Raw genomic sequence first — 57671 nt, forward strand, 5'->3', positions numbered from 1 at the left:
CCGGTGGTAGCAGACCGGCCAGTGTCAGCAGCAGCGTGGTCTTACCGGAACCGCTGGCTCCGGTGACCGCGAGCCGGCCACCCGGCGCCAGGTCGAGCACGGTGCGGTACGACTGCGTGGCATCGTGACCGCAGCTCACGTCGGCCGACAACCCACCCGACGGATGCGGCAGCGCCGCCGTGGCGTCCACTGCGGCCTCGGCAGGTGCCAGATCCAGCAGGCGACGCGCCGCGATCCGCGACCGGGTCAACTGGACCGCGGCGGCGGGAAGCGCGGTGGTGGCTTCGAACGCCGACAGCGGCAACAACATCAGGACGGCCAGGGTGGTCGGCGCGACCGCGGGGGCCATGCTGATCCCGGCCACGGCGGCGCCGAGCACGCTGAACCCGACGGCTGCGGTCGGCAGCGCCTCGGCGACAGCGGCGGGTCGCGCCGCCGCATCCAACGCATCCCCCCAGGCCCGTTGCCGCCGTTGGGCTTCGGAGATGAATCGCGGCAGTACGCCCGCGACCCGAAGTTCGGCAGCGTGTTCGAGGGCGAGCATGGCCGCGGTGTCGCGTTCCGAGTGATGGTGCCGGGCAACGGCTTCCTGGCCGGCGGCGGCCCGTCCCGCCAACCAGGGCGCGATCACCCCGGCGACGACGAGGCAGGCGGCCAGCACCGCTGCTGCCGCGATCGAGATGACCGCGACGACGGCGACGGCGGCCACCGACAGCACCGCCGCCACCCCGGCCGGCACCACGGCACGGACCAAGACCTCGGCCAAGGTGTCGACGTCGGCGCCGACCCGGGCCACCAGTTCCCCGCTGTGCAGCCGAACCGCTTGCTCCGCCGGCCCGCTGGCCAGCCGTCGGTAGATCCGGGCGCGCGCCGTGGTCGCGGCGCGTAGCGCGGCGTCGTGGGTGACCAGACGCTCGCAGTAACGCAGCACGCCCCGCGAGATCGCGAACGTCCGCACCGCCACCACCGCGACGGACAGATCCAGCACCGGCGGCATCTGCGAGGCACGGGTGATCAGCCACGCCGACACCCCAGCCAGGGCCAGCGCACTGCCCAGGGACAGCACCCCGAACGTGATGGCCGCCAGGATGCGGGACACCCGCGGCCGCAACAGGTCTGACGCGGCGGCCAGGGGATCAGACCGGCGCATAGCGTGCCTCATTCCCGGCACTGACTTCGACGACGCGGTCACCGGCGGCGACGACTCGCTCGCGATGCCCGACCAGCACCACGGTCGCACCCGCGCGGGCACGTGCGACGATCGCCCGCAGCACCCGGTCCTCGGTGGCTTCGTCCAGATGCGCGGTGGGTTCGTCGAGCAACAGCACTGGGGCCCCCGATCCCAGCGCCCGGGCCAAGCCCAGCCGTTGCCGCTGCCCGAGCGACAGCCCAACCCCGCCGCGTCCCAGCACGGTGTCCCAGCCGTCGGGCAACCCTTCCAGCACGGTGTCGAATCCCGATGCGGTACAGGCGCTTTGCGGGTCATCCACTTCCCCGAGCAACATCAGGTTGTCCCGCACCGTCCCGGGCACCAGCACCGGACGCTGCGGCAGCCAGGACAACTGAGTCCACCACTGCTGGGGTGCCAGTTCGGTGACGTCGATCCCGGCCACGGTGACACGACCGGACGACGGCGCGACCAGCCCGGCGATGACCTGCAGCGTGGTGCTCTTTCCGGCGCCGTTGGGACCGGTCAGCACCGTCACCGTGCCCGGCTCGATGACGGCGGTGAGGCGCTGCGGTGCGTGACCGTGCCGGGACACGACACTGAGGTCTTCCAGCTGGATCCTTGCGCCGCGGGCGCTGACGGTCTGCCGGTCGCTGAGCGACGGCACCGGTTCACCGATGAGCGCGAACGCGCGGTCGGCGGCGGCCCTACCGTCTTGCGCGGCGTGAAACTCCACTCCGATACGCCGCAGCGGCCAGTACACGTCGGGTGCGAGCAGCAACACGGTCAGACCGACCGTCAAGCTCATCCCACCGAACACCAGTCGGAGTCCGATGCCGACGGCGATGAGCGCGACGCCCAGCGTGGCCAGCAGCTCGAGGACCAGAGCCGACAGAAAGGCGATGCGTAACGTGGCCATCGTCGAACGTCGATGGGCCGCACCGAGTTCGGTGATGCGCCGCTCGGGTCCCGCGGCCCGGCCCAACGCCCGCAGGGTGGGGATGCCGGCGATCAGATCCAGCAGCTGCGCCTGCAGCGTGGTCATGGCTGCGAGCGCGGCGGCCGATCGTTCGGCCGTGGCCAATCCGATCAACACCATGAAGACCGGTATCAGCGGCAGCGTGATCAGCACGACAACCGTGGATTTGAGGTCGTATGACGCGATCACCGCAACGGTCGCCGGGGTCAGGATGGCGGCCAGAATCAGGGTCGGCAAGTAGCCGGTGAAGTAGGGCCGCAGACCGTCCAGTCCGCGGGTCACCACCACGGCGGCCGAATCGCGTTGTGCTGACACGATATTGGGTTGCCGTGCCGTCACCGCGGTCAGCACCTGCTCGCTGAGGTCGGCGATCACCGCGCTGGCCCCGCGTTGACCCAGCCGAGCCTGCAGCCAGTGTGCGACCGTGCGGACAGTCCAGAGCGCCAGCAGGATCGCCAGGGGCGCCAGCCAGTGCCGAAGGTGGCGCGCCGAGGGATCGGTAGCCACTCGCGCGACGATGCCGGCCAGCACGACGGCCGAGCCGATGGCGCAGCCCGAGATCACCACGCCGCAGGTCACGCTGGCGGCCAGGTAGCGGCGCAACGCGGTCGACGCCCGCCACAATCGCGGGTCGAGCGGGCCTCGCGAGCTCCGTGTGCTCAGGACGGGCGCCTCGTCAGACCGATCGACGGCGGTATCCGGTCGACCGAAATACGTTGCCGGAAAACCCAATACGTCCAAGCCTGATAGACGATCGTCAACGGTGTCATCAGCGCGGTGACCCACGTCATGATCTTGAGTGTGTAATCCGTCGACGAAGCGTTGTAGATGGTGACGTTCCACTGGCTGTTCAGCGTCGACGGCACCAGGTTCGGGTAGAGCGAACCGAACAGCAACACCACGACGCCCACGACCACCAGCAGAGTGCTGACGAACGCCCAGCCATCGGACGCGCGCGACCACACCAGCAGCACCGCCGCCAGCTGAGCCACCACCGCCACCCCCAACGCCGCCCACGTCCAGTCCTTGCCATGCGCCAGCTGAGTCCAGACACCGAACGTCGCAACCACGATCGTCACCGGCAGGGCCAACCACCGGCCGAACCGGAGGGCGTCGTCGCGGATGTCGCCGGCGGTCTTCAGCGAGACGAACACCGACCCGTAGAACATGAACAATCCGGCGGTGGCCAGGCCGCCGAGCAGTGTGTACGGGTTCAGCACGTCACCGACCGACAAGTCGATGCGGCCGTCGGCGTCCACCGGAAGTCCGCGCACCAGGATCGCAAAGGCCGTGCCCCACAGGACCGCGGGAAGCCAGGAACCGGCGGCGATGGCGAAGTCGGCCCAGCCCCGCCACCTCGGGTCGTCGACCTTGCCGCGCCACTCGATGGCCACGACCCGCACGATCATGCCGAACAGGATGGCCAGCAGCGGCAGATACAGCGTGGAGAACACGGTGGCGTACCAGCCCGGGAAGGCGGCGAACATGGCCGCGCCGGCAGTGATCAGCCATACCTCGTTGGCGTCCCAAACCGGCCCGATGGTGTTCAGCGCGGCGCGTCGGTGCGCCTCGCGGTCGCCCTTGCCCACCCGGGCGAACGGCGCCATCAGCATGCCGACACCGAAGTCGAAACCCTCGAGCACGAAGAAGCCGAGGAACAGCGTCGCGATCAGGCCGAACCACAACTCTTGGAGATTCATCGTCAGCTCCTAGTAGGCGAACGACAGCGGCTTGACGTCGTCTTCCTCGGCAGCGTCCGGGGCGGCCGGTTCGGCGTCGTGCTCCTGGGGTCCCTCGGTGATGTAGCGCCTGAGCAGCCAGAACCAGACGACCGCCAGGACGGCGTAGGTCAGCGTGAAGGTCGTCAGGGAGGTGACGACCATGCCCGGAGCATGGTCGGAGACACCGGCGGCGACGGTGAGATGGACGTCCTGGTCGCCGGTCGGGTTCGGCGCGACGAGCCAGGGTTGGCGGCCCATCTCGGTGAACACCCAGCCGGCGCTGTTGGCCAGAAACGGCGTCGGAATGGTGAGTAACGCGAACCAGGCGAACCAGCATCGGTTCGGGATCCGGCCGCCGCGGGTCAGCCAGAGCGCCGCCAACGCGAACAGCACCGGGACCGCCAGCAAGCCGATCATCATGCGGAACGACCAGTAGGTGACGAACAGGTTCGGGCGGTAGTCGTTGGGGCCGAACCGCTGCTGGTAGTTCTGCTGGATGTCGCGCACGCCCTGCAGCTTGACGCCCTCGATCTTGCCCACAGCCAGGAACGGCAGCACGTAGGGCACCTCGATGACCCGGGTCAGCGCGTCGCAGTTGTTCTGCCGGCCGACGGTCAGGATGGAGAAGTCCGGGTCAGTCTGGGTGTCGCACAACGATTCCGCTGACGCCATCTTCATCGGCTGCTGCTGGAACATCAGCTTGCCCTGGAAGTCGCCGCTGAAGAACAGGCCCACGGTGGCGAGCAGCACGACCCAGCAACCCAGCACCGTCGCCGGGCGATACATCTCCCGGACACCCGGGTCGACCGGGCGGGTCTGCGACCGGACCAGCCACCACGCGCTCACGGCCGCCACGAAGGTTCCCGCCGTCAGAAACGCACCGGCCACCGTGTGGCCGAACGCGGTCAGCCCGGTGTTGTTGGTGAGCAGCGCGCCGATGTCGGTCAGCTCGGCGCGGTGGGTGCGCGGGTTGTAGTGCACACCCACCGGATGCTGCATGAAGGAGTTGGCCGTGATGATGAAGAACGCGGACACGTTGACCCCGATGGCCACGATCCAGATGCAGGCCAGGTGCACCAGCTTCGGCAACCGTTTCCAGCCGAAGATCCACAGTCCGATGAAGGTGGATTCGAAGAAGAAGGCGAACAGGCCCTCCATGGCCAGCGGCGCGCCGAATACGTCGCCGACGAAGCGCGAGTACTCGCTCCAGTTCATGCCGAACTGGAATTCCTGCACGATTCCGGTGGCCACCCCGATCGCGAAGTTGATCAGGAACAGCTTGCCGAAGAACTTGGTGAGCCGGTACCAGGCGACATTGTCGGTGACTACCCATGCCGTCTGCATGACGGCGAGCAACGGCGCCAGCCCGATCGTGAGTGGCACGAATATGAAGTGGTAGACGGTGGTGATACCGAACTGCCACCGCGATATGTCGACGACATTCATCTGCGATCTCCCGAGGGCTGCGGGGACAATCGAATAGCTACGACAGAGTGTAGTAGTCGGAGTGGGGTGGAGCTATTGTGCGAATGGTCACCTCGTGAGGGACTTCGAGGCCTTGCGGATGCCGAACGACGAGATGATCTCGAAGACGCCCAACACGATCAGCCAGATGCCGACCACGTAGGCCAGCGTGACGATCGAGGCGAACGGCGACGCCATCACCACGATCCCGGCCAGCAGGCTGATGATGCCGATGAAGATCGACCAGCCACGACCGGGCAAGTGGGGATCGCTGATCGCCGACACGGTGGTGGCGACACCGCGGAAGATGAACCCGACGCCCACCCAGATGGCCAGTAGCAGCACCGCGTCGCCGAAGTGCCGGAACGCCAGCACCGCCAGGATCAGCGCGGCGGCGCCGCTGATGAACAGCAGGATCCGGCTGCCGGCCGAGACATGCAGGCTGAACGCGAAAATCACCTGGGCCACACCGGTGACCAGCAAATAAGCACCGAAGAAGACGGCGGCCACGAGGACGGTTTGGCGGGGCCAGGCGCTCACGGCGACGCCGAGTGCGAGCGACAGAATGCCCGAGATCAGCGTGGACTTCCACAGATGCGGCAACAAACTCGGGGGAGACAGGGGTGCAGGGCTTGTTGCGGGACTTGTTTCCATAGGCACCAGTGTGGCGCATGTGGCGGTTCGGGTACAGAGGGGTCGAGGCCGTCAGACGTGCGCGGCGCGCGGGTCTTCGGCGTGCACATCCACCTGCTCATCGACCGTCTTGCGCGCGACCAGGTACCAGGTGCGCATCACACCTTTGCCTTTGACGTCGATGTAGCCGCGTTCACGCAGCACGAAATCGTCCTTCAGGCGTTCGTAGACGGCCTCGGGGACTTGGATCTGGCCGACCGAGTCGGTGGATTCCATCCGTGACGCGACGTTGACGGCGTCGCCCCACACGTCGTAGAAGAACCGGCGGGAACCGACGACCCCGGCGACGACCGGGCCGGTGGCCAGCCCGATCCGCAGCGGGACTGCGCGCCCGTGCGGATCCTTCAGCGCGGCCGCAACGTCGGCCATGTCCAGGGCGAAGTCGGCCAGCGCGTGGACATGATCGGGTCGGGGCCGAGGAACGCCGCTGACCACCATGTAGGAATCGCCGCTGACCTTGATCTTCTCCAGCTCGTACTTGTCCACCAAGGCGTCGAACGCGCTGTAGAGGCGGTCCAGGAATCGCACGAGATCGGCCGGCGCGGTGCTGCTCGCCCGCTCGGTGAAGCCGACGATGTCGGCGAAGAGGACCGAGGCCTCGTCGTACTTGTCGGCGATGACGCGGCGCTCGGGTTCCTTGAGCCGTTCGGCGATGCTGGCCGGCAACATGTTGGCCAGCAGTGCCTCGGATCGCTCGTACTGCTCCTCCATGGCGGATTCGGCGCGCACGGTGTCGCGCAAGGCGAACCACACCGTGACGACCACCATGACGCAGGCGGAGACGGTGGTGATCACGAAGCCCGTCGCCTGTGCCCATGGGGGTTGCAACCCGGTGTCACGCGGGATCGCGAACTCGGACAGGATCACCAATCCCGCGGCGATTGCGGCCAGGAAGCTGGCCAGCACGATGTGTTCGGAGCCGAGCAGCAGCACCACCAGGCAGGCACCGACGATGAAGAAGAGCTGCGCACCCGAGTCGGTGCCGACTTCCCAGCAGCTGGCAAGGACCGTCACGTAGGCCGCTCCGATGAACGCCAGCGGTGCCACCAGTTCGCCGAAGCGATGCAGCATCGGGATGAATCCGAAGACCATCGCCGCCGCGATGTTGACCCACATGACCTGCCACAGCCAGGAGCCGACAAATAGTTGGACCGCCACGAAGCTCGCGCTGACCACCACGGAGAGATAAGAAGCAATGTTCAGGATCCGAGCGCGGCGCGCGGCCTGGTCCGCATAGTGCTGCCGAATGTCGCGTGTCTGTGTGCGGACGGCGGCGACGCAGTCCGGTCGGCGTGCCGAACCGGTCTTGCCTGCTTTCCGGGCACCGCATTTCTTAGCGGTCACGGGTTAGAGCCTAACTGTTGACCTCGGTGAATGAGCGATCTTGGCGCGTGGGCATACCTGAGGTGTGCAACGTCGGCGTCGTGGTGCGTATTCCGCGGATGGTGCCCTCGGTGAGATTCGAACTCACACTGTACGGGTTTTGAAATGGTTCTCGCCGCAAACCCGCACGTCGTGGCTATTGGTGCCGATTGGTGAGCAATCGCAGGTAGGGGGGTGTTGTACCAGCTCAAGCAGTAATTTAAGGCTCTGCGATTCGTGGTGAATGGTGGGCGGTGGTTGGTGACGTGCGGACTGTCTGCGGACTGGGGTGGACCCGCTGCGAACCAGCCTGCCGCCAAATGTCGGAGTTTCATGCGAACATATTTGCGAATGCTTACCACGCCCTAGCCGCAAACCAGACCTGGTGCCAGATGACCGAGAACCGATTAACGCTAGCCCGCCTCGCGGGGGAGTACGGGCTGAAAACGCTCGACGCCGACATAGCGGCAAAGAAACTTGGCCTAGGGCTGAGACGCGGAGCCGCGTTGGTCCAGCCGTGGCAAGAGCGGAAGCTACGGCCCGAGCTCGAGCGGATCAAAGCGGACCGAGATTACCGAAAGTGGCGTCTGGCTCAAGCCGCTGAGCCGGAGCCGGAGGATTACGAAGTCAACGACACTGCACGTTTCGGGTTCTCGAACACGGAGATGGCGCGACAACTCAAGCCGCTACTCGACAAGTTGGAAGGCGGCGAGGCCGAACGGTCCGCTTGAAGACCGTACACGCCGTGTACCACTTTGGCTGAACTGCAACAACTTTCGCAGATTATGGCAGTATCCTTCCCCTAGCAGTCGAGCTGCTAGGAGGCGATTTGTTCACGACACGAGTTTCTGCCGACCCAAGTTCATGGGCTGAGGACATGTCCGTAAGCGCATACGAGGACGGCCTAATCACGGTGGGGCCGGTCCACCCTGATATGCCGCTAAGCATCCATGAAGCTCGGAGGCTGCGCGATGCCCTTACCGCTGCGATAGACGTAGCTACGGCAGCGTCCAACTGAAACGAGAACGGCCCCCGGTGTGTTCCTTGCACACCGAGGGCCGACCTCTAGAAAGGAGTGATCGAGAAGGGTTGAGCCTCAGCACGCGGGTAACTACTCCGCACTCAACCCGCCTCGTCTTGACACAGGTGTGTCAATTGCAAACGCAGCGTCGATAGTCGAAGGCGACAAGTGACGATTTGTTTACGACCGCCGAGACGGGTTGCCCCGGCGGGTGGCGATAACATCGCCCAGCCACGCAGTTCCTAAGCTGCGCAACAAAACTAGATATCCCGCAACAGCGGCTACAGAGCGCGCACGCGGTACCTGTTGAGGACCGCCAGCTCCGCCACTGACCAGCCATCAAAACCGGCCCTATACGTAACACTGAACGGCCCCATTGCGTTCTCAGAAACGATCTGAGACGTGTCAGCGATTAGCCGCGCCGACGCCGACAGGATCACCGCGCAAACGTCAGAGTTAGGTTCACCGTTGGTGAATCCCATGCCGCGCGTATACGCAGACGCTAGCGCCGTCACCACAGAGACGACGGCGCTAGCCTGGTCCGGGTCAAGCGTCTGCCCGGTGAATGCCGACAACTCGGTTGCTGTCGGTGCCGCCATGATTAAGGCGCGTCGTACAGACGGACCACACCGGCCGGGTTTGCGAACCCGAATCCGACTCGAGCCGTCGCCCGAACCTGCACCGCGTCATAGTCAAACGCCGCGTCCGTCGAGCTGGTCACGGTGGTGCCGGTGCGCTGAACGATTAGCACCTGCGAACCGTCCACGCCCCAGGCGTTGCCCGCCGCGACATCCGTGCTCACCAGGACCGGCACCCCGGCCAGGGTTATCCCGTCGCCAACGTTGTCCAGCAGTCCCATATTTGAGCCGCTGGCCTGCTTGGCCTTCGCCAGTGCCAACGCCACATCGGGAGCCAGAATGAACACCGACAGCGTTGCGCCGTCCGCCAGGGCGTCCGCCTTGGCCTGATGAAAGGGGTCAAGAGAAGTCAGCGTAAGCGTGCCGGTGTCGACCACGTTGACCCCGGACAGCGACAGTAAGCCGCTTGGGCCGTTGGTCACGGTGTTGCCGAAAAACGCCGCGTCGATCTTCTTGGCGACTGAGCGCCCTAGACTTTGGCCGACCTGCTCGGCAACGGCTGGATTCGAGTCGGCAGCCGCCTCGTTGCTGATCTGGGTAAGACCAGCCACTTTCTTTGGAGTCACGACAAGCTCGTTGGTCGTTGGGTCCGTCAGGCTGATTTGAGTGTTCTCGGCATACCAGCCCACGGCGGGATCGGCCGTCAGCATCGGGAATCGGATTGACTCATTGCCGGTCGCGATGACGGTTCCGGCGAGAAACGCAATGGACTTGGCGGCAATCACTAGGTCAATTGCCTTGCCGTAATCTTCCGGCGTCCACGCCGCCGCGAGATTTGAATTTAGTACTGCCATTATTCAGTTGTCTTTCTGTATTAAGTTGTGTTGATTAGTTGTGCCCTAATCTGCGGGGCGTAGTAGGTTCGCGAAGTCCGTCGGAGCTGCGTTGCGGTCGCCTCGCGGCCCCTGGCCGGCGTCCCCACTAACCTTGCGCTTAGCGAAATAAGGTCGCTCAGTGAGCAGGCTGTCGATAGCGGCGCTCAACTTGTCCGCGTCTTCGAGATGCTCAGCGTCGTAAGGTAAATCGTCGGGATTTTCTAAACGATCCGCAGCTCTGACCAGCTCGCGATGCAGTCGCTTAGCCAGCGTGTTACCTCTCTCGCGGTACGCGGCTGACTCCTTCCGCAGTTCCTCGACGTAGTGACGCGGAAAGAGGTCGGTGTCGGCGTTCGTTTGCGATTGTTCACCGCGTTCCGTTTCATCGGACCGCGCGTTTTCTGTTGTGTTCATGGCGGCATCGGGCCGCGTAACGTCACTCATTTGATTTTCCCTTTATCTTTGTCGTCGTTCAGCAACAATTGGGCGTACCTGCGATAAGCAACCGAGACCTCCGGATTAGCGCCAGCCTGCGCATCAAGTTCGGTGTCCTCGCGTTCCCGCTCAATTTGGTCGTCGCTGTATCCGAGTTTTCGTAGCGCTCCTGACTTCGACAAAATGCCAGCCTGCACCAGCTTCGTCACCGCGTCGGCGTCGGCCGCTGTCGAGCGCGACGCCGGGTCGCACCACTCAACATTTACCGTCACCGAATCAACCGGCACCCGATCACGGATCGCCACCATGAGCCGCGCCACCCGCTCCCAAGAGCGACCGAATACGGATTGCCGCGCTTCGGCGCGCGCTGTCAGTGACGACTCGCTAGCCCGTAGCGCCTCCGCGCTTGACGGATTCTCGGTTGTGATGCCAACGAAGTGAGCCGGTAGCGCGGATACGGCCATGATCTGGCCGAGCCAGATGTTCACGGCATTCTCGTAACCCTGCAAGTTGGCCCCGTCGAGCTGGCCGAATTTCGCTTGGTCGTTCTCAGCCAGCATCGCCCGGTTTCCCTCGGGAATCGGATTGACCGTCTCCAGGACCGGCTCGTCATTGTCGCCCAGCACCGGCTCGCCGTTCGCGTCGAGCTTCTGCCGTTCGACTAGCTCAATGCCGGTAGCCCAGCGGCGCGGCCGAGCCGTGTATTCCTGCGCGACCGCGAGACCAGCCAGCGTGGCGTTCAAACCGTCCACGAGCGGGATAAGGTCGTCAATCTCCGAATGCCCGCACCCCAAGATGCTTTGCTGATTGCAGAAATTGACCACCGGAACCACGCCCAGCGGGTTGTCCAGTGTGTCGACCAGTTTGAGCGCAGTCATTGCGGCTGCGGTGGTGTCTGCCCGCCAATGCTCAACGCGGTCAGGTAGGTAAACCATCGCCTCGGTCGTGGTGTTCGTCGTCCAGCGCTTCACCGCGCTCGTAATCTCGCGGGTGGCAGGGTCTTTGACCACCGCGACCTGACGCGCACTCTCCACCGTCACAAGCGGCGAGCCGTCAGGGCGTGCCCAACAGATCGCGAACGAATCGCCAAGGGTCAACGCCTCGCGGTGCAGCATCACGCTTGTTTGGTCAAGATCATTGCTGAGCCAATCAGCCCAAACGTCAGCGCCACGAAAGCCTGTGACGCGCAAGCGCTCTGCAAGTGATGTGACGGCGAGGCCGGGAATGTTGCTAACGATGCGGTTCAGGGCGGGCAGTGCGATGCGCGCCGCTGGACTCAAGTAGGAGAGCTTCTGACGCCCTGATGCGTACCTGTCGAGTTCGCCGTAGCGGTTCTGCGGTTCGTTGAGCGCCGTCAACAGCTCAACGAGTAGTTCGGAACTCATTATATTCAGTTGTCTTCCATATGATTTTAGGCGAACGACACGGTTCGCTTACGTGGTTTAACCTGTGCCGCAAGCCATGTCGCGCGGCTGTGCGCCATCATCAGCGCAGTACATAGGTCAATCTTTGGGGCGTGTTTACTTCGGCCGGCCTTCGCAATCCTGATGCCCTTATCGGTCTCTAGCACGGTGGCCGCGAGCACATGGCGACGCAAATCTTTGTCGCCTGAATGCGTCAGTTGCTCGTTGACCAAAGCATTACGCAGGTCGTTAGTCGCCGCCGTCTGTCGCACCGGGGACTGGCGAAACTCCACCATCGGTAGACCCTCGGCCGCGAGTATCTGAGCCGATCTTGTGAACAAGTAAGGGTCGTAGGCAATCTCGCGGACCTTCCAGCGCTTACACGCCTGCCGAATCGCATCCTCGACAGCAAGCACGTCGACCCGCCACGAATCGTCCCCCGGATTGCTCCAAACGGCGGCCTTGTCGAAATGCGGCATCTTCGCAACCGTTCCGACCGCGATAGCCGTGGTGTCGTCCCGCAGGCTCGCGTCAACCGCAAGTACAACGTCCGCACCGTCTGGTATAGCCGTGCCTGTGCTGAGGTTGTCCCACGCGCCAGCAGTGATGAGCGCGTTTTCCATCGGCCCGACGAACTGGCACAACCGCGCCCTCCGAAAGTGCGCCTCCGTCGACTTCGGTGGCAACAACGCCCGCAGCGCGTCCCGGTGCAGATAGTCACCCAAAGCCGGATTCGCCAGCTCCCAACAGTGTTCACAATCGGCCGGGTGGTCCTCGAATCCGGCCGCACTGTGCTCCTGGTAAACCTGCGAAACATCCTCAGGATGCTCAAGCGAGTAAGCCCTAAGCCGCGCTAAAACGTTGTCCTCGGACGGCCCCGGCGTGCCGATTCCAATGAGCGTCGAGCGTTCCCGCTTGCCCTGCGCGAGCGCAATTACCTCCCACGTTTCGAGCAATACGCGGCCGATTTCGTCAACGATTGCCAGCGTGTAGTCCAGACCTTCGAGCGCGGCCGGTGACGCCGGTAAGCAGATGAAAGACGCGCCTCGCGAGGGCACCACTAGCCGGTCCTTGAAGACCTGCACGCGGCTTGCCACCTCGTCGTTTAGCTCGACCATCCGTGCCGCGACACCGAACACGATGCCCGCCTGGCGCTCGTCAACCGCCGCGACAATGACCGTCGCGCCTTCGCCGCCCGTCATCAGCTCGTATAGGCCCAGCGCAGCGACCAGAGTCGATTTGCCCTGGCCGCGCGGTAGACACCAGCCCGCCACGCGCGGTTGAACCTCCGCGTCAAGCACTGAGCCAACTAGCTCACGTTGCCAGGTACGCAATTTCAGCGGACCACGGGCACCCGTGCCCTTTGGCACTCGGATGAACTTTTCGCAGAACGCGGCGAACCGCGCCGAGCCGCTTGACCGTGGCCGGAACGGCAACACACTGTCATCGACGGCCCTTTTCGGGCCAGCACGCAAGTTAGACTCCTAGTCAATATGTCATTAGGTTGGATTATCGGAGCAATACCGCCCGCAATAACGCTTACCGCGTTAGGTGTCGCGGTTCATCGCCTGCGAGATCCTGTACGCGCTGAACAACGCGACTTGCGCGTTCAGTTACGCGATAGGCTGCTGACCGTAAAATTAGACACGGACAATATGATCGCGGAAATAGATAAATACAGCATTGAACCCCCACCCCCTGAACCGGCATCAATTAAGCTGGCTCAGGAAAAGATCACTGAGCTCAAGCACAAGCTCGAATATCCCTCGTCGGCAACTCTTAGCGAGATAGATCTTGCGCTTACATTCTTGAACGGTGCGTGGTACCTGATGCGGAGCAAGATTTCAGATATTGAACGGAAAGACGATGATCCGACCGGCAGGAAGCGAGCCAATGCCGAGCAAGAGTTCAAGTCTTTAGCAGTTGCGACGTTGCCGTTGATTAATCATTTGATTACGGACATCCAGCAGCGCAACAACAGCAGGTGGCGGTGAGTAACCGTCCCTGCGCTGGCTGTCCGAGAGGAGCGCGTACCCGCCCGGGGTCCCGCCCCCGCCCGTTTCTTTGCAGGGTTGCCGTAAATCGGTGGCAACGCGGCGTCGTGGTCACGTAGCGTCGCGCCTATGGCTCTTGAAGGTGAACACTGGGGGACGTTGAGCGGGATTAACGTCACCTATGCGCAACGGTGGTGCTCGGCATGGGCGGACCTGCTCTTGACTGACATGGCTCTTTTGGAGCGCCACGGACTTGAACCGAACGCCGCGAACGTGTTCCACCGCCGAGTCCTGTGGGAGTCGGCAGTCATAAGTTACGGACGCCTTATCGTTAGTGACAAGAGGCGCAAGATTCCGTTTAGGGAATTTGTCGAAGATGTCACCGGGAACGATGGACTTGCCTTGCATGAGCGGATTATGGACTGGCGACAAGGCCATGCCGCGCATAGAACGCTTGCCGAGTTTGAGTCCGTCGAAACTGTACTGGCGTTTGAGGATGGATCGCACACGCCCGCGGGCCTCGACATAGTTGTAAGTGTCGCCTCCGGCCCGCTAGATGATAGCGATTTCGTTGACTCATTTCGAGAACACGTGAAGACCCTAAGAGACGCAATGTACGACAGCAAAATCAAGCCGCTGGGTATCGCTATCATCGACGACTTCAATACGGGCCGCATTCCGAATCGCTTAGTGCTTCGTGCCGCAGAGGATCAATCGAGCTGGGAGCGCTATGTCATCAAGCTCCGCGTACTTGAGCTAGGTCTTCCCGCTTCCGCTCCGGCTGACGCCTGAGCGGTTCGTCGTTCGTCGCGCGCTGATATCGCGGATAAGACGTGTTCCCGTTCGGCATCAGTGCAGCGGCTACCGCGCTCAGCGTTGTGCATCCTGCACAGCACGCGGAGGTTCAGCTCCTCATAAACCAGCTCGCCGCCTAATGGGTCGCTTAATGGGATCACGTGGTCAACCGTTAGGTCGCTCGTGGCGCCGCATTTTTCGCAGAAGCCGCTCCGACGCCGTAGCCGTTGGCGCAACTTGCGCCAGCGCCAGTCGGTCGCCGTGCGTCCCTTGCGTCCTGGCGTCGGCCGGCGTCTTGGTCGGCAGTCGTTGCAGCGCGAGCCACTGGCGATTAGGCATCCGCAGCCAGTACAGGGCCGCTGCATCAGCCTTCGTGCGCGTCGACCTGCTCGACGTACGCGTTAAGCGCCTGCGCGAGCTGGGCGCTCATCGCCCTGTTGAGCGGCAGCACGACGGTCCCGTGGTTAGGGTCGTGAAGCTCGACTTCGAGGATGTGGGCATCCCGGATTAGTACCGGGTTAAAGGTCACCGCTTCCGGGGTGAGCACCGTGTCGGTGCCGGTGTTGGTCATCATATTCATTGTTCCTGTCTTGTTGTTCAGCTAAATCAATAAGAGCGTTGACAACGCGGTATAGGTCGTCGCCCGCGTTGAAGGCGATGCCGTTGTAGCGGCCCGTTCGCTTGCTGTTGCGGCTAAGGATCACTTGCGCCTCGTTGCGCATGATCACGTAGTCGGGTCCGCCGTCACCGGCTGGAATACGGATCGGCACTAGGCCATGCGGTACCGGCGGATACGTGCCTTCGCAGGTGTCGCCGCGCCGCTTGGCTCGTAGTAGCTCAAGATGTCCGCCGCTGCGGCCTTCATCTGGTGCCATTCGTCCTCGGTGAGCAGTATGTGGCTGCTGCCTTGCTCGATGGATATCCCGCCGTTTGAGCGGGGGTTGACGCTGATAGTTGCGCCATTAGACTTGATCTTCACCTTTGGTGTTCCTTTCCTCTGTCCAGTCACGGAATCTGTGACTCACGGTCGAGGGCAAAAGCCCTGACCGGCGGTAATGCGTTCGGCCGGTCACAATTTTTGTGTCGCCAGTCATAAGATCTGTGACCGCGCAACGCTCTGAACTGCGGTTATCCGCGCGCCTCTAGATTCTTGTCAAAGAGGGGTACGCACTACATGCCACCTTGAACGGCTTGAGCAGGGACAACTAAGCAAAGCGAGTTTGACTCCTTCTCTACCCATCCCTCCGCCTTGGCCCTCTTGATCGCATTCGAGAGCTGTCTGACGTTGTTGACCCCCAACAGGTCGGCCATTTCACCCGGCTCGAATTGCGCGCGTCCGTTGGCCCGGTGCGCCCCTAACGCCAGCATCCCTACCCGCTGCCAGAGCGGATACGAGCTATTGAATGCGCGTTCTCGCCATGTCGCTTGCCGGTGCTTGGCCCACGGGTTTTTAAGCCACGGACTTTTCGAGAATCTGTCCCTCATTTAGTTGTTCCCCATCCGCCCGCGCAACGCGCGAACCATCCCTTTCGCCTGCGCATGTCAGGCAAATCCGATTCCCGTAGTTCCATATGCGCGTGTTCTCATCCGGCTCGCCCGTCGATGCTCAGTGGATGCCCTTTACGGCATTCCCTAGACGTTTTTAGCCGGCCCATGCGTGGTGCTGGGTTATCGAAGTAAAGGTTCGATATTGCCGTATTAGACACGTTGCCATCGACAAACCTAATCCGCCAGCCGGCCGGTGGAAGTCCGTAATGCGCCCATGCCTGCATTTGGTGCAGATACGCCGTTCTACCTTCCCCCTTCAACGCTGATCCGAACGAACTTATACCCGTGCTTATCGGTGTGCGTCTTTAGCTTTTTGCGCGGCCCGTAAACCTCGCTAGTCACGCCGTCGATCCTGTATCCCGGAATCGGCGGTATATCCCGCAGCTCTCCCATTCCTCGAAGCCCCTAGTTTCAGTTTAGCGGGGGCTACAAACAAAACTTGGACTCGAAGAATGCTTCGATATCCACTCGTTTCCACACGCGCCGCCGCCCGATCTTTGCGGATACGGGCAACTCGCCCATCTTCTCCCAATATCGCCAGGTGTCTTGACTGATGCCATACGTTTTCGCCACGCCTGCTGTGTCGATGAATGGACTGCCCTCGAACATCGTATGTGCTTTCTACATTTCGGCAGCGCAAAATAAACCCCTGCCGTTTGGGTTGTCGCGCGGTTCGCGCACTGGACGCGCTACTGGTAGCTACTGCTTGCTGATCGCGTCCACTAATCACACCCTATATGGACAGGGGTGACAAACCCGAAACATTTCCAGAGACAGTCACAGATCTAGTCTCCGCTCCACAACACTCGAATGCACCTAAAGAGCCGACTGCTTTACTTCGTTGCCTTATCCATTGCCGCCGCGAGCCGGTCCCAGTCGCCTTCAAGCATGTGGCTGTACACATTCGCCGTCGTAGTCACGTTCCGGTGCCCGAGCAGCTTCGAAGCGGCCAGGACGCCGGTATCCGTAGGCGACTCACTGATCGCCAACGACCCCGCTGTATGCCGCAGCGTGTGCGGCGTGACGCCCTCTAGGCCGAGGTTGGCAACCGCTTTATCGAATCGGACACGAAACCAGCCGAGGGATAACGGACCGCAGTCCGATTTTGAGAACAGGAACTCCGAATCGTCGCGCCCCTTCGTCAGGCGCTTCAGCTCAGCGGCCAAAGTTGATGTCAGGATCGGCACCGAGCGTCGCTGGTGCGTCTTTGTGCCGCCTTCTAGGCGACCCTTGCCCCTGACGCTCGTGATGGACTTGTCGACCAAAACGCGCCGCTTCTCGTGGTCAACGTCGCCCACTCGCAGTGCTGCGCACTCGCCGAACCGCAACCCGGTGTAGGCCAGGAATTTGACGAGTGTCGATAGTTCCCCCGGAGATAAGTGGGCGGGGGCTGTGTCGCTGCGGTGCCGCACAGCGGCCTCCGCTTTAGCGGTCTCTTCGGCGAGCTGGCGGACCTGCTCGTGACTAAGCGCAAGTTCCTTGCTACGCGGTCTACTCGGCAACACAATCGCGTCGGCCGGGTTAATCGCCGCGTACTTCGACCGGATGGCATAGGTGAACACCTGGTGCATCACCTGGTGAATCTGGATCACTCGCGCGGGGGATAAGCCGGTATCCGCCTCTCGGGTCGACTTGCGCTGCCGCGCGCCCGCGTCGGTCGACAGCCACCTAATCCACTCCTGTAGCCGCTCGTGGTCGATGTCCTTAATCGGTTCGTCTCTCCACTTAGGCAAGATCACTACGTCAAGCAAGCCCCGGTAGCCCGCAATCGTCTTGGGCGCCCGTTTAGCGGACTCCTTAGTCTTTAGCCACGCCTCGGCCAGCACGCCGAATGGCACCGCCGAGCGGTTTGGATCGGTGTAAGTACCGGCCTCAAGCTCAGCCCTTTTCGTGTCGGCTTGCCTCTGTGCTTTGGCCTTGTTGTCGAAGGCTTCGGATGTTTCCTTGCCGTCTTGGTCGACCCACCGCGCGAGCCACCGCCGACCCGTCCCATGCCGCACCGTGCAGACCATCGTCCCCGGCACCTTGAAGTGCGTCCGATCAACGCACCACGTCGGCCCTGCGGACTGGTCCGCAGGCCAATAGACCTGCTCACCGCGCTTGGCCGGTCGGTGCCAGCGATCCTCAACGCGTGCGCCCGTGCTGCGCTTTTTCGTGGTCATGGTCCGCATTCTAATAGCTCTGCGGACTGTATGCGGACTGACGCGCTAGTCGGACTGTGACCTAGCTGTCAATACTGCGCCTGAGCTGGCGTTTCTGGTGCCCTCGGTGAGATTCGAACTCACACTGTACGGGTTTTGAATCCGTTTCCTCTGCCAGTTGGGATACGAGGGCTGGGCTCTGCTGCGATCCGGCTACCTACCTTAGAGGAACCCCCCGGATGAAGGATCACAGCCGTCACGACACAATATCCGTCATGACCGGCCCCACCACCGATGCCGCCGCCGCTTCCACGCGCCGGGTCCTGATCGCAGAAGACGAAGCCCTGATCCGCATGGACCTGGCAGAGATGCTGCGAGAGGAGGGGTACGACATCGTCGGGGAGGCCGGCGACGGTCAGGAGGCCGTCGAGTTGGCCGAAGAGCACAAACCCGACCTGGTGATCATGGATGTGAAGATGCCGCGTCGCGACGGGATCGACGCGGCTTCTGAGATCGCCAGTAAACGCATCGCGCCGATCGTGATACTGACCGCTTTCAGTCAGCGCGACCTGGTCGAACGCGCCCGCGATGCCGGCGCGATGGCGTACCTGGTGAAGCCGTTCACCGCCAGCGACCTGATCCCGGCGATCGAATTGGCGATGAGCCGGTTCAGCGAACTCACCGCGCTGGAACGAGAAGTGGCCACACTGTCGGACCGGTTGGAGACCCGCAAGCTGATCGAACGTGCCAAAGGGTTGCTGCAGGTCAAGCAGGGTATGACCGAGCCGGAAGCGTTCAAGTGGATTCAGCGTGCCGCGATGGACCGGCGGACATCGATGAAACGTGTCGCCGAAGTGGTGCTGGAAACCCTCGATACGCCCAAGGACGCCTGACCTGCTCCCGCGAGCGCGCTCAAGAGTACGCCGAAAGGCCGAAAAACTGGCATTTTGAGGCCGCTCGCGCCCAAAAGCCGACACAAGAGATCAGCGCGCGACGATCACCGACGACCCGTGCCCGAACAGCCCCTGGTTGGCAGTGACGCCGACCCGCGCACCTTCCACCTGCCGGCCGGTCGCCTGACCACGCAGCTGCCAGGTCAGCTCGCAGACCTGCGCGATCGCCTGCGCCGGAATCGCCTCACCGAAGCACGCCAGCCCGCCCGACGGATTGACCGGCACGCGACCACCCAAAGCGGTTGCGCCGGAACGCAACAGCCCCTCGGCCTCGCCCTTCGGGCACAACCCCAGGTGCTCGTACCAGTCGAGTTCGAGCGCAGTGGACAGGTCGTAGACCTCGGCCATGCTCACGTCTTCGGGTCCGATGCCGGCCTCGGCGTAGGCCGCGTCGAGGATCTGGTCCTTGAACACCCGCTCGGGTGCGGCCACCACCGCGGTGGAATCCGTTGCGATATCGGGAAGTTCGGGTAGATGCTGCGGGTACTGCGGCGTCACCGTGCTCACCGCACGCACCGACGGCACACCGTCCAACGAGCCGAGATGCTTGCGGGTGAACTCCGCGCTCGCCACGATCAGCGCGGCCGCGCCGTCGGAGGTGGCGCAGATGTCGAGTTGCCGCAGCGGGTCGCTGACCACCGGGCTGGCCAGCACGTCCTCCACCGAGGACTCCTTGCGGTAACGGGCATTCGGGTTCTGCAGACCGTGCTGAGAGTTCTTCACCTTGACCTGGGCGAAGTCCTCCGATGTCGCGCCGTAGAGGTCCATCCGGCGGCGCGCCAGCAGCGCGAAATACACCGGGTTCATCGCGCCGATCAGGTGGAAGCGCTGCCAGTCGGGATCGTTCTTGCGTTCCCCGCCGACCGGCGCGAAGGCTCCCTTCGGGGTGGTGTCGGCACCGATGACCAGCGCGACATCGCAGAACCCTGCCAGAATGTGGGCGCGGGCGCTCTGCAGCGCCTGCGAGCCACTGGCGCACGCGGCGTAGCTCGAGCTCACCGGCACGCCGTTCCAACCCAGTTTCTGCGCGAACGTCGACCCGGCAATGAAGCCCGGATAGCCGTTCCGGATCGTGTCGGCCCCGGCCACCAGCTGAATCTGTCGCCAGTCCAGTCCCGCTTCGGCCAGTGCCGCACGGGCGGCGACGACGCCGTATTCGGTGAAGTCGCGCCCCCACTTGCCCCACGGGTGCATGCCGGCGCCCAGGATGTAGAGCGGTTCCGGAGTCATGACCTTCGTCATTTGCGCCGCTCCTCGCCGCTGTCTCCGATCGCACTGCCCTGTCTATCGTCGCCGGCGCGCTTCCACGCGTGCACGGTCCGCTCGACGCCGTCGGCGTCGGTGAACAGCGTCATGACGGCCAGTTCCATCTCCATGCCGACCCTCAAGTCGGCGGCCAGGGTGCCTTCCACGACCTTGCCCAGCACGATCAGCCCCTCGTCGACCAGCTCGACCGCGGCGATCGCGAACGGCTCGAACGGTTCGGCGGCCGGGTAGGGCTTGGGCGGCGGGTACCGATTCTCCGTGTAGCTCCACAACTTCCCGCGCCGCGACAACGCGACGGACTCCAAGGTGTCGCTGTCGCAGGCCGGGTTCGGGCAGTTGTTCTCCCGCGGCGGGAAGACGTAAGTGCCGCACGCGGGGCACTTACTGCCGGTCAGATGCGGGGCGTCGGCATCGTCGGTGGCGAACCATCCGTCGATCGCCGGTTCTTGGCTAGTGACCTCGGGCACCCGGCAAGACTACCAAGCGCTTGTTTGGGAGCGCCAGGCGCGTCGGACCCGATGAATAGAGTGAAACCCGTGCCTGCGACCGAGGAACAACCCAAGCCCACCTTGATGCTGTTGGACGGCAACTCGTTGGCGTTCCGGGCCTTCTACGCGCTGCCGGCGGAGAACTTCAAGACCCGCGGCGGACTGACCACCAACGCCGTCTACGGCTTCACCGCCATGCTGATCAACCTGCTGCGCGACGAAGCGCCCACCCATATTGCGGCGGCGTTCGACGTGTCCCGGCAGACCTTCCGCTCGGAGCGCTACCCCGAATACAAGGCCAACCGGTCCTCGACGCCCGACGAGTTCCACGGTCAGATCGACATCACCAAGGAAGTGCTTGGCGCCCTTGGTATCACCGTGCTCGCCGAGGCCGGGTTCGAGGCCGACGACATCATCGCCACGCTGGCCATCCAAGCCGAACACGAGGGCTACCGGGTGCTGGTGGTCACCGGGGACCGGGACTCGTTGCAGCTGGTCAGCGACGACGTCACGGTCCTTTACCCGCGCAAAGGCGTCAGCGAACTGACCCGGTTCACCCCCGATGCCGTCGTCGAGAAATACGGCCTGACGCCCAAGCAATACCCGGACTTCGCCGCACTGCGGGGCGACCCCAGCGACAACCTGCCCGGCATCCCCGGCGTGGGGGAGAAGACCGCGTCGAAGTGGATCATCGAATACGGCTCGCTGCAGTCGCTGGTCGACAACGTCGAATCGGTGCGCGGCAAGGTCGGCGACGCACTGCGCGCGCACGTGGCCAACGTCGTGCTCAATCGGGACCTGACCGAACTGGTCAGGGACGTGCCGCTGGCGCAGACCCCGGATACGCTGCGGCTACAGCCCTGGGATCGCGACCAGATCCACCGGCTTTTCGACGACCTCGAGTTCCGCGTGCTGCGCGACCGGTTGTTCGACACGCTGGCCGCCGTCGAACCCGAGGTCGACGAGGGTTTCGACGTGCGCGGCGGAGCTTTGCAGCCGGGCACGGTCGCGCAGTGGCTGGCCGAGCACGCCAACGACGGCCGCCGGTCCGGCCTGGCGGTGGTGGGCACCCACCTGCCGCATGGCGGTGACGCGACCGCCCTGGCCGTCGCGGCCGCCGACGGGGACGGCGCCTACGTCGACACCGCCACCCTGACCGCCGAGGACGACGCCGCGCTGGCGACCTGGTTGGCCGATGCCGACCAGCCCAAGGCGCTGCACGAGGCGAAGCTCGCCATTCACGACTTGGTAGGTCGCGGCTGGACGCTGAACGGCGTCACTTCCGATACCGCGCTGGCCGCCTATCTGGTGCGGCCCGGGCAGCGCAGCTTCACCCTCGATGACCTCTCGCTGCGCTACCTGCGGCGTGAACTCCGTGCGGAAACCGCTGAGCAGCAACAGCTTTCGCTGCTGGATGACGACGACGGCGCGGACGGACAGGCCGCGCAGACGGCGATCCTGCGGGCCCGCGCCGTCGTCGACCTGGCCGACGCCCTGGACGCCGAGCTGGCCCGCATCGACTCCACCGCGCTGCTCGGTGAGATGGAGTTGCCGGTGCAGCAGGTGCTGGCCGGAATGGAGAACGTCGGCATCGCCGTCGACCTGGGCATGCTGACCGAACTGCAGAGCCAGTTCGGCGACCAGATCCGCGACGCCGCCGAACTCGCCTACGCCGTGATCGGCAAGCAGATCAACCTGGGCTCGCCCAAGCAGCTGCAGGTGGTGTTGTTCGACGAACTGGGCATGCCCAAGACCAAACGGACCAAGACCGGCTACACCACCGACGCGGACGCCCTGCAGTCCCTGTTCGACAAGACCGGGCACCCGTTCCTGCAGCATCTGCTGACCCATCGCGACGTCACCCGGCTCAAGGTCACCGTCGACGGGCTACTCAACTCGGTGGCCGGCGACGGCCGGATTCACACCACGTTCAATCAGACGATCGCCGCGACCGGACGGCTCTCGTCCACCGAACCGAACCTGCAGAACATCCCGATCCGCACCGACGCCGGCCGCCAGATCCGCGACGCCTTCATCGTCGGGTCGGGCTATGCCGAGCTGATGACCGCGGACTACAGCCAGATCGAGATGCGGATCATGGCGCATCTGTCGCGGGACGACGAGTTGATCGAAGCGTTCAACACCGGCGAAGACCTGCACTCGTTCGTCGCCTCCCGCGCGTTCGGCGTGCCCATCGACGAGGTGACTGGCGAGCTGCGGCGACGGGTCAAGGCGATGTCGTACGGGCTGGCCTACGGGTTGAGTGCCTACGGGTTGTCCACCCAACTCAAGATCTCCACCGAAGAGGCCAAAGAGCAGATGGACCAGTACTTCGCCCGGTTCGGCGGGGTGCGCGATTACCTGCTGGCCGTCGTCGACCAGGCCCGCAAGGACGGCTATACCTCCACTGTGCTGGGCCGCCGGCGGTATCTGCCCGAGCTGGACAGCAGTAACCGCCAGGTCCGCGAAGCCGCCGAACGTGCCGCGCTCAACGCGCCGATCCAGGGCAGCGCCGCCGACATCATCAAGGTGGCGATGATCGAGGTGGACAAGGCGATCAGGGAAGCCGGGCTGGCGTCACGGATGCTGCTGCAGGTGCACGACGAGTTGTTGCTCGAGATCGCGCCGGGGGAACGGGACCAGTTGGAGACGCTGGTGCGGGACAAGATGGGCGGGGCTTACCCGCTGGACGTGCCGCTCGAGGTGTCGGTCGGCTACGGCCGCAGCTGGGACGCGGCGGCGCACTAGGTTCGGCGCAGGTCGGACCCGGCCTCGCAAGTGCCGGCGACGTCATGCTGCTTCGCGATCAGACCCCGTTTGTCCAGGATGCACGCCGTCGAGTAGCCTCGACGGGTATCCGTTGTGCTCGATCGCGGGTCACACAAATAACTCAAGTCCCACGTCCCTACGATGAACCCTGTCCGGAGCAACCCAACAATATGCCGAGTCCCACCGTCACCTCGCCGCAAGTAGCCGTCAACGACATTGGCACCAGCGAGGATTTTCTTGCCGCAATAGACAAAACGATCAAGTACTTCAACGACGGCGACATCGTCGAAGGCACGATCGTCAAAGTGGACCGGGACGAGGTGCTCCTCGACATCGGCTACAAGACCGAAGGGGTCATCCCCGCCCGCGAACTCTCCATCAAGCACGACGTCGACCCCAACGAGGTCGTTTCCGTCGGCGATGAGGTCGAGGCCCTGGTTCTCACGAAAGAGGACAAAGAAGGCCGGCTCATCCTGTCCAAGAAGCGCGCCCAGTACGAGCGCGCCTGGGGCACCATCGAAGAGCTCAAGGAGAAGGACGAGGCCGTCAAGGGCACCGTCATCGAGGTGGTCAAGGGTGGCCTGATCCTCGACATCGGACTGCGTGGTTTCCTGCCCGCGTCCCTGGTCGAGATGCGCCGCGTCCGGGACCTGCAGCCCTACATCGGCAAAGAGATCGAAGCCAAGATCATCGAGCTGGACAAGAACCGCAACAACGTGGTGTTGTCCCGCCGCGCCTGGCTGGAGCAGACCCAGTCCGAGGTGCGCAGCGAATTCCTCAACCAGCTGCAGAAGGGCACCATCCGCAAGGGTGTGGTCTCCTCCATCGTCAACTTCGGCGCGTTCGTCGACCTCGGCGGTGTGGACGGTCTGGTGCACGTCTCCGAGCTGTCCTGGAAGCACATCGACCACCCGTCCGAGGTGGTCACGGTGGGCGACGAGGTCACCGTCGAGGTGCTCGACGTCGACATGGACCGCGAGCGGGTTTCGTTGTCGCTGAAGGCAACTCAGGAAGACCCGTGGCGCCACTTCGCCCGCACCCACGCCATCGGCCAGATCGTGCCCGGCAAGGTCACCAAGCTGGTGCCGTTCGGTGCGTTCGTGCGGGTCGAGGAGGGCATCGAGGGCCTGGTGCACATCTCCGAGCTGGCCGAGCGCCACGTGGAGGTGCCCGACCAGGTGGTCGCGGTCGGCGACGACGCGATGGTCAAGGTCATCGACATCGACCTGGAGCGTCGTCGAATCTCGTTGTCGCTCAAGCAGGCCAACGAGGACTACACCGAAGAGTTCGACCCCGCCAAGTACGGCATGGCCGACAGCTACGACGAGCAGGGCAACTACATCTTCCCCGAGGGCTTCGACTCCGAAACCAACGAATGGATCGAAGGTTTCGACGCCCAGCGCAACGAGTGGGAAGCGCGCTACGCCGAGGCCGAGCGCCGGCACAAGATGCACACCACCCAGATGGAGAAGTTCGCCGCTGCCGAAGCGGCCGACCACGGTGGCGGCGGTCAGTCGTCGTCCAGCAGCAGCTCCTCGGAGAAGTCCGCGGGCGGGTCGCTGGCCAGCGACGCGCAGTTGGCTGCGCTGCGCGAAAAGCTCGCCGGCAGCGCTTAACTCGCCGCCGGATGTTGCGCATCGGTCTGACCGGAGGGATCGGTGCCGGCAAGTCGGCGCTGTCCAAGACGTTCTCGGAGTGCGGTGGCATCATCGTCGACGGTGATGTCATCGCCCGGGAGGTAGTCGAGCCGGGCACCGAGGGATTGGCGTCACTGGTCGAAGCGTTCGGCGAGGACATCCTGCTTCCCGACGGTGCTCTGGATCGGCCGGCGTTGGCGGCCAAGGCTTTTGCCAACGAGGAGCAGCGTCAGAAGCTCAACGGCATCGTGCATCCGCTGGTGGGCAAGCGTCGTGCCGAGATCATCGCCGCGGTATCGCAGGACGCCGTTGTGGTGGAGGACATCCCACTGCTGGTGGAATCCGGGATGGCGCCGTTGTTTCCGCTGGTGATCATCGTGCATGCCGACGAAGAGGTGCGGATGCGTCGGTTGGTCGAGCTACGCGGCATGAGCGAGGACGACGCACGCGCACGGATCGCCGCCCAAGCCGACGACGCGCAGCGCCGTGAGGTCGCCGACATCTGGCTGGACAACTCGGGCAGTCCGGATGAGCTGGTCGAGCGGGCGCGGGATGTGTGGCACAACCGGATAGTCCCGTTCGCGCACAATCTGACTCGCCGTGAGCACGCCCGCGCGCAGGCGCGACTGGCACCGGCCGACCCGTCCTGGCCGGACCAGGCCCGGCGCGTCGTCAACCGGTTGCAGACCACCTGCGGGCACCGGGCTCTGCGAGTCGACCACATCGGCTCTACTGCGGTGCCCGGCCTGGATGCCAAGGACGTCATCGACATTCAGATCACCGTCGAATCGTTCGACGTGGCAGACGAACTCGTCGAACCGCTGCTGGCGGCGGGCTATCCGCGTCTTGAGCACATCACCCAGGACACCACCAGGTCCGACGCGCGCAGCACCGTGCCGGGCTTCGACCATTCCGATGATCCAGCGTTGTGGCACAAGCGGATTCACGCCTCAGCCGACCCCGGCCGGCCGACCAACGTGCACATCCGGGTCAACGGGCGGCCCAACCAGCAGTTCGCGCTGCTGTTCGTCGACTGGCTGAAAGCCAATGACGATGTGCGCGAAGAGTATTCAGCGGCCAAGCGCGCAGCCGAGGACGAGGGCGGCGGCGACATCGTCCGGTATACGACCGTCAAGGAACCGTGGTTCCGCGACGCCTACCGGCGGGCCTGGCAGTGGGCCGACAGCACCGGCTGGAAGCCCTAGTTCCATGCCATTCGTCACGGACATCCTCGGGCCGCGGCGGCCGGTTGGTGAGCGGGCGGCACCCTTGGTGGCCGGTCGGCGCCGGCGTACCAGCACCATCGACACCCATCCGGACGAGACGCGAGGATCGTTGGTCGACCTGCGGGCTCGCGATGCGGGCGGCGACAAGGTGCTGGGTGAGATCCGGATAGCGGCGCGCCTGATCGACCAGGTGATCGACGAGATCTCGTCGACGCCGGGAGATGGTCGCCTCGAAGCGCTGCGGGGACGTCGGGTAGGGCGCGGCTTCCGTTCGGTGGTCACCGAACTGTTCCCCGAGGACGTGCACGAGGCCAGCCTGCTTCATCTGCTGCTCGACGACTGGGTCGGTGCTGCCCTGGTGTCGGGATACGCCATCCAACACGCGGCGATCGTCTTGGGCATCGAGCAGAAGATGCCGCCTGGTGTCGCCGACCGGATGGCCGGGATCTGCGCGGGATTCGCGCCGAAGGCATCGTTGATCGGCTACGCCCGGCAACACGATGTCATCCCGACCGGACAGGGACCGGTGGCGCCGGTGCTGGACGGGCTGCACGATGTCGAACCGCTGCGAGCGCGGGGGATGCGCCGATTCCGTCGCCTCGACACCTGGCCGCTGGACGGCGGCCACGCCGGATTCGACGCCCACTTCCGGGACTCGCACATGGACGACGACCTCGTCGAGACGATCGTGCACGAGTACACCGTCGCCGGCACCGTCGACACCACAACGCGGACCATCGCGTCGGTGCGTGCCGAGGTGCGGGTTTTGCCCTGGCAGGAGTGCCCCGGCGCCATCGGCAGCGCGGCGCGCATCCAGGGCATGGCGCTAAAGGAGTTACGTGACCGCGTCCGTGTGGAATTCGTCGGCACCAGCACCTGCACACATCTGAACGACACTTTGCGGGCGATCGCGGACCTGGACGCCTTGTTGCCGGTTACGGGCCGCCGCGCCAGTGCTCGATCCGGTGATGATCCGGAGTGAAGCCGTGGTCCACGCCCCATAGCACCGCCTGGGTACGGCTGCCGACGCCGATCTTGCGATAGATCGTCCGGATGTAGGACTTGACCGTGTTGGGACTCAGATAGGTCAGCCGGGCGACGTCGGCGTTGCTCTTGCCCTGCGTGATCAGGGCCAGGATCTCAGCCTCGCGGTCGCTGAGTCCCTCGCCGCGCCCCGGCCAGTCGAGCCCGGGTGCGCTGCGCGCTCGGGCCGGGACATCGCTGACGACCACTTCGCCGGAGTGGACGGCCTCCAACGCGGCGACCAGCTCCCGGGCGGGCAGCGTCTTGGACAAGTAGCCGTGGGCGCCCTTGTGTCGGGCGCTCTCGACGAGGTCGGGGTGAAAGTTCCACGTGTACACCACAACTCGGCTTGCCCGCTTGTTGGCGACCAACACCTCGATCTCGTCGTGGTCGGATTCGGGCTGGGCGAATGAGTCGTACAAGACGATGTCGACCGCGTCCTTCACCGGCATGGTGGAGTCGAGTTCGGCGATGACGACGCGGTCGCGGTAGGGGTCGAGCATGTTGGCGACGCCTTTGACGACGACGTCGTAGTCGTCAACCAGCGCAATGGTGATCGGCGGTGGCATACCGCGCAAGATTACCTCCCTAGGGGTGTATTGCTACCCCCCTTAAGGGTGTTGGACTCATCAGCATCGGGACCTCAACCGTTCAACCGGCCATCGCCCGAAGGAGGGCTCATCGTGATCATTCTTGGCATCGTCCTGCTGGTCGTTGGATTCGTCTTCAAGATTTCCATCGTCTGGACACTCGGCATCATCCTGCTCGTCATCGGTGCGATCCTGGCCGTTCTCGGTTCGATGGGACGCGCCGTCGGCGGCCGCAGGCACTACTACTGACATCCGCCGGCCCCGGAGACGTTTGCTCCGGGCCCGCGGCGGTTATTCGACATGAGTACGAGAGGAGCAGAAAATGGCTCTCTGGCAATGGATTTTGATTGCGGTCCTCGTCGTTCTGGTGGTCGCCGCGGTCATTGTTTTAGCGAGTCTGGCGAGCAGTCGCAGGAAAACCGAGCGGCTCAAGCAGCACTATGGCAACGAGTACGAACGTCTGGTGTCCGAGACCGGCGACTCGAAGGCGGCCGAGCACGAACTCACCGCACGGGAACAGAATCGCAAGAAACTCGACATCGTTCCGCTGACGCCGTCGGCACTGTCGGACTTCAGTAACCGCTGGCACCAGGTGCAGACCGGGTTCGTCGACAACCCGGCGACCGCGGTCGGCGTCGCCGACCGGCTGGTGACCGACGTGATGCGCGAACGGGGTTATCCCGTAGACGATTTCGACCAGCGGGCAGCTGACATCTCCGTCGACCACCCGCAGATCGTCGAAAACTACCGCGCCGCTCACAACATCCACCTGGCCCAGCAGCGCGGTGATGTCGACACCGAGCAGCAGCGGGAAGCGTTCGTGCACTACCGCGCCCTGTTCGAGAAGTTGCTCGAAACCACAGATGCCTAAAGGAGGCAAGCGCATGACTACGCACGAGCAGCAAGCACGGGTCCCCGACGCCTACGGCGAGACCCAAAACCCCACGGCGACAGCGCCGGTGGCTGAACAGCCACCGGCGACGAACCCGCCGGTCGCCGGCGACGAGCAGATGGAGACACTGGCCGAGCCGCCTGCCGAGGCCCCGGTTCGTCACGAATCGGCAACGGAGGAAACGTTGTTCGCCGAGGACGACCTCACCGAACTGCGCGGCCGCTGGGCCGCGGTGCAGGCGGCATTCGTCGACGACCCCAAGGACTGCGTCCAAAAGGCCGACGTCCTGGTCTCCGACCTGGTCGATCAGCTGACATTCAGCTTCGCCCAAGCCCGTTCGCGACTGGAAGAGCAGTGGGCGCGCGGACAGGAAGCCTCCACCGAGGACCTGCGGCTGGCGCTGATGCACTACCGCGAGTTCTTCGAGCGGCTGCTGGCGGTCTGAAAAAGCGTGTCGTCGGCTATCTCCGCCGCCAGGTGAGTTCCATACCGGCGGCGGAGAGCCAGCGTGTCAGGTCATAGTCGTTGGCGGCCAGACCCGCGATGGCGGACGTCGCGCGGCGCACCGCCAACTCCGCCGCCTCGGCAGTCAGCAAGTTCTGCCGCACCGCGTCCAGCAACTCGTCGACGTCGGCCAACTCGACCCCGCGCCCGGTCCGGACCTCGATGTCGAGGTAGTGGTCTTCGGATCGCCAGACCGTCGGTCCCGGCGTGTACTCACCCACGTCCAGGTAGTAGTCGTGGTCGCGCTCGTGTCCGGGATTGAAATGAAACACGCTGGCGCGCAACCCCAATGACGGCAACAGCCACGATTCGAGGTAGTGGAACTGCTCCCGGCCCGGGGTGGGTCGGGCCAGATACAGCCCCCAGGGCAGCACCGTGTACTCGTCGACCGCCCGCACGATGCCTTTTGGGTCGATGTTGATGCGGTCGGCCAGGTCGAACGTCTCGTGCTTGGGCGGATGGATGGGGACCCCCTACCGGTGCTCTGAGGCCGGAGCCTCGAGGTAGCGGGTGAGCAACGCGACGATTTCGTCTTCGGCCGTTTGGAAATCGACGGGTTCGGCTGCCGTGATCAGGCGGTGCACCAGGGAATCGATGGTGGCGACCACGATCTGGGCGTGCAGTCCGCTCTGGGGATGGGAATGCTGATCGAGGACCCAACTGATCGTCTCGACACTGAGCCGTTCCAGTTCGTGCAACCGATCCAGGAATGCCGGTGCCCGCGGTGCCTCCTCGAACAGCACGCGGTGCAGCCGCGGATCGTCACGGTGGTTGTCGATGGCCGCGCGGACGAACAACCGCAGGGTGTCGTCCAGTCGCGGCGGCAGGCCGGCCGACAGCCGCTCGTTGAAGATGCGCATCCCGGCGTCGACGTGTGCGTCCATCAAGGCGCGTAAGATGGCGTCCTTGTTCGGAAAGTACTGGTACACCGAACCGATCGACACCCCGGCGCGCTCGGCGATGCGGTTGGTGGTCCCTGCGGAGTACCCGTGCTCGGCGAAAATGTGAGCCGCCGCGTCCAGGACCCGTTGCCGGGTCGCGGTGGCGCGGTCCTGTTTGGGCTGCTTGCGCTGCCGGAAGCGATCAGTCGGGGCGATCTGGCATCTCCTGGTCAAAGCGAGTAGTCATTCGGCGCGTTCACCAGCACAATCAGGACCAGCGATGAGGAGCCGATGATGCGCACTGTCCATATCGAAACATTGTTGCCCACCAACGCCGACCGGGTGTGGTCGGCGATGCTGTCCCCGGCCACGTTCCTGTACGTCTGCCGCGGTCTCTTCGGCTTTCCCGCGCTGACCGGACGCAGCGAACCCCTGCGGGAAGGGGAGCGCGGCACCGGATGGTTGGTCGCATTTCATCTGTTCCCGGCCTATCGGCACACCATCGACGTCGTCGAGGTGGACAAGGCCACCCGCACCATCCGCACCCGAGAACACGGTGGGCTGCTCAAGGCCTGGAACCACACGCTGCACGCCGAGCCGATCGACGAACACTCGTGCCGGTACAGCGACACCGTCGACATCGAAGCCGGCATCGCCACCGCCGTCGTGGCCAAAGTCGCGACCGGGATCTACCGCTACCGGCAGCGGCGTTGGCGCAAGTTGGTGCGCCGACACATGACCACCGAGCCGGACGCGGCTACCGCCTGAGCCGAATCTTCCACCGCACGAAGCATGCGTAGAACACCGACAACCCGGCCAACATGCCCATGTCCACCAGCCAGATCCGCGAAGTGTGCTGCCAGAACCGGTCCTGCGGAAGCAGCGAGCCCGGCACCAGCGACCTGACGTCGACCGTCGACGCCGCCGCGGCATAACCCCAGCGCGCCGGCACTGCCGTGGAAACCTGTTGCAGCACAATCCGATTCGTCACCGGTACCATCCCACCGCAAAGCACCAGCTGCGCCATGATCGACACCACGAACAGCGGCATGATCTGCTCGGTGGAACGCACCAGCGCCGAGATCGCCAAGCCCAGGAGGGCCGACGTGACGCAGGTGCCGGCGACCGCCAGGAACAACTCGACGGTCGCCGCCGAGTTGCCGTGACCCAGCACCAGGCCGCCGCGCGTCGGTCCGCCCTTGCCGAGGATCACGATGGTCGTGGCGATCGCGGCCTGCAGCACGGCGAACGCACAGAAGACCGCGGTCTTGGCCAGCAGATAGGCGGTCGTCGACAGTCCCACCGCCTGTTCACGCTGGAAGATCGCCCGCTCGCCGACCAGGTCGCGGATCGTCAACGCGGCGCCCATGAAGGCCGCGGCCAGCAGCAGCAGGTTGAGGATCTGCGCGGATTCGTCGGGTGTCCCACCGTGCTCACCGACCGCGCGGAACCCGTTGGAGCCGGGGACGGTCAGCGACAACGCGCCCAAAGCAAACGGGAGCAGCGCCAGGAACACGAAATAGGCGCGGTCGGCAAAGACCAGCCGGATCTGGCGGCGCGCGACGGTCGAGATCTGACGCCGCACACTGGTCTGCACCGGTTTGCCCAGGTCGGCCGGTACGGATTCGGTTCCGGACCGGTCCTGGGGTTGGTTCTGGGCCAGGAACCGCCGATTCGCTTCGGTGGGGTCGGCGCCCACCTGGCTGAAGATCTTGGCCCAGTTGGTGGTGCCCATCGCACCGCCGATCTGGTCTGGCGGCCCGCAGTAGGCCGTCTTTCCGCCGGGCGCCACCAGCAGCAGCTGGTCACAGATATCCAGGTAGGACAGCATGTGCGTCACGACGATCACCACCCGGCCCGCGTCGGCCAGCTGCCGCAGCATCGTCATGACCTGGTGATCGAGCGCGGGATCCAGACCCGACGTGGGCTCGTCCAGGATCAATAGGGAGGGGCCGGTCAGCAGTTCGAGTGCCACCGAGGCCCGCTTGCGCTGGCCGCCGGACAGCTTGTCCACCCGGGTGTCGGCGTGCTTGGTCAGGTCGAGTTCGTCCAGTACCTGGGCGACGATCCGGGCGCGGTCGGATTTGCTGGTGTCCGGCGGTAGCCGCAGCTCCGCGGCGTAGCCCAACGCCTGATGCACGGTGAGCTGGCGGTGCACGACGTCGTCCTGCGGCACCATGCCGATCCGGCTGCGCAACGACGCGTATTCGGCGTGAATGTCGTGTCCCTCGAAGCTGACCGAACCCTTGCTGGGCCGGACGTAGCCGGCGATCAGCCTGGCCAGCGTGCTCTTGCCGGCACCCGACCCGCCGATCACCGCGGTCAGCGTGCCCGGCCGCGCGGTGAGCGAGATGGCGTCGAGCAATTGTTTGCCGCCGTCGACGGTGTAGTCCACCCCGCGCACCTCGAGTCCGCCGGTGCGAGACTCGGTTTCGCTGCGCGGCACCAGGGTGTCCTCGTGCCACACCAGGTCGACGTTGCCGATCGTGACGACGTCGCCCTCGGACAGGATCGCCGAGCCGACCCGGGTGCCGTTGACGAACGTGCCGTTGATGCTGCGGTCCTCGATCTCGGCGCCCAACGGGGTGGGCCGCAGCGTCGCGTGCCTGCGGGAGGCCAGGACGTCGGAGACGACGATGTCGTTGTCGCTGGCGCGGCCGATTGTCTTGACAGGGGCTGGTTTAGAGGCCGGTCTCGGGGTCGGCGACGAGCGAGGCGCGAGGACCCTGACCATCCTGGTCGCCAGGTTCGACATATCCGCTGACCTGGCGTCGATCACGGTGAGTTCGGCCGGCGGGGGTGGCGCGATGTCGACGCTGGTGGCCTCCTCTTGAGGCCACGCCGGCAGCGGACGCCCGTTTGACCGAGGGTGTGCCGGTCGCGGCGGGATGGTCGACCAGGCCAGGGTCGGGGGACCGCTGTCGTGGCTTGCCCTGGAGTTGCTGAACGCGCTGCGCGGACGCGGGGGAAGGCCTGCCTGCCGACCGATCTCGAAGGTGAGTCGTGGTCCGGCGGGATTGCCGACATTGACGCTCTGGCCGTCATGCAGGTCCACTACCGGCATCCGATAGCCATTGACATAGGTGCCGTTGAGCGAGCCGTTGTCGATGGCCAGCCAACGGCCGCGGTCGAAACGCACGATCAGGTGCGCGCGGGAGATCCGTGGGTCCGGGATGCGCAGGTCGGCCTGCAGATCACGACCCACGACAACCTCGTAGCCTGCGGCGAAGGAACATTGGGAACCGTCATGCCGAATGGTCAACGCCGGCGGTGCTGGTCGATTCACGACCACCAGTATCGGGGCCGTTGGATGTTGCTGGTTGTGACTCAGCTGTGACGTTGCTATGTCTCGCACCGAGCCATACATAGCTGTTTCACAGCTTGCAACCGCCCCTGCGCCAACACCTTTCGTGCATCATGCCTTGGAGGGGAGGCGACGACGGATGGACCATCGATCAGGCGCGGCCCGGCGTTTCGACGCCGGGCGGCGCGTCTTGACGACGCCTATCGGGCGCCTCCGGCAACGCATCACGCCGGTGCCGCCGCCGGCCGAGCGTTCGGAATTGACCCGGGGTGCGTCCTTCGCCGGTTACACGATCCTGCGCCAGTTGGGCGTCGGCGGAATGGCCGAGGTCTATCTCGCGTTGCATCCGCGGCTACCGCGCCGCGACGTGATCAAAGTCCTCGCCCAGACCATCACCTCGAACAGCGAGTTCCGCGAAAGATTCGACAGGGAAGCCGATCTCGCAGCGACACTGTGGCATCCCCACATCGTCGGAGTGCACGACCGAGGCGAGTTCGACGGCCAGCTCTGGATATCGATGGACTACGTGGAGGGCACCGACGCCGCCCGCCTGGTCAAAGAGTCACACCCGCAGGGGATGCCGACGGGCGACGTCTGCGCCATCCTGGCTGCCGTCGCCGGAGCACTCGATTACGCCCACGATCGGGGACTGCTGCACCGTGACGTCAAGCCCGCCAACATCCTGCTCACCCATCCCGACGGGGATGAACGCCGGATTCTGTTGGCGGACTTCGGCGTTGCCCGCCATCTGGCGGATATCAGTGGGATCACCCAGACCAACGCCGCGGTGGGAACGGTGGCCTACGCGGCTCCCGAGCAGCTGGCGGGTGCCAACATCGACCGCCGTGCAGACCAATATGCGTTGGCCACCACGGCATTTCACCTACTCACCGGTGCGCCGCCGTTCCGGCACGCCAACCCGGTCGCGGTCATCAGCCAACACCTGCACGACGATCCGCCCCGGGTCAGTGACTACCGGCCGGACCTGGCGTGCCTGGACGACATCTTCGCGCAGGCACTGGCCAAGAAACCGGAGGCTCGTTTCGACCGGTGCCGGAACTTTGCCGACGCCGTCTCGGCGGCGGTGCAGGACGGGTCGGCTGAGGTCAAACCTGTTGTGGGGCAGACGGACTCGACACGACGAGTATCGCCGCGGATCCGAATGGCGGCGGCAGTCGTGAGTGCGGTGCTGATCGCGGTCGCGGCGACCTGGTCGACCCTCTACAGTTTCCAGCCGGAAAACGCCCCGCCCACCCCGGCGCTGGCGGCACGGCCTGCCGCTGCACCATCCGTCGCTGCTGCGCCGGCAGTCCCGGTCGCGGTGACCCCGGCGAAGGTTCTCGACGGCACCTACCGCTTGGATTTCGACCGCACCAAGCGTACGACGAACGGCACATCCATCCGGCACGACAGCGTCAGCACCGTCTGGTGGGCGTTCCACAGCGTGTGCACCACCAACGGATGCGCGGCCAGCGGCGTGGCACTCGATGAGGCCACCCACCAGCTGGCCGACACCGCCGAGGGCGGCCAGAGCGACACATTGCGGTTCGTCGCCGGGTATTGGCAGGGTTCGCCCGAACAGCAGCGGGTCGGCTGTCGCCAGGCCAGTGGGCCGGCGCCGGCCGCGCAGCAGGAAACGGTGGCGTTGTCCCTGGCGCCGCAGCCTGACGGAACCCTGCGCGGTGTGCAGACCGAAACCGTCCGCAGCGGCGAATGCGGTGCGCAGGGCGCGGTGCTCCGGGTGCCGGTGGTCGCGACCCGGGTCGGTGACGTGCCGGCCGGGGTGACGCTGACCGATCCCGCGCAGGCGATCCGCGCTGCGACCGCGCCCGGCACCCGTCCGTCGCCACCGGTCCTGGGCGGGATGTGCTCGGACGTCGACAAGCTCGGCTATGACCAGACCAGCAACGAACAGGTGGTGTGCGAAGGCAACACCTGGGGTAGAGCGCCGATCACCGCCGGCGTGCACGCCGCCGGCACGTCCTGCGACAAGCCGGACATCCCGGTGTTCGCGATGTCGGCCTCCAACGACGGGTACCTGATCGAATGCGATCCGGTGAGCCGGATGTGGAGCCGGCACAAGTAGCACCCTGTTCGCCCCGGCCGGGCGCGAGCGCGCGGGACCAGCGGGAACAAAGCCTGTCGGTGCCTGGTTTTACCCTGGTGCTATGGCTTTCGCCACCGAATACCCAGTAGTCGCCCACTCGGAATACCGCGCCGTCGACGAGATCGTCCGCACCGGCGCCCGCTTCGACGTGGTCAGCCCCCACCAGCCCGCCGGCGACCAGCCGGCCGCCATCGACGAGCTCGAGCGGCGTATCAAAGCCGGCGAGCATGACGTGGTGCTGCTCGGTGCGACCGGCACCGGCAAGTCGGCCACCACCGCCTGGCTGATCGAACGTCTGCAACGCCCCACCCTGGTGATGGCGCCGAACAAGACGCTGGCCGCACAGCTGGCCAACGAGCTGCGGGAAATGTTGCCGCACAACGCCGTCGAGTATTTCGTCTCCTACTACGACTACTACCAACCCGAGGCGTACATCGCGCAGACCGACACCTACATCGAGAAGGACAGCTCGATCAACGACGACGTGGAGCGGCTACGGCACTCCGCGACGTCGTCGCTGTTGTCCCGGCGGGACGTGGTGGTAGTGGCCTCGGTGTCCTGCATCTACGGTCTGGGCACACCGCAGTCCTACCTGGACCGGTCCGTCGAACTGCAGGTCGGCAACGAGGTACCCCGGGACGGATTGCTGCGGCTGCTGGTGGACGTGCAGTACACCCGCAACGACCTGTCCTTCACCCGGGGCTCCTTCCGGGTGCGCGGCGACACCGTGGAGATCATTCCGTCCTACGAAGAGCTGGCGGTCCGCATCGAGTTCTTCGGCGACGAGATCGAGGCGCTGTACTACCTGCATCCGCTGACCGGCGAGGTGATCCGGCAGGTCAACTCCCTGCGGATCTTCCCGGCTACCCACTACGTCGCGGGTCCGGAACGCATGGCGCAGGCGATCTCCACCATCGAGCAGGAGCTGGCCGACCGGTTGTCCGAGCTGGAGGGTCAGGGCAAGCTGCTGGAAGCGCAGCGGCTGCGGATGCGCACCAACTACGACATCGAGATGATGCGGCAGGTCGGATTCTGCTCGGGCATCGAGAACTACTCGCGTCACATCGACGGGAGGCCGGCCGGATCGGCTCCGGCGACGTTGCTGGACTACTTCCCGGAAGATTTCCTGCTGGTCATCGACGAGTCGCACGTCACGGTGCCGCAGATCGGCGGCATGTACGAGGGCGACATGTCACGCAAGCGCAACCTCGTCGAGTACGGCTTCCGGCTGCCGTCGGCGGTCGACAACCGACCGCTGACCTGGGAGGAGTTCGCCGACCGCATCGGTCAGACGGTGTACCTGTCGGCCACCCCCGGGCCGTACGAGCTGAGCCAGACCGGCGGGGAGTTCGTCGAACAGGTGATCCGCCCGACCGGCCTGGTGGACCCGAAGGTCGTGGTCAAGCCGACCAAGGGGCAGATCGACGACCTGATCGGCGAGATCCGCAAACGCACCGACGCCGACGAGCGGGTGCTGGTGACGACGCTGACCAAGAAGATGGCCGAAGACCTCACCGATTACCTGCTGGAGATGGGCATCAGGGTCCGTTACCTGCACTCGGAGGTCGACACGCTACGCCGCGTGGAGTTGCTGCGGCAGCTGCGGCTCGGCGAGTACGACGTACTGGTCGGCATCAACCTGCTGCGGGAGGGATTGGACCTCCCGGAGGTGTCGCTGGTGGCCATCCTCGACGCCGACAAAGAGGGCTTCCTGCGGTCCACCCGCAGCCTCATCCAGACCATCGGCCGCGCCGCCCGCAACGTGTCCGGTGAAGTGCACATGTACGCCGACAAGATCACCGACTCGATGAAAGAAGCCATCGACGAGACCGAGCGGCGCCGGGCCAAGCAGGTGGCCTACAACGAGGCCCACGGGATCGACCCGCAGCCGCTGCGCAAGAAGATCGCCGACATCCTCGACCAGGTGTACCGGGAAGCTGACGACACCGACGTCGGGATCGGCGGCTCCGGCCGCAACGCCTCCCGCGGTCGACGGGCGCCGGGGGAGCCCGGCCGTGCGGTCAGTGCCGGTGTGATCGAGGGCCGCGACACCGCGAACATGCCACGCGCCGAGCTGGCCGACCTGATCAAGGACCTCACCGCGCAGATGATGGCGGCCGCACGTGACCTGCAGTTCGAGTTGGCGGCCCGGTTCCGCGACGAGATCGCCGACCTCAAGAAGGAATTGCGGGGGATGGACGCCGCCGGTCTGAAGTGACCTCGACGACGGGCCGGACCGGCAGTTGGCGGGAACTGCTCACCCGGCACCTGGGCACGTCCACGGTGCTGGCCGGCGGCGTGGGGCTGTACGCCACCAACGAGTTCCTGACCGTCAGCCTGCTGCCCAGCGCCATCACCGAGATCGGCGGTGCTCGCCTGTACGCGTGGGTGGTCACGCTTTACCTGGTCGGCTCGGTGATCTCGGCGACCACCGTCAACACCGTGCTGCTGCGCTTCGGCGCGCGGACATCATTTCTGGCGGGACTCGGGGTGTTCGGTGTCGCCAGTGTGGTGTGTGCGGTGGCGCCGAACATGCAGATCCTCATCGCCGGACGCGCCCTGCAGGGGGTGGCCGGTGGTCTGCTGGCGGGTCTGGGTTACGCGCTGATCAACTCCACCCTGCCCAAATCGCTGTGGACACGCGCCTCGGCACTGGTGTCGGCGATGTGGGGCGTCGCGACCGTGATCGGCCCGGCGGCCGGGGGACTGTTCGCGCAGTTCGGGTTGTGGCGGTGGGCGTTCGGCGCCATGGCGATCCTGCCGGCATTGCTGGCGATCCTGGTGCCCGTCGCGCTGCCCGCCTCGGACCCGCGCGACGAGACGGCCCAGGATGCCCGAGTCCGGGTGCCGATCTGGTCGCTGGTGCTGATGGGTGCCGCCGCGCTGGCCATCAGCGTCGCGCAGCTTCCGCGTCACATCGCCGCCACCGCCGGTCTGCTGGTAGCGGCGGTGTTGCTGGTCGGCGTGTTCGTCGCGGTGGACCGGCGCAGCGGCGGCGTCTTGCCGCCCAGCGTTTTCGGCGCCGGGCCGCTGCGCTGGATCTACCTGACCATGGCCGTGCAGATGATGGCGGTGCTGGTCGATACCTACGTGCCGTTGTTCGGTCAACGGTTGGGACATCTGTCTCCCGTCGTCGCCGGGTTCCTGGGTGCCGCGCTCGCTGTCGGCTGGACGGTCAGCGAGATCGTCAGCGCGTCGGTGCAGCAGCCGCGCCGGGTCGGATACGTCGTCGCGGTCGCACCGCTGGTGATGGCGGCGGGTCTGGCCCTGGCGGCGGTCACTCAGCGCGCCGACGCCCCGACCGGTGTGGTGGTGGTCTGGGCGCTGGCCTTGCTGATCGCAGGTACCGGCATCGGGATGGCCTGGCCGCACCTGTCCGTGCGCGCGATGGAGTCCGTCGACGATCCGTCCGAGGGACGCGCCGCTGCCGCGGCGATCAACACCGTGCAGGTGATCTCGGCGGCCATGGGCGCCGGTATCGCCGGCGTCGTGGTCAACAACGCCCCCGGCGGCGAACTTGCCGCGGCCCGCTGGCTCTACGCGGTGTTCACCGTGCTGGCCGCCGCCGGGTTCATCGCGTCGATGAAGGCCAGCCGGCCCGACCGGTCAGCGAGTTGACTTGACTACCTGCGAATAGTGGAATTGCCACCGCTCGACGATGTGGAAGCCCAGATAGCCGGGGAACTGGTAGACCGGGGCGCGCCCGAACGCTTTGCCCGGCGAAAGTGACTGTCCCGCTTCGTGATCCGGGAACGAACTGTCGCGGTTGGTGATCGTCCACAAGGTGGTGCATTTGTTGATCTTGGCGGTCGTCAGCCACACGGCGACGTGACCGTCCCACAACGCACCGACCTTGGGTCCATAGAACCCCCGCTCGACGTCGATCAGGGACCGGAACGCTGCCGGGCGAGTGGCCAGCAGCGCCCGGATCGGACCGGGCCGCCAGGGCACCGTGTTGTCCACCAGCAGGCAGTCGCCCGGCGCGGCGTGCGCGCTGATGACGTCCGCCACCTGGCTGTAGTCCCACCCCTCCTTGGCGTACGGGCCCCGCTGTTTGAAGTAGTAGTTCGGGAATGCGGCGACAGCGAATGCCACGACGAGACCGACGACGAGCCATCGCTTGCGGGCGACCGTGAGGATGCAGACCGCCAGCAGGATGGCCGCGGCGGGTGTGGTGTAGATGAGGTAGCGCGGATAGTAGATCGCCTCGATGGTCGCCGAGTAGATCAGTACCGCGGCCGTCGGAATGGCCACCCACGCGACGCAGGCGAGCACCAGCTGCCGGGTGCCGGCAGGCCCGTAGCCGTTGCGCAGGTGAACGGCGATGGCGACCAGGATGGTGACACCCGACAGGACGGCGAACGGGACGCTGTAGTCGAAGTACTGCCGGTGCACTACATCGAGGAAGAGATTTCGGGTCAGCCCGGCGATCCACCCGACCTGAAATATCTGGCCGTGCGCGAACATCGCGAACGGCGTCATCGCGCCGAGTGCGACCAGCGAGCTGATGGCCAGCCAGATGGCTGGAGAACGGCGAGATCCCTTCGGCACCAACAGCGGAAGCAGCGCGGCGTAGACCGTGATCAACAGACCCAAATTGATGCTGATCAGGATGGACAGCATGAACGTCAGCGCGTAGGCGATCCACCGGCCGGGGCTGTTCCGGCGCAGCGCGGTGACCAGCAGCACCGTCAGCCAGACCGCGGCGGTCACCGACAGCGCCGAGGAGCGAGCCTCGATGCCCGCCCAGGTCACCCGGGGCAGGATGGCGAAGATGACGCCCGCGCACAGCGCCAGGGTCCGGCCCGACCCCACCGCAGCCGGCGGTGCCAACTGCTTGGTGAAGACCACCACCCCGGCGGCGGCGGCTCCCACGGCCAGCGCGCTGGGGACGCGGGACCAGAATTCGGTCGGCGGGAAGATCGCAAACCAGCCGTGCATGAGCAGGTAGTACAGCCCGTGGACGGCGTCGATATGACCCAGCAACTTCCACAACTCGGGCAGGGTGCGGCTGGCAGACGCCGAGATCGTCGCACCCTCGTCGAACCACAGCGACGGTCGCGCGGCCCAAGCGCCGCTGACGAGCGTCGCCAGCGCGGCGATCGCCCACGGGTCGAGAAAGCGGCCCCGCGAATGTGCAGACGGCGCCGGATCTGCGCCGTCTGCCAGGGGATTCTCCACGATCGTCACAGACATGTCGGTGTTCAACTTTAGGTGCCGTGCCGCGCGTCAGTGCGCGGGCATGAGGGTCTGAGATCGTGCGGACGTGATCTGTGCGGCATTCGCGACGGCAGGGTGAGGGCTGCCACGCCGCAAATCTCTCCCATCTACGTCCAGCAACGCGATACTGTCTTGGGTTGGCGGAAACCGACACCTGGGAGGGTAAATGAGCGCCTATCAAACCGTGGTCGTAGGGACCGACGGCTCGGATTCGTCGCTGCGCGCGGTAGAGAGGGCGGCCAAAATCGCCGGAGCGGACGCCAAACTGATCATCGCGTCGGCCTACCTGCCCCAGCACGACGATGCCCGCGCCGTCGACGCATTAAAGGAAGAGAGCTACAAGGTGACGGGCACTGCCCCGATCTACGACATCCTGCAGACCGCCAAGGAACGGGCGCACAACGCGGGCGCGAAGAACGTCGACGAGCGCGCCATCGAGGGTGCGCCGGTGGACGCCCTGGTGCACCTCGCCGAATCGGAGAAAGCCGATCTGCTGGTGGTCGGCAACGTCGGCTTGAGCACGATCGCGGGACGACTGCTGGGCTCGGTGCCCGCCAACGTGTCACGCAAGGCCAAGGTCGACGTGCTGATCGTGCACACCACCTAGAAAGCGGACCTCACCAGCCGCGCTCGCGCCATTCGGCCAGGTGCGGGCGCTCGGTACCCAGCACCGTGTCGTCGCCGTGACCGGGATAGATGACGGTGGTGTCGTCGTAGACATCGAAAACCCGGGTGGAGACGTCGTCGAGCAACTGCTCGAAGTCGCCCGGCTGCCATGTTTTTCCGACGCCACCGGGAAACAGGCAATCGCCGGTGAACAGTTGTGTGACCCCGCCGGTCGCGGGTCCGTCCAGGGCCAGCGCCACGGATCCCGGTGTGTGCCCGCGCAGGTGGATGACGTCGAACGTCAGCTCGCCGATCTGCACCGTGTCGCCATTGGCCAACAAACGGTCCGGCTTGACCGGCAGCGGGTCGGCGTCGATCTCGTGCGCGGCCGTCGGCGCACCGGTTTCTGAGGCCACCGCTTCGAGGGCTTGCCAGTGGTCGAAGTGCTGGTGGCTGGTCACGATCAGCGACACCTTCGGCGCGTATTCTCGGATCAGATCAAGCAGCGTTTGGGCGTCGTTCGCGGCATCGATCAGCAACGTTTCCCCGGTCGCGGAACACGTCACCAGGTAGGCGTTGTTGTCCATAGGGCCGACCGAGGCTTTGAGGATCGTCGCACCGGGCAGCGAGCGCCTGGCCGCGGTACCGGGCTCGACGTGGCCGGTGTAGTTGTCGCTAGGGGCTGTCATACCCGGTCACGCTACTGGCCCGGTGGCTTGTCGGGGCAGACACCTAGCATGGAATACGGCCTGCGCCATGACCGAACCGTCATGGCAGGGCAGCACACGATTTTGCTGAAAGGGGCAGCGTGGCCGACCGCCTCGTCGTCAAAGGTGCGCGCGAACACAACCTGCGCAGCGTCGACCTCGACCTACCTCGGGACGCGCTGATCGTGTTCACCGGCCTGTCCGGGTCGGGCAAGTCCTCACTGGCGTTCGACACGATCTTCGCCGAAGGGCAGCGTCGCTACGTGGAGTCGCTGTCCGCCTACGCCCGCCAGTTCCTGGGGCAGATGGACAAGCCGGACGTCGACTTCATCGAGGGCCTGTCGCCGGCGGTGTCCATCGACCAGAAGTCGACCAACCGCAACCCGCGGTCCACCGTCGGGACCATCACCGAGGTGTACGACTACCTGCGCCTGTTGTATGCCCGCGCCGGCACCCCGCACTGCCCGGTCTGCGGTGAGCGGATCGCGCGCCAGACACCCCAGCAAATCGTCGACCAGGTGCTGGCGATGGACGAGGGCACCCGTTTCCTGGTGCTGGCCCCGGTGGTACGCACCCGCAAGGGGGAGTTCGCCGACCTGTTCGACAAGCTGAACGCCCAGGGCTACAGCCGGGTGCGGGTGGACGGCGTGGTGCACCCGTTGACCGACCCGCCCAAGCTGAAGAAGCAGGAAAAGCACGACATCGAGGTGGTGGTCGATCGGCTCACCGTCAAGGCGACCGCCAAGCAGCGGCTGACCGACTCGGTGGAGACCGCGCTGAACCTGGCCGACGGCATCGTCGTCCTGGAATTCCCCGACGATCGCGACGAACACGACCGGCCCCGCGAACAGCGGTTCTCCGAAAAACTCGCCTGCCCCAACGGGCATTCCCTGGCCGTGGACGACCTGGAGCCCCGGTCGTTCTCGTTCAACTCGCCCTACGGCGCCTGCCCCGAATGCGTGGGATTGGGCATCCGCAAAGAGGTCGACCCCGACCTGGTGGTTCCCGACCCGGAGCTCACGCTGGCCGAGGGCGCGGTGGCGCCGTGGTCGACGGGACACACCGCGGAGTACTTCACCCGGATGCTGGCCGGGCTGGGCGACGCCATGGGCTTCAACGTCAACACCCCATGGCGCAAGCTGCCCGCCAAGGCGCGCAAGGCGATCCTGGAGGGCTGCGACGAGCAGGTGCACGTGCGGTACCGCAACCGCTACGGACGAACCCGCTCCTACTACGCCGACTTCGAGGGCGTGCTGGCGTTCCTGCAACGCAAGATGGCTCAGACCGAGTCCGAGCAGATGAAGGAGCGTTACGAGGGCTTCATGCGGGACATCCCGTGTCCGGTCTGCGAGGGCACCCGGCTCAAACCGGAGATCCTGGCGGTCTCACTGGCGGCGGGGGAGTTGGGACCGAAGTCCATCGCCGAGGTCTGCGAACTGTCCATCGCCGACTGCGCGGACTTCCTGAACGCGCTCACGCTGGGCACCCGCGAGCAGGCGATCGCCGGGCAGGTGCTCAAGGAAATCCAGTCGCGGCTGGGCTTTCTGCTCGACGTCGGCCTGGAATACCTGTCGCTGTCGCGGGCGGCAGCCACGCTGTCCGGCGGTGAGGCACAACGCATCCGCCTGGCCACTCAGATCGGCTCCGGACTGGTGGGCGTGCTCTACGTGCTGGACGAACCGTCCATCGGCCTGCACCAGCGCGACAATCGGCGACTCATCGAAACGCTCACCCGGTTGAAGAATCTGGGTAACACGCTGATCGTCGTCGAGCACGACGAGGACACCATCGAGCACGCTGACTGGATCGTCGACATCGGCCCCCGCGCCGGCGAGCACGGTGGTCGCATCGTGCACAGCGGACCGTATCCAGAGCTGTTGCGCAACAAAGAATCTCTCACCGGCGCTTACCTTTCCGGCCGGGAGAGCATCGAGTTGCCGGCCGTGCGACGACCGGTCGATGCGAAACGTCAGCTCACCGTCGTCGGCGCGCGAGAGCACAATCTGCGGGGCATCGACGTGTCGTTCCCGCTCGGGGTGTTGACCTCGGTGACCGGGGTGTCCGGTTCGGGCAAGTCCACGCTGGTCAACGACATCCTGGCGGCGGTGCTGGCCAACAAACTCAATGGTGCCCGTCAAGTGCCCGGCCGGCACACCCGCGTCACCGGACTCGACCACCTGGACAAGCTGGTCCGGGTCGACCAGTCGCCGATCGGCCGCACGCCGCGGTCCAACCCGGCCACCTACACCGGGGTGTTCGACAAGATCCGCACCCTGTTCGCGGCCACCACCGAGGCCAAGGTCCGCGGCTATCAGCCCGGGCGGTTCTCCTTCAACGTCAAGGGTGGTCGCTGCGAGGCGTGCACCGGCGACGGCACCATCAAGATCGAGATGAACTTCCTGCCCGATGTGTACGTGCCGTGCGAGGTGTGCCAGGGTGCCCGCTACAACCGGGAAACCCTCGAGGTGCACTACAAGGGCAAGACCATCGCCGAGGTGCTGGACATGTCCATCGAGGAGGCGGCGGAGTTCTTCGAGCCGATCTCGGGCATCCATCGCTATCTGCGCACCCTGGTCGACGTGGGGCTGGGGTACGTGCGGCTCGGCCAGCCCGCGCCGACGCTGTCCGGCGGCGAGGCGCAGCGGGTGAAGCTGGCCTCGGAGTTGCAGAAGCGGTCGACCGGGCGCACCGTGTACATCCTGGACGAGCCGACCACGGGTCTGCATTTCGACGACATCCGCAAACTGCTGAAGGTCATCAGCGGTCTTGTCGACAAGGGCAACACGGTGATCGTCATCGAGCACAACCTGGACGTGATCAAGACATCGGACTGGATCGTCGACATGGGTCCCGAGGGCGGTGCCGGCGGCGGAACCGTTGTCGCGCAAGGCACTCCGGAGGACGTCGCGGCAGTGCCGGAAAGCTACACCGGCAAGTTCCTGGCCGAGGTGATCACCTCCGCGCCCATCGCCCCGCGGCGGGGCGCCAAGCGCCGCAAGGTCAGCGCCTGAGCGGCTGGGAAGCTGCCCGTTCGGTCTGAGCGCCCTCGCCGCGGCCCAGCGCGATCGTGGCCGCCAGCATCGCCGCCACCGCGGCCGGCAGTGCGACGAACCCGACACCGTGCACAGTCAGCACCTCGCCCAGCACGACAACGCCGAGCAGCACCGCGACAACCGGTTCGCCGACCAACATGATCGGGACGGACGCCTGCAACGCCCCGGCCTTGAACGCCCACTGCTGCAGCACGGTCACCAGGACCGCCAGTGCGACAAGCAGATACGGCGCCGGGACGGTCAGCAGAGCATGCCAGCCGCCCAGCCCGAACCGGTGGGTGCAGATCTTGGTCAGCACGGCGATCAAACCCAGGCCCACCGCCACCGCGACCCCCAGCGATGCGGCGCGGGTTCTGTCCACGGTGCGGCGCGCCACCAGCACACAGATCACGAAGACCGGCACCACCACGGCCAGCGCCATCGTCCACGCCGGCACGGGTGGCCGGTAGTGCCCTTCCCGGGGTTGGCCCTCCAGCACGAAAATCGCCAGCGCCGCGGTCAGCAGCGTCGCCCACCCCCACTCGGCGCCGGTCACCCGATCTCCGGATCGCCGGGCACTGAGCGGCAGCACGAACAGCAGCGAAGACACCAGCAGCGGCTGCACCAACAGTAGGGACCCGTTCGCCAGCGCCACGGCCTGAAACGCATATCCAGCGACGGCCGCCGCCGTCCCCGCCCACCACAATCGGTCGCGAAGCACGGTCGCAGCGGTAGACGCGTCCTGCCCGGACCGTTGCAGTGCGGCCTGCCGGACGACAATGCCCAGTGCCGCCATCAACGACGCCAGCAACGCCGAACCGATGGCCGCTGCATGCGAAACCAGCCAATCCATGCGCGGCACATACCCCGTGCCGGGGCAACTGACTCAGTGCGCCTTCGACAGCGGCGACGGGAAGCGGGGGCTGACGCGTACGCCGTCCAGCCAAGCGGTGAGTTCGTCGGCGCGCCGCTGCAGTGCGCGCCGGGCGTCGCCCCCGGGATCTTCCAGCAGCTGCAGATGCACGCGCGCGTTCCCGTCCTGACACCAGCCGCCAACGATCCGTCCGTTCCACCACGCGGTCGGGCCGGCGTTGCCGTTGCGGTCGAAAACCTGGTCACGATGTTCGCCCAGGTACCAGTCCCGGTCCGACCACCCCATGGTGGTGGGGTCCAGACCCGGCAACAGCGCGGCCCACGGCGGCGTCTGTTCGGTGCCGAGGTCGTCGGCCAGCGCGTAACCAGGATTGCCGTGCAGATCTACCTCGACCGCACCGATGGCGGCCAGAGCCACCCGGGTCGCCGTCGACGTGGCGCCGAACCACCATTTGAGGTCGGTCATGGTGGCGGGTCCGAACGTGCGCAGCCAGCGTCGGGTCAATTCAGCGCGCGCCACACCTTCGGGGACGGGGTCGCCGGCCTCGACGAACCAATCCTCGGCCCTAGTCCACCGCGGTCGCGACACGGTCCACCCTCCGTCGTTGGGGCCGCGAACGACGTGGCCGTGCGCCGAGAGCACCGTCAGTACCCGGGGGGCCAGCGGAACCGAACCACCCCAACGCTTTCCGGGTGCCGGGTCGTAGCTACCGGCCAATTCGGGCAACGCGGCCCGCAATTCGCTGCTGCTGCACGGACCATGCTCGGCCAACTGACCGAGCACGGCCGCACAGGCCCGGTCCAGCCACGCGTTGCCGTCGGTGGTCACCCCGGCTTTGTGCAGATCGGCGACCAGGCGGCGTCGCTCGTTGGCCGCTACCGCGGCGCTGGCCGCCGATTGCACCAGTGGCAGGTCGTCGGCGTTGACCAACCACAACGTCCGACGCATGGCCAATTGCTTGACCGCAGAACGTCGTTGGTACAGCGACCGATCGAGGTCGGCGGTGACGAAATCCGGACAACGTGCCCACAGCGACAGGTACGGCGTCGCCGGGTCGGTGGCATGCAATCCGACCAGACCGGCGGTGACCCGCGTCGCCGAACCGGGCGTGGCGACGAAATGCCTGCGCGCCAACCGGTTCCGTCGTTCCGCGACGCTGAATTTGCGCATGGTCAGCAGGGTTGGTTCATTTTGGCAATCTGGTGGCCATCTGATTGGCGATCAGCCTGGCCTGGTTGACCGTGTCGGGTGCGCAGACGTTGACGTCGAAGACCACATTGGACACCGCACTGAGCACGTGCTGGCACACCACCGTGCTTGCCGCCAAGTTGCGCTGCAACGCGATATTGGGGGGATTGCCGCTGAGTTCGCGGAACGTCCACTCGGATGGCTTGCCCTCGCTGACCTGAATCACCGTTTTTCCGGCGCAGTATCGCCACGACTCGGCTTGCTCCGTCACGAAATTCAGCGCCTGCTCGGCGGAGGCGAAAATGACACCGCCCTGGACCACCACGTAACCCGGGTTGCTGTTCGGCTTCTTCAGGAGTTGGGCAAGCATCCCGGTGTAGCCGCTGCTCTTGTAGGTGCGGGTCTGGTAGCCGATGAGCGGCCCCAGGCACCGCTCGTCCGACAGCGCATTGTCCGGGCCCGGATCCTTCATCTCGGTCACGTTGTGGTCGACGACCACCCCTGTCGTGCGTACCAGGGCGTCGATCTCCTCGGGCGCCAGCAGCAATGAATCGAGTTGTGCTGCAGTCACTTTCGTCGCGGTAGAGGTGGTGGTGGCGGCGGTGCTGGAGGTGCGCGCGGTGGTGGTGTCGCTGCTGACGGATTGTCCGCCGCCGCTATTGCTCACCGCGACCCAGATGCCGGTGCCGATCAGGATGAGGACCACGAGCAGCGCCGCGGCGGGCAAGAGCCATCGATTGCGGCGAGGTGGGGGAGCCGGGATCCACGCCGGGTGCGGTGGGGCCGCCGGCGCTGTCAGCGGGGCTGTCGGCGGGGCCAATGGCGGCGGCGGGCCGGCCCAGTGCGGGCGCTGCACCGGACCGCTGGGCGGCGGGGCGTGTTGCTGGCTGTGCGCGATCATGGTGGCCGCACGGTCCTGGTCGGGCGCGCTGAGCGCGTGGGCGGCGGCTCGGGCGAATTCTCCGGCGGTCGGATAGCGCTCGGCGGGTTCTTTGGCCATGCCGCGGGCGATGACGTCGTCGAAGGCCCGCGGGACGTTCGGACGTGCCTCGCTGGGTCGTGGTATCGGCTGCATCAGATGCGCCGCCATCAGGGCGCTGAGATTCTGAGTCTGGTAAGGCGGTACGCCGGTCAGGCACTCGTACAGCACGCACGCCAGACCGTAGATGTCGGAGCGGTAGGTGGTCTCGTCGTCGGCGAACCGCTCCGGCGCCATGTAGCGCCAGCTGCCGACCGCCGTCCCAGTCTTGGTGAGCTGCTGATCCGTTGCCGCGGCGGCGATCCCGAAGTCGACCAGGTAGGCGAAGTCGTCGCCGGTGATCAGGATGTTCTCGGGCTTGATGTCGCGATGGATGACGCTGCCGCGATGGGCGGCGTCGAGCGCGGCGGCCACCTGAGTGATGATTGCCACCGCGCGCGGTGGCGGCAGCGCGCCGGTGTGTTCGAGCAGCGAGCCGAGATTCTCGCCCTCGATGAAGCGCATGTCGATGTAGAGCTGGCCGTCGATTTCCCCGTAATCGTGGATGGGCACGATGTGGGGTTCCTGCAACCGCCCGGCGGTGTGGGCTTCGCGTTGCATGCGCCGGCGAAACACCGTGTCGGAGCTGAGTTCCTGGGACATCAGTTTGAGCGCGACGGTGCGGTCTTTGACCGTGTCGTGCGCCTCGTAGACCTCACCCATCCCGCCGCGCCCCAACAGCCGTACGAGCCGGTAGGGCCCGAACTGCAGGCCCGACCGCGAGGTCGGCATGGTGTCACTCATCGGTGCGCATCGACTCCCGGATCTGCGCCAGGCGCTCGGCGGCTGCACGCTGACGGGCCTCGTACTGGTCCTCGACCGAGCGTCCCTCCGCCGTCTCGGCGGCGAGCTCCTCGGCGCCCAATGCGGTTCCGTAACGCGATTCGATCTTCTCGCGCACCGAGTCGAACGTCGGGACACCGGAGCTGTCATAACCGGAATCCGGCGGGGGCGATGCGTCGGCAGCAGGCGGGTGCTCGGGCATGTCCGACACGTTACTTGGGCGCGTCCTGACGATCGAAATACCGCACCATCAGCTGCCAGTAGCGACGGGCCGGGAAACGGTGAGCACTGCGCTCAGTGCGGCTTGGCCAGCGGGAACGGCAGCGTCTCACGGATGCTGCGCCCGGTGATCAACATGACCACCCGGTCCACCCCCATGCCCAGGCCGCCGGTGGGCGGCATGGCGTATTCCATCGCCTGCAGGAAGTCCTCGTCGAGCTCCATCGCCTCGGGGTCGCCGCCTGCGGCGAGCAGCGACTGCTCTTCCAGACGCCGGCGCTGCTCGACCGGATCGGTCAGCTCGCTGTAGGCGGTACCCAGCTCGACCCCCCACGCCACCAGGTCCCAACGCTCGGCGACACCGCGCTTGCTGCGGTGCGGCCGGGTCAGCGGGGACACCGAGGTGGGGAAGTCGATGTAGAACGTGGGCTTTTCGGTGCGTGCCTCGACCAGGTGTTCGTAGAGTTCGAGCACCACCGCGCCGGCATCCCAATAGTTCCGGTAGGGGATCCGGGCGGCGTCGGACAACTTGCGCAGGGTCCGCAGGTCGGTGGCGGCGTCGACGTGCTCGCCGAGCGCTTCGGAGACCGCGTCGTGGACGGTCTTGACCGCCCACTCACCGGAGATGTCGACCGGCTCCAGTCGAGAGCCGTCGTTGATCGAATCGTCCTGAGTTCTGGGCCGCATGGCTGTCTGGGCGCCGTTGGCGGCCTCGGCGGCATTCTGGATGAGTTCACGGCAGCCGTCGACCCAGACCAGGTAGTCGGCGTGTGCCTGGTAGGCCTCGAGCAAGGTGAACTCGGGGTTGTGACTGAAGTCGACGCCCTCGTTCCGGAACGCTCGGCCGAGTTCGAACACCCGCTCCACGCCGCCTACACAGAGGCGCTTCAAGTACAGCTCCGGTGCGATGCGCAGGAACAGGTCCATGCTGTAGCTGTTGATGTGGGTGATGAAGGGCCGCGCGGTCGCGCCGCCGTGCACCTGCTGCAGGATCGGCGTCTCGACTTCGATGAATCCCTTGGCGAACAGCGTCTCGCGGAGCGAGCGCAACACGCTGCCTCGGGCGGTGATCAGCTCACGTGACTCGGGGTTGACTGCCAGGTCAACATAGCGCGTCCGGACCCGGGCCTCGGGGTCGGTCAGGCCTTTCCATTTGTTTGGCAGCGGTCGCAGGCACTTGCCGATCAGTCGCCAGCGGGTGACGATCAACGAGCGGGTGCCTTTGTCGCTGTAACCCATGTGTCCGGTCATCTCCACCAGGTCACCCAGGTCGATCGCCGCGTTGAAGTCGGCCGCACGTCCCTGCGTCAAACGCGAATTGTCCAGCAGCACTTGGATTTCGCCCGACCAGTCGCGCAGATGGGCGAACAGCACCCCGCCGTAGTTGCGCACGCGCAGGATGCGACCGGACACCGAGACGTCGATATCGTCGTCGGCGGCCACGGCTTCGGCGACGGTGTGACTGGGCGGCTGGCCCACCGGATAGGCATCAATCCCGTTGGCGCGCAGCTTCTTCAGCTTCGCCAGCCGGACCCGTACCTGCTCGGGGTCACGCCGTCGCGCATCGTCGGCTTCGGGTAGGTCGTCCACTTGCAGGCCGCTGACGTCGGGCGCCGTGCCGTCGGGATGCAACAGCCCGGTGTCCACCAGCGGCTGCGGCACCGCTGGGTGATGGCCGGTGTGGGCCTTGTCGCGCCGACTGAACGGCAACACCAAAAAGCCCTCGGCGATCACCGACGCGACGCCGACCCGCGGCATCATCCGCGCGTCTTCGTAGCAGGCGTACCGCGGAACCCATTCGGGTTGGTACTTGTCGTTGGAGCGGTACAGCGTCTCGAGCTGCCACCACCGCGAGAAGAACACCAGCAAAGCCCGCCACAACCGCGCCACCGGACCGGCGCCCAGTTGTTCGCCTTGCTCGAACGCCGACCGGAAAACCGCGAAGTTCAGCGAGATCCGGCTCAGACCCAGGTTCTCGGCATGCAGGGTCAGCTCGCTGACCATCAGTTCGATGGTGCCGTTCGGGGATTCCCGGGAACGACGCATCAGGTCCAGCGAGACACCGGTGGTGCCCCACGGCACCAGGGACAGCATCGCCACCACTTCGCCGGCGGGATCCAGCGCCTCCACCAGCAGGCAATCGCCGTCAGCGGGATCCCCCAGCCGTCCCAGCGCCATGGAGAAGCCACGTTCGGATTCGGTGTCGCGCCAGGCGTCGGCCCGTTCGACGGCGCGGGCCATCTCCTCCGCGGAGATGTCGCGGTGCCGCCGGATGCGCACGGTCAGACCGGCCCGGCGGGCGCGCGTCACGGCCTGACGTACCCCACGCATCTCGGGCCCGGACAGCTTGAATTCGCTGGGCCGCAGAATGGCCTCGTCGCCCAGTTCCAGCGCATTGAGGCCCGCCTCTCGATACACCTGCGCGCCTTGCGAACTGGCTCCCATCACCCCGGGTGCCCAGCCGTAGGTCTGGCACAGCTGCAGCCAGGCGTCGACGGCCTGCCGCCAGGCTTTCGGGTCGCCGACGGGGTCGCCGCTGGCCAGGCAGACACCGACCTCGACACGGTAGGTCAGGGCGGCGCGACCGCTGGGGGCGAAGATGACCGACTTGTCGCGGCGGGTGGCGAAGTAGGCCAGCGAGTCGTTCTTGCCCCACAACTCGACCAGCCCGCGGATCGCGGACTCGTCCTCGCCGGTCAGCGCGTTGTCGGCGCGCTGGGACAAAAACAGCACAATGGTGCCTGCGATCAGCGCGAACGCGCCGAACAGCCCGAAGATCGCATTGAGAAAGACCTGCGGACGCCCGGTGAACAGTTCCGGATCTGCCACCCCGAAACCGATCACCCGATTGACGACGTAGGGCAACCGCTCAGATGGCGCGAGGGTACCGGGGAACATTTCCACCAGTCCCCACGACAACAGGATTCCGATGATGCCGCCGGCCAGCAGCACTGCCGTCGCCCGGAACAGAGCCCCGCGACGCACCTTGGCCCAGAATTCCCGATAGCCCAGCACCAGCAGCACGATCGTCACGACGTGGAAGGCGAAGCCGAGGTTCTCGCCGAATGCCTCGGCTGGCGTGTTACCGCCCGCCGCGATGTCCGCGGCGTTCACCACCGCATGGACCACCATGTTGCCGAGCAGCACCAACCAGGCGATGCGTTTGCGCGCGGTCAGCGCCGCGGCCAGCAGCGCAAGGACGAACGACCACGCGAAGCTGGTGTCGGGGAAGTTGAACAAATAGCTGTTGATGAAGACCCGCGGTCCGTGGATGAGCCATCGGATCATCGGCGACAGGCTGGCGAGCAGCGACACGGTTGCGATGACGCCTACGGTCCAACCGGCCGCGGCGGGCAGCCAGTGATACCGCGAAGACGACCGCAGTGGCGCCCGCGGCTTGATGAGTGTCACAAACCGCGAGGATATTCGTTCAAACGGCGAAACTCTTGCCTGCATGGGTTCGAGCCGCCCGCAATTACCGGCCGGGTTGCCCAGGTGGCGCATTGCTGCTGCTAGACTAACCGCGCGACCATCCCGGCCAAGGCCAGGGAAAGTTAAGTGGAGTCCCACTCCCACCGGTAGCCACGAGCAGGCGTCTGTAGCGCCGTCAAGGTTATCTGGTCCGGTCACAGGCATTTTCCGGATGCCTGTTCCGCGCATGGCGCGGGCGACTCGAGTGATTTCGAGCTGCGATCGGTCGGCATTGGGCCCTGCTTCTGCAGGGCTTTCTTGCTGATGGCTGGTGTCCCCGCTACTGTTTCCGGCCGGTCCAGGCATGGACCGCACTGAAATAGAAGCCAACGAGGGAGGCCCCATCAGCACTGAGACCCGCGTCAACGAGCGCATTCGCGTGCCTGAAGTTCGGTTGATCGGCCCTGGCGGAGAGCAGGTAGGCATCGTGCGTATCGAAGACGCACTCCGCGTGGCCGCGGACGCCGATCTCGACCTTGTCGAAGTTGCTCCCAATGCCAGACCACCGGTCTGCAAGATCATGGACTACGGCAAGTACAAGTACGAGGCGGCGCAGAAGGCGCGCGAATCCCGCAGGAACCAGCAGCAGACCGTCGTCAAGGAACAGAAGCTGCGACCCAAGATCGACGACCACGACTACGAGACGAAGAAGGGCCACGTGGTCCGCTTCCTCGAAGCGGGATCGAAGGTCAAGGTGACCATCATGTTCCGCGGACGCGAGCAGTCCAGGCCCGAGTTGGGCTACCGGCTGCTGCAGCGTCTGGGCGCCGACGTCGCCGAATACGGATTCGTCGAAACGTCGGCCAAACAGGACGGCCGCAACATGACGATGGTGCTGGCACCGCACCGCGGCGCGAAGACCCGGGCCAAGGCGCAGCGCGAAGGCGAGCCGGGGGCCGCGCCGGCGGACGACGGCAAGCCGTCGGCCTAGTAACTGCCAGTAAGAACCTGAACCAATCAGAGAGAACCGAGGAAACATGCCCAAGGCCAAGACTCACAGCGGGGCCTCGAAGCGATTCCGGCGCACCGGCACCGGGAAGATCGTCCGGCAGAAAGCCAACCGCCGGCACTTGTTGGAGCACAAGCCGAGCAAGCGCACCAGGCGGCTCGACGGTCGCACCACCGTCTCCGCCAACGACACCAAGCGGGTCAACTCGCTGCTGAACGGCTGACGGCGCCGTACTCCACCCACCACCCATACACCTCGGGCCGGCGCCAGCCCCCGACCGATTTGTTTGAACGAGAGTAGGAACACCCATGGCACGCGTGAAGCGGGCGGTCAACGCCCACAAGAAGCGGCGCAGCGTCCTGAAGGCATCGAAGGGCTACCGCGGTCAGCGATCCCGCCTCTACCGCAAGGCCAAAGAGCAGCAACTGCATTCGCTGAACTACGCCTACCGTGACCGTCGCGCCCGCAAGGGCGAGTTCCGCAAGTTGTGGATCTCGCGGATCAACGCCGCCGCACGTGCCAACGACATCACCTACAACCGCCTGATCCAGGGCCTGAAGGCCGCCGGCGTCGAAGTGGACCGCAAGAACCTCGCCGACATCGCGGTCACCGATCCGGCGGCGTTCACCGCGCTCGTCGAGGTCGCCCGCGCGGCGCTGCCCGAGGACGTCAACGCCCCGTCGGGAGAAGCTGCCTGACCGGCGGCCCGTGCTCACCGAGCGTTCGGCCCGGGTGGTCGCGGCGGTCAAGTTGCATCGTCACGTCGCTCGGCGTCGTGCCGGACGGTTCCTCGCCGAAGGACCCAACCTGGTTGCCGCCGCTGTGCAGCGCGGACTGGTCCGGGAAGTCTTCGTCACCGAGGACGCGGCGAGTCGCCATCAGGCTCTGCTGACGGACTTGCCGACCCATCGGGTGACCGATCGGGCCGCAAAAGCGTTGTCGGACACGGTGACTCCGACGGGGTTGATCGCCGTATGCGAGATCCCTGCCGTTGGTGTGGACGACGTGCTGGCCGGTACGCCGCGGTTGGTCGCCGTCGCCGTGGACATCGGCGAGCCGGGCAACGCCGGCACGTTGATCCGCATCGCCGACGCCATGGGCGCCGCCGCGGTGGTGCTGGCCGGGCACAGCGTCGACCCCTACAACGGCAAGTGCTTGCGCGCGTCTGCCGGCAGCATCTTCGCGATCCCGGTCGTGGTTGCCCCGGACGCTCGCGCCGTCCTGGACCGGCTCAGATCGGCTGGCCTGCGGCTGCTGGCCGCCACCGTCGACGGCGAGACGGCCCTGGACGAGGCCGATCCGCTGCTCACTGGGCCGGCGGCATGGCTGTTCGGGCCCGAAGCCCATGGTTTGCCGACGGACATCGCCGACCAAGCGGAGCATCGTGTCCGCATCCCGATGGCCGGGGGAGCGGAGAGTCTCAACGTTGCCGCGTCGGCGGCAATCTGTCTGTACCAGAGTGCCCGCGTGTTACGCGGCGCGAGTGCGTCCCCGCGCGGGCCGCAGGCCGGCAATTGACAGCGTGTTGTGCACCAGCGAACCCGCGCGTTCCATCAGCGCGCGAGCCGGGTCCAGCGGAGATTTGGGGCGCGGCGGGAAGTAGTGCATGGGCAGGCCGCGACGGTCGCGCGGCGGTGCCATGAAGGCCGGCGCCTCGACCAGCGGCGCGTCGCTGCGGATCCGTCCCTCCGAGCGACGGTAGGCGGCCAACGCGCGCGGATGAAGGCGAATCTCGTCGGGCACCGCCAGAAACGCGAGTTCGACGAGTTTGCCGAACAGGCGCAGCAGGATCTCGTCGCCGGGCGTCCAGCGCATCCCTGCCTTTTCCCGCACCGCGGGCTCGAACAGTCCGGCAGCGATCCAGCGCTGACCTGCGACCAGCGGCTTGAAAATCTGGTCCCAGACCGGGGTGGGCATCAGCACGAACTTCGGCTTGGGGATCCGGATGTTGAAGATGTCCAACACCGCCTGGTTGATCTCGAGTTCGTCGCGACCGACCCGCTCCCAGTACTCCTGGAACTCCTCCCACGAACTGGGCACCGGTCGCATACTCATCCCGTACATCCGGTACCACTGCACGTGTTCGTCGAAGAGCTGACGCTTCTCGGCTTCGGTCAGTCCGCCGCAGAAGTACTCGGCCACCTTGACGACCAGCATGAAGAACGTCGCGTGTGCCCAATAGAAGGTCTCGGGATTTAGCGCGTGGTAGCGCCGGCCTTCGCCGTCGACTCCCTTGATGGTCGCGTGGTAGCTCTTGATCTGTTTGCCGGTCTGGGACGCGCGGTCGCCGTCGTAGACCACTCCCATGATCGGGTACACCGACCGGGCCACCCGCTGCAGGGGTTCGCGCAGCAGGATCGAATGCTCCTCGACGCCCGCACCCAGCTCCGGATACATGTTCTGGATGGCGCCGATCCACACGCCCATCATCCCGGTGCGCAGGTCTCCGAAATACTTCCAGGTCAGCGAGTCGGGCCCGAGGGGGTCAGCCGCTGTCGTCGTTATGGCAGTCATCACGGCCTCCAAAGCAGCTTCCCAAGCAGCTGGTGTGCGCTCACGATAAACGGTGACAACACGCGTTGTCCAGAACATCCAGATGTGTGTCCGGCCTGTGTTATGCACTCTCCACAGCACCGCCGCAGCGGCGTGATCAGCAGGTTTGCCGACGTTTTCGACACGTGTGGCACAGACCTCGTTGCCGGGGTCAGCCGCGACCGCCTAACCTGGCCGGGTGGAGGACGGGCCAGACGAACCGCAGCCCGGGGGGTCCGGCGCCACCGCGACCGCGCTGCAGGACGCCCCACGGCGACGGTCTCCGGCCAAGTGGCTCAGCAGCACCAACCACAGTCCCGGCGTGATCGGCTTCGTCAAGCGCGCACGACGGCTGCTGCCCGGCGACCCTGAGTTCGGCGACCCGCTGTCCACCGCCGGTGAGGGTGGGCCGCGCGCAGCCGCCCGGGCCGCGGATCGGTTGTTGGGGGACCGCGAGGCGGCGTCGCGCGAGGTCAGTCTCGGCGTGCTGCAGGTGTGGCAGGCGATGACCGAAGCCGTCTCGCGCAAGCCTGCCAACCCCGAGGTGACGCTGGTGTTCACCGACCTGGTGGGGTACTCGGCATGGTCGTTGGAGGCCGGGGACGACGCGGCGCTGGCCCTGCTGCGCCAGGTGGCCCGCGCGGTCGAATCCCCGATGCTGGACGCCGGCGGGCACATCGTCAAGCGCATGGGTGACGGGATCATGGCCGTCTTCCGCCGTCCCGGCATTGCGGTGAAGGCCGTCTGCGCCGCCGAAGAGGCCATCAAATCCGTTGAGGTGGACGGATATACGCCGCGGATGCGGGTCGGGATCCACACCGGGCGCCCGCAGCGGCTGGGTTCGGACTGGCTGGGCGTCGACGTCAACATCGCGGCACGTGTGATGGAGCGCGCGACCAAGGGCGGCGTCATGATCTCCAGCCCGACCCTGGACCTGATTCCGCAGAGCGAGCTCGACGAGTTGGGCATCACCGCCAGACGGGCCCGCCGGCCGATGTTCTCCAGCAAACTCACTGGCATCCCGCCGGACCTGGCCATCTACCGCCTCAAACCCGGTAGGGATATGTCGGGCGGGGATGGGACGGACAAGAAAGACGCCCACTGAGAGCCACCATCCCGCGGCGGGTCGACGATCGGCGTGGGTGGCGCGCTGGTAGGTGTCGATAGCGCCTCGCCAAGCGGGGAGACCGTTCGCGAGTTTTCGACCGGTCCCCGACAGGGGCGGCACCGCAGCGGTGACTAGGATCGACAGTTG

Annotated in this window: 51 protein-coding genes and 1 tRNA gene (1 of these 52 cut by a window edge); 22 read left to right on the plus strand and 30 right to left on the minus strand. The window is 65.6% G+C overall.

Going from position 1 to position 57671, the window contains the following annotated elements; translation table 11 throughout:
- From cydC to AC5Y4D_RS17580, 6 genes are all read right to left on the minus strand, one after another.
- A protein-coding gene (gene cydC, locus AC5Y4D_RS17555) for a thiol reductant ABC exporter subunit CydC (protein ID WP_500037733.1) crosses the window boundary here: on the minus strand, nt 1–1150 show its 5' portion. It extends 482 nt beyond the left edge of the window; the window shows 1150 of its 1632 coding nt (coding positions 1–1150); it begins with the start codon at nt 1148–1150; the stop codon falls past the left edge of the window.
- A complete protein-coding gene (gene cydD / locus AC5Y4D_RS17560; RefSeq protein WP_500037762.1) occupies nt 1137–2750 on the minus strand; it encodes a thiol reductant ABC exporter subunit CydD in 1614 nt (537 codons plus the stop codon). Before cydD ends, cydC begins: the two co-directional genes overlap by 14 nt.
- A gap of 56 nt (nt 2751–2806) precedes the next feature.
- Nucleotides 2807–3847 carry a cytochrome d ubiquinol oxidase subunit II gene (gene cydB / locus AC5Y4D_RS17565; RefSeq protein WP_499944202.1) on the minus strand — a complete coding sequence of 347 codons (1041 nt, stop codon included), beginning with the start codon at nt 3845–3847 and terminating at the stop codon, nt 2807–2809.
- A gap of 9 nt (nt 3848–3856) precedes the next feature.
- Nucleotides 3857–5314 carry a cytochrome ubiquinol oxidase subunit I gene (locus AC5Y4D_RS17570; protein ID WP_500037734.1) on the minus strand — a complete coding sequence of 486 codons (1458 nt, stop codon included), beginning with the start codon at nt 5312–5314 and terminating at the stop codon, nt 3857–3859.
- An 87-nt stretch (nt 5315–5401) separates the two neighbouring features.
- A complete protein-coding gene (locus AC5Y4D_RS17575) occupies nt 5402–5986 on the minus strand; it encodes an HdeD family acid-resistance protein (RefSeq protein WP_500037735.1) in 585 nt (194 codons plus the stop codon).
- A 51-nt stretch (nt 5987–6037) separates the two neighbouring features.
- Nucleotides 6038–7369, minus strand: a complete 1332-nt coding sequence (locus AC5Y4D_RS17580; RefSeq protein ID WP_500037736.1) for an adenylate/guanylate cyclase domain-containing protein — start codon at nt 7367–7369, stop codon at nt 6038–6040.
- Between the two features lie 338 nt (nt 7370–7707).
- Here AC5Y4D_RS17580 and AC5Y4D_RS17585 point away from each other — a divergent pair, with 338 nt between their 5' ends.
- Nucleotides 7708–8118 (plus strand): hypothetical protein, encoded by a 411-nt coding sequence (locus AC5Y4D_RS17585; RefSeq protein ID WP_500037737.1) that lies wholly within the window; start codon nt 7708–7710, stop codon nt 8116–8118.
- 891 nt (nt 8119–9009) lie between these two features.
- Here AC5Y4D_RS17585 and AC5Y4D_RS17590 read toward each other — a convergent pair.
- Genes AC5Y4D_RS17590 through AC5Y4D_RS17605 form a run of 4 tightly spaced genes read right to left on the minus strand, consistent with a single transcriptional unit; the run spans nt 9010 to nt 13174 of the window.
- Nucleotides 9010–9840 (minus strand): phage major capsid protein, encoded by an 831-nt coding sequence (locus AC5Y4D_RS17590; RefSeq protein ID WP_500037738.1) that lies wholly within the window; start codon nt 9838–9840, stop codon nt 9010–9012.
- 45 nt (nt 9841–9885) lie between these two features.
- Complete coding sequence (locus AC5Y4D_RS17595; RefSeq protein ID WP_500037739.1) at nt 9886–10305, minus strand: hypothetical protein; 420 nt, start codon at nt 10303–10305, stop codon at nt 9886–9888.
- Nucleotides 10302–11681: a phage portal protein gene (locus AC5Y4D_RS17600; RefSeq protein WP_500037740.1), complete on the minus strand. Its 1380-nt coding sequence runs from the start codon at nt 11679–11681 to the stop codon at nt 10302–10304. Before AC5Y4D_RS17600 ends, AC5Y4D_RS17595 begins: the two co-directional genes overlap by 4 nt.
- 26 nt (nt 11682–11707) lie before the next feature.
- A complete protein-coding gene (locus AC5Y4D_RS17605) occupies nt 11708–13174 on the minus strand; it encodes a terminase TerL endonuclease subunit (protein WP_500037741.1) in 1467 nt (488 codons plus the stop codon).
- A gap of 18 nt (nt 13175–13192) precedes the next feature.
- Between AC5Y4D_RS17605 and AC5Y4D_RS17610 the strand changes: the two genes are divergently transcribed.
- Nucleotides 13193–13693, plus strand: a complete 501-nt coding sequence (locus tag AC5Y4D_RS17610; RefSeq protein ID WP_500037742.1) for a hypothetical protein — start codon at nt 13193–13195, stop codon at nt 13691–13693.
- Nucleotides 13694–13822: 129 nt separating this feature from the next.
- Nucleotides 13823–14485, plus strand: a complete 663-nt coding sequence (locus AC5Y4D_RS17615; RefSeq protein ID WP_500037743.1) for a hypothetical protein — start codon at nt 13823–13825, stop codon at nt 14483–14485.
- Here AC5Y4D_RS17615 and AC5Y4D_RS17620 read toward each other — a convergent pair.
- The 6 genes from AC5Y4D_RS17620 to AC5Y4D_RS17645 form a co-directional block, all read right to left on the minus strand.
- Complete coding sequence (locus AC5Y4D_RS17620; protein ID WP_500037744.1) at nt 14422–14853, minus strand: HNH endonuclease; 432 nt, start codon at nt 14851–14853, stop codon at nt 14422–14424. The genes AC5Y4D_RS17615 and AC5Y4D_RS17620 overlap by 64 nt on opposite strands.
- Nucleotides 14853–15059: a hypothetical protein gene (locus tag AC5Y4D_RS17625; protein ID WP_500037745.1), complete on the minus strand. Its 207-nt coding sequence runs from the start codon at nt 15057–15059 to the stop codon at nt 14853–14855. Before AC5Y4D_RS17625 ends, AC5Y4D_RS17620 begins: the two co-directional genes overlap by 1 nt.
- A 198-nt stretch (nt 15060–15257) precedes the next feature.
- On the minus strand, nt 15258–15467 hold the full coding sequence (locus AC5Y4D_RS17630) for a hypothetical protein (RefSeq protein ID WP_500037746.1): 210 nt from the start codon (nt 15465–15467) through the stop codon (nt 15258–15260).
- Between the two features lie 995 nt (nt 15468–16462).
- Nucleotides 16463–16645, minus strand: a complete 183-nt coding sequence (locus AC5Y4D_RS17635; protein WP_500037747.1) for a helix-turn-helix transcriptional regulator — start codon at nt 16643–16645, stop codon at nt 16463–16465.
- Nucleotides 16646–16869: 224 nt separating this feature from the next.
- Nucleotides 16870–18198, minus strand: a complete 1329-nt coding sequence (locus AC5Y4D_RS17640) for a tyrosine-type recombinase/integrase (RefSeq protein WP_500037748.1) — start codon at nt 18196–18198, stop codon at nt 16870–16872.
- 95 nt (nt 18199–18293) lie between these two features.
- Nucleotides 18294–18370, minus strand: a tRNA-Leu gene (locus AC5Y4D_RS17645).
- 82 nt (nt 18371–18452) lie between these two features.
- Between AC5Y4D_RS17645 and AC5Y4D_RS17650 the strand changes: the two genes are divergently transcribed.
- Nucleotides 18453–19070 (plus strand): ANTAR domain-containing response regulator, encoded by a 618-nt coding sequence (locus tag AC5Y4D_RS17650; RefSeq protein ID WP_499944206.1) that lies wholly within the window; start codon nt 18453–18455, stop codon nt 19068–19070.
- A 90-nt stretch (nt 19071–19160) separates the two neighbouring features.
- On the opposite strand, the gene AC5Y4D_RS17655 is transcribed toward AC5Y4D_RS17650, so the two are convergent.
- Together AC5Y4D_RS17655 and AC5Y4D_RS17660 are read right to left on the minus strand one after the other, a co-directional pair.
- Complete coding sequence (locus tag AC5Y4D_RS17655; protein ID WP_499944207.1) at nt 19161–20372, minus strand: lipid-transfer protein; 1212 nt, start codon at nt 20370–20372, stop codon at nt 19161–19163.
- A complete protein-coding gene (locus tag AC5Y4D_RS17660) occupies nt 20369–20863 on the minus strand; it encodes a Zn-ribbon domain-containing OB-fold protein (RefSeq protein WP_499944208.1) in 495 nt (164 codons plus the stop codon). The genes AC5Y4D_RS17655 and AC5Y4D_RS17660 overlap by 4 nt, the downstream gene beginning before the upstream one ends.
- Nucleotides 20864–20914: 51 nt before the next feature.
- Between AC5Y4D_RS17660 and polA the strand changes: the two genes are divergently transcribed.
- The 4 genes from polA to AC5Y4D_RS17680 all read left to right on the plus strand — a co-directional run bounded on the left by polA (nt 20915) and on the right by AC5Y4D_RS17680 (nt 27498).
- On the plus strand, nt 20915–23632 hold the full coding sequence (gene polA, locus AC5Y4D_RS17665; RefSeq protein WP_500037749.1) for a DNA polymerase I: 2718 nt from the start codon (nt 20915–20917) through the stop codon (nt 23630–23632).
- A 191-nt stretch (nt 23633–23823) separates the two neighbouring features.
- On the plus strand, nt 23824–25269 hold the full coding sequence (rpsA, locus tag AC5Y4D_RS17670; protein ID WP_499944210.1) for a 30S ribosomal protein S1: 1446 nt from the start codon (nt 23824–23826) through the stop codon (nt 25267–25269).
- Nucleotides 25270–25280: 11 nt separating this feature from the next.
- Nucleotides 25281–26495 (plus strand): dephospho-CoA kinase, encoded by a 1215-nt coding sequence (gene coaE, locus AC5Y4D_RS17675; RefSeq protein ID WP_499944211.1) that lies wholly within the window; start codon nt 25281–25283, stop codon nt 26493–26495.
- A gap of 4 nt (nt 26496–26499) precedes the next feature.
- Nucleotides 26500–27498 carry a DUF2889 domain-containing protein gene (locus AC5Y4D_RS17680; protein WP_500037750.1) on the plus strand — a complete coding sequence of 333 codons (999 nt, stop codon included), beginning with the start codon at nt 26500–26502 and terminating at the stop codon, nt 27496–27498.
- On the opposite strand, the gene AC5Y4D_RS17685 is transcribed toward AC5Y4D_RS17680, so the two are convergent.
- A complete protein-coding gene (locus tag AC5Y4D_RS17685; RefSeq protein ID WP_500037751.1) occupies nt 27452–28108 on the minus strand; it encodes a LuxR C-terminal-related transcriptional regulator in 657 nt (218 codons plus the stop codon). The two genes, AC5Y4D_RS17680 and AC5Y4D_RS17685, sit on opposite strands and share 47 nt — an antisense overlap.
- Before the next feature lie 114 nt (nt 28109–28222).
- On the opposite strand from AC5Y4D_RS17685, the gene AC5Y4D_RS17690 reads away from it, so the two are divergent.
- The 3 genes from AC5Y4D_RS17690 to AC5Y4D_RS17700 all read left to right on the plus strand — a co-directional run bounded on the left by AC5Y4D_RS17690 (nt 28223) and on the right by AC5Y4D_RS17700 (nt 29466).
- Nucleotides 28223–28378: a DUF6131 family protein gene (locus tag AC5Y4D_RS17690; protein ID WP_499944215.1), complete on the plus strand. Its 156-nt coding sequence runs from the start codon at nt 28223–28225 to the stop codon at nt 28376–28378.
- Between the two features lie 73 nt (nt 28379–28451).
- Complete coding sequence (locus AC5Y4D_RS17695; RefSeq protein ID WP_499944216.1) at nt 28452–29000, plus strand: hypothetical protein; 549 nt, start codon at nt 28452–28454, stop codon at nt 28998–29000.
- Nucleotides 29001–29013: 13 nt separating this feature from the next.
- Nucleotides 29014–29466, plus strand: a complete 453-nt coding sequence (locus AC5Y4D_RS17700) for a hypothetical protein (protein WP_499989919.1) — start codon at nt 29014–29016, stop codon at nt 29464–29466.
- 16 nt (nt 29467–29482) lie between these two features.
- On the opposite strand, the gene AC5Y4D_RS17705 is transcribed toward AC5Y4D_RS17700, so the two are convergent.
- Both AC5Y4D_RS17705 and AC5Y4D_RS17710 read right to left on the minus strand, forming a co-directional pair.
- Complete coding sequence (locus AC5Y4D_RS17705) at nt 29483–29923, minus strand: ribonuclease FAU-1 family protein (protein ID WP_499989920.1); 441 nt, start codon at nt 29921–29923, stop codon at nt 29483–29485.
- 75 nt (nt 29924–29998) lie between these two features.
- The gene (locus AC5Y4D_RS17710) at nt 29999–30640 is read right to left on the minus strand and encodes a TetR/AcrR family transcriptional regulator (RefSeq protein WP_499989921.1); all 642 of its coding nucleotides are present in this window, start codon (nt 30638–30640) and stop codon (nt 29999–30001) included.
- A 60-nt stretch (nt 30641–30700) separates the two neighbouring features.
- On the opposite strand from AC5Y4D_RS17710, the gene AC5Y4D_RS17715 reads away from it, so the two are divergent.
- Entirely contained in the window at nt 30701–31174 is a 474-nt protein-coding gene (locus AC5Y4D_RS17715) for an Rv1443c family protein (RefSeq protein WP_499989922.1), read from the plus strand.
- On the opposite strand, the gene AC5Y4D_RS17720 is transcribed toward AC5Y4D_RS17715, so the two are convergent.
- Entirely contained in the window at nt 31164–33692 is a 2529-nt protein-coding gene (locus AC5Y4D_RS17720; protein ID WP_500037752.1) for an FHA domain-containing protein, read from the minus strand. The two genes, AC5Y4D_RS17715 and AC5Y4D_RS17720, sit on opposite strands and share 11 nt — an antisense overlap.
- A 157-nt stretch (nt 33693–33849) precedes the next feature.
- Between AC5Y4D_RS17720 and AC5Y4D_RS17725 the strand changes: the two genes are divergently transcribed.
- From AC5Y4D_RS17725 to AC5Y4D_RS17735, 3 genes are all read left to right on the plus strand, one after another.
- Nucleotides 33850–35796, plus strand: coding sequence for a serine/threonine-protein kinase (locus AC5Y4D_RS17725; protein WP_499989924.1), 1947 nt, complete (start codon nt 33850–33852; stop codon nt 35794–35796).
- Between the two features lie 82 nt (nt 35797–35878).
- Nucleotides 35879–38035, plus strand: coding sequence for an excinuclease ABC subunit UvrB (gene uvrB, locus AC5Y4D_RS17730; protein WP_499944222.1), 2157 nt, complete (start codon nt 35879–35881; stop codon nt 38033–38035).
- Nucleotides 38032–39435, plus strand: coding sequence for an MFS transporter (locus tag AC5Y4D_RS17735; protein WP_499989925.1), 1404 nt, complete (start codon nt 38032–38034; stop codon nt 39433–39435). Before uvrB ends, AC5Y4D_RS17735 begins: the two co-directional genes overlap by 4 nt.
- Here AC5Y4D_RS17735 and AC5Y4D_RS17740 read toward each other — a convergent pair.
- Nucleotides 39424–41013 (minus strand): mannosyltransferase, encoded by a 1590-nt coding sequence (locus AC5Y4D_RS17740; RefSeq protein ID WP_499989926.1) that lies wholly within the window; start codon nt 41011–41013, stop codon nt 39424–39426. The two genes, AC5Y4D_RS17735 and AC5Y4D_RS17740, sit on opposite strands and share 12 nt — an antisense overlap.
- 190 nt (nt 41014–41203) lie before the next feature.
- Here AC5Y4D_RS17740 and AC5Y4D_RS17745 point away from each other — a divergent pair, with 190 nt between their 5' ends.
- Nucleotides 41204–41644, plus strand: coding sequence for a universal stress protein (locus AC5Y4D_RS17745; RefSeq protein ID WP_499944225.1), 441 nt, complete (start codon nt 41204–41206; stop codon nt 41642–41644).
- Between the two features lie 10 nt (nt 41645–41654).
- Here the strand turns inward: AC5Y4D_RS17745 and AC5Y4D_RS17750 are convergent, their stop codons facing one another.
- Nucleotides 41655–42332 (minus strand): MBL fold metallo-hydrolase, encoded by a 678-nt coding sequence (locus AC5Y4D_RS17750; protein ID WP_499989927.1) that lies wholly within the window; start codon nt 42330–42332, stop codon nt 41655–41657.
- 119 nt (nt 42333–42451) lie between these two features.
- Between AC5Y4D_RS17750 and uvrA the strand changes: the two genes are divergently transcribed.
- A complete protein-coding gene (gene uvrA / locus AC5Y4D_RS17755; RefSeq protein ID WP_499989928.1) occupies nt 42452–45361 on the plus strand; it encodes an excinuclease ABC subunit UvrA in 2910 nt (969 codons plus the stop codon).
- On the opposite strand, the gene AC5Y4D_RS17760 is transcribed toward uvrA, so the two are convergent.
- The 5 genes from AC5Y4D_RS17760 to lysX form a co-directional block, all read right to left on the minus strand.
- On the minus strand, nt 45351–46235 hold the full coding sequence (locus AC5Y4D_RS17760; protein ID WP_499989929.1) for a DMT family transporter: 885 nt from the start codon (nt 46233–46235) through the stop codon (nt 45351–45353). The genes uvrA and AC5Y4D_RS17760 overlap by 11 nt on opposite strands.
- Before the next feature lie 33 nt (nt 46236–46268).
- Entirely contained in the window at nt 46269–47426 is a 1158-nt protein-coding gene (locus tag AC5Y4D_RS17765; protein WP_499989930.1) for a winged helix DNA-binding domain-containing protein, read from the minus strand.
- 16 nt (nt 47427–47442) lie between these two features.
- Entirely contained in the window at nt 47443–49206 is a 1764-nt protein-coding gene (locus AC5Y4D_RS17770) for a serine/threonine-protein kinase PknH/PknJ (protein ID WP_499989931.1), read from the minus strand.
- Nucleotides 49199–49447 carry a hypothetical protein gene (locus tag AC5Y4D_RS17775; RefSeq protein ID WP_499944235.1) on the minus strand — a complete coding sequence of 83 codons (249 nt, stop codon included), beginning with the start codon at nt 49445–49447 and terminating at the stop codon, nt 49199–49201. The genes AC5Y4D_RS17770 and AC5Y4D_RS17775 overlap by 8 nt, the downstream gene beginning before the upstream one ends.
- A gap of 92 nt (nt 49448–49539) precedes the next feature.
- Nucleotides 49540–52875, minus strand: a complete 3336-nt coding sequence (gene lysX, locus AC5Y4D_RS17780; protein ID WP_499989932.1) for a bifunctional lysylphosphatidylglycerol synthetase/lysine--tRNA ligase LysX — start codon at nt 52873–52875, stop codon at nt 49540–49542.
- 403 nt (nt 52876–53278) lie between these two features.
- Here lysX and infC point away from each other — a divergent pair, with 403 nt between their 5' ends.
- From infC to AC5Y4D_RS17800, 4 genes are all read left to right on the plus strand, one after another.
- On the plus strand, nt 53279–53866 hold the full coding sequence (infC, locus tag AC5Y4D_RS17785) for a translation initiation factor IF-3 (protein ID WP_499944255.1): 588 nt from the start codon (nt 53279–53281) through the stop codon (nt 53864–53866).
- Between the two features lie 46 nt (nt 53867–53912).
- Nucleotides 53913–54107, plus strand: coding sequence for a 50S ribosomal protein L35 (gene rpmI, locus AC5Y4D_RS17790; protein WP_499944237.1), 195 nt, complete (start codon nt 53913–53915; stop codon nt 54105–54107).
- An 85-nt stretch (nt 54108–54192) separates the two neighbouring features.
- Nucleotides 54193–54582, plus strand: a complete 390-nt coding sequence (gene rplT, locus AC5Y4D_RS17795; protein WP_023373731.1) for a 50S ribosomal protein L20 — start codon at nt 54193–54195, stop codon at nt 54580–54582.
- 10 nt (nt 54583–54592) lie between these two features.
- Complete coding sequence (locus tag AC5Y4D_RS17800) at nt 54593–55402, plus strand: TrmH family RNA methyltransferase (protein ID WP_500037753.1); 810 nt, start codon at nt 54593–54595, stop codon at nt 55400–55402.
- On the opposite strand, the gene AC5Y4D_RS17805 is transcribed toward AC5Y4D_RS17800, so the two are convergent.
- Nucleotides 55355–56398, minus strand: coding sequence for an oxygenase MpaB family protein (locus AC5Y4D_RS17805; protein WP_500037754.1), 1044 nt, complete (start codon nt 56396–56398; stop codon nt 55355–55357). The two genes, AC5Y4D_RS17800 and AC5Y4D_RS17805, sit on opposite strands and share 48 nt — an antisense overlap.
- A 217-nt stretch (nt 56399–56615) precedes the next feature.
- On the opposite strand from AC5Y4D_RS17805, the gene AC5Y4D_RS17810 reads away from it, so the two are divergent.
- Nucleotides 56616–57521, plus strand: coding sequence for an adenylate/guanylate cyclase domain-containing protein (locus AC5Y4D_RS17810; protein ID WP_500037755.1), 906 nt, complete (start codon nt 56616–56618; stop codon nt 57519–57521).
- Nucleotides 57522–57671 lie beyond the last annotated feature (150 nt).

Source organism: Mycobacterium sp. NGS67, from assembly GCF_059812185.1.

Coding starts and splice junctions, on each gene's coding strand:
- cydB (WP_499944202.1), bottom strand. CDS start 3,847: ATGAATCTCCAAGAGTTGTGGTTCGGCCTGATCGCGACGCTGTTCCTC.
- AC5Y4D_RS17570 (WP_500037734.1), bottom strand. CDS start 5,314: ATGAATGTCGTCGACATATCGCGGTGGCAGTTCGGTATCACCACCGTC.
- AC5Y4D_RS17575 (WP_500037735.1), bottom strand. CDS start 5,986: ATGGAAACAAGTCCCGCAACAAGCCCTGCACCCCTGTCTCCCCCGAGT.
- AC5Y4D_RS17585 (WP_500037737.1), top strand. CDS start 7,708: ATGTCGGAGTTTCATGCGAACATATTTGCGAATGCTTACCACGCCCTA.
- AC5Y4D_RS17590 (WP_500037738.1), bottom strand. CDS start 9,840: ATGGCAGTACTAAATTCAAATCTCGCGGCGGCGTGGACGCCGGAAGAT.
- AC5Y4D_RS17595 (WP_500037739.1), bottom strand. CDS start 10,305: ATGAGTGACGTTACGCGGCCCGATGCCGCCATGAACACAACAGAAAAC.
- AC5Y4D_RS17600 (WP_500037740.1), bottom strand. CDS start 11,681: ATGAGTTCCGAACTACTCGTTGAGCTGTTGACGGCGCTCAACGAACCG.
- AC5Y4D_RS17610 (WP_500037742.1), top strand. CDS start 13,193: ATGTCATTAGGTTGGATTATCGGAGCAATACCGCCCGCAATAACGCTT.
- AC5Y4D_RS17615 (WP_500037743.1), top strand. CDS start 13,823: ATGGCTCTTGAAGGTGAACACTGGGGGACGTTGAGCGGGATTAACGTC.
- AC5Y4D_RS17620 (WP_500037744.1), bottom strand. CDS start 14,853: ATGCAGCGGCCCTGTACTGGCTGCGGATGCCTAATCGCCAGTGGCTCG.
- AC5Y4D_RS17625 (WP_500037745.1), bottom strand. CDS start 15,059: ATGACCAACACCGGCACCGACACGGTGCTCACCCCGGAAGCGGTGACC.
- AC5Y4D_RS17635 (WP_500037747.1), bottom strand. CDS start 16,645: ATGTTCGAGGGCAGTCCATTCATCGACACAGCAGGCGTGGCGAAAACG.
- AC5Y4D_RS17640 (WP_500037748.1), bottom strand. CDS start 18,198: ATGACCACGAAAAAGCGCAGCACGGGCGCACGCGTTGAGGATCGCTGG.
- AC5Y4D_RS17650 (WP_499944206.1), top strand. CDS start 18,453: ATGACCGGCCCCACCACCGATGCCGCCGCCGCTTCCACGCGCCGGGTC.
- AC5Y4D_RS17655 (WP_499944207.1), bottom strand. CDS start 20,372: ATGACGAAGGTCATGACTCCGGAACCGCTCTACATCCTGGGCGCCGGC.
- polA (WP_500037749.1), top strand. CDS start 20,915: ATGAATAGAGTGAAACCCGTGCCTGCGACCGAGGAACAACCCAAGCCC.
- rpsA (WP_499944210.1), top strand. CDS start 23,824: ATGCCGAGTCCCACCGTCACCTCGCCGCAAGTAGCCGTCAACGACATT.
- coaE (WP_499944211.1), top strand. CDS start 25,281: ATGTTGCGCATCGGTCTGACCGGAGGGATCGGTGCCGGCAAGTCGGCG.
- AC5Y4D_RS17680 (WP_500037750.1), top strand. CDS start 26,500: ATGCCATTCGTCACGGACATCCTCGGGCCGCGGCGGCCGGTTGGTGAG.
- AC5Y4D_RS17685 (WP_500037751.1), bottom strand. CDS start 28,108: ATGCCACCGCCGATCACCATTGCGCTGGTTGACGACTACGACGTCGTC.
- AC5Y4D_RS17695 (WP_499944216.1), top strand. CDS start 28,452: ATGGCTCTCTGGCAATGGATTTTGATTGCGGTCCTCGTCGTTCTGGTG.
- AC5Y4D_RS17700 (WP_499989919.1), top strand. CDS start 29,014: ATGACTACGCACGAGCAGCAAGCACGGGTCCCCGACGCCTACGGCGAG.
- AC5Y4D_RS17715 (WP_499989922.1), top strand. CDS start 30,701: ATGCGCACTGTCCATATCGAAACATTGTTGCCCACCAACGCCGACCGG.
- AC5Y4D_RS17725 (WP_499989924.1), top strand. CDS start 33,850: ATGGACCATCGATCAGGCGCGGCCCGGCGTTTCGACGCCGGGCGGCGC.
- uvrB (WP_499944222.1), top strand. CDS start 35,879: ATGGCTTTCGCCACCGAATACCCAGTAGTCGCCCACTCGGAATACCGC.
- AC5Y4D_RS17740 (WP_499989926.1), bottom strand. CDS start 41,013: ATGTCTGTGACGATCGTGGAGAATCCCCTGGCAGACGGCGCAGATCCG.
- AC5Y4D_RS17745 (WP_499944225.1), top strand. CDS start 41,204: ATGAGCGCCTATCAAACCGTGGTCGTAGGGACCGACGGCTCGGATTCG.
- AC5Y4D_RS17750 (WP_499989927.1), bottom strand. CDS start 42,332: ATGACAGCCCCTAGCGACAACTACACCGGCCACGTCGAGCCCGGTACC.
- AC5Y4D_RS17760 (WP_499989929.1), bottom strand. CDS start 46,235: ATGGATTGGCTGGTTTCGCATGCAGCGGCCATCGGTTCGGCGTTGCTG.
- AC5Y4D_RS17765 (WP_499989930.1), bottom strand. CDS start 47,426: ATGCGCAAATTCAGCGTCGCGGAACGACGGAACCGGTTGGCGCGCAGG.
- AC5Y4D_RS17770 (WP_499989931.1), bottom strand. CDS start 49,206: ATGAGTGACACCATGCCGACCTCGCGGTCGGGCCTGCAGTTCGGGCCC.
- AC5Y4D_RS17775 (WP_499944235.1), bottom strand. CDS start 49,447: ATGCCCGAGCACCCGCCTGCTGCCGACGCATCGCCCCCGCCGGATTCC.
- rpmI (WP_499944237.1), top strand. CDS start 53,913: ATGCCCAAGGCCAAGACTCACAGCGGGGCCTCGAAGCGATTCCGGCGC.
- rplT (WP_023373731.1), top strand. CDS start 54,193: ATGGCACGCGTGAAGCGGGCGGTCAACGCCCACAAGAAGCGGCGCAGC.
- AC5Y4D_RS17805 (WP_500037754.1), bottom strand. CDS start 56,398: ATGACTGCCATAACGACGACAGCGGCTGACCCCCTCGGGCCCGACTCG.